This is a genomic window from Chitinophaga sp. RCC_12 (assembly GCF_041360695.1).
Taxonomy (GTDB): Bacteria; Bacteroidota; Bacteroidia; order Chitinophagales; family Chitinophagaceae; genus Chitinophaga.
Genome location: NZ_JBFUPS010000003.1, coordinates 776,073 through 833,743 on the forward strand (window position 1 = coordinate 776,073; position 57,671 = coordinate 833,743).

Sequence of the window (57,671 nt, forward strand, 5' to 3'; positions counted from 1 at the left end):
GAATGACTGTAATGTTATAATATAAAATTTTCAAGTCCACTAAGACCAATGTGCCCCGAGGGGACATCAATTCTTTATTGTCTGAACTTTTATAGTATAACATGATGCACAACACCCTGAATCCTCAACAAATACAGTCATTTATTACTGACGGCTTTGCCCGTATCGATAACGCTTTTTCTGCTGATCTTGCGAGCGAAGCAAGAAATATTCTTTGGAAAGATATTCCGGCCGATCCCAACGACAGCAACACCTGGACAAAACCGGTCGTTTGGCTGGGTATGTATACACAGGAGCCATTTATTAAGGCTGCGAATACCACCGTTCTTCATAGTGCATTCGATCAGCTGGCCGGTAAAGAAAAATGGATTCCCTGTATGAGCATGGGGTCCTTTCCCATTCGTTTCCCGTCGGAAGTTGATTCCGGGGATACCGGCTGGCATGTAGACGCAAGTTTTGCCGGGGCGGATCCTAATGACTTTTTCGCGGCCAGAATCAATGTAAACTCTAAAGGCCGTGCCTTGCTGATGCTGTTTCTATTTTCGGATGTGAGCGAGTGGGATGCACCAACCAGGATTTTAAAGGGCTCACATATGGATGTTGCCCGATTGCTGGCGCCGGAAGGTGAAGAAGGGCTTTCTTTCATGGAACTGGCAACGAAGTTGCCGGGATTACCTGAGAGAGAGGAAGTACAGGCTACGGGAAAGGCCGGAACGGTGTATCTCTGTCATCCGTTCCTGGTGCATGCTGCCCAGCGGCATCGTGGCCTGGTACCTAAGTTTATGGCACAGCCGCCGCTGTTACTGAGAACCGGGTTTGATATCAAGGGAACAGGCCCGTGCAGTCCGGTAGAGGAAGCAATAAAAATCGCATTAGGTATGTAGCGTGTGTAATAAAGCAGATGTCCGGATATGCCTGCGGGATATCCGGACAATCTTTTCCTCTGCAAAAGAAGTATTGTGACCTATTTCGCAAGCAGGGCTTGCCTTTCAAAGATTACTCCGGGCCAGCCGTGAATCATAAATTGCCTGATATTCTGGTGATCTGTACCATCCGGTGTATTTAATACAGCCTGGTAGTGTTCTGCAAATAACAGCAGCGTATCTTCTTCACTCAGGTTATTTAACTGCGCGAAAGCAAACACCTTTGCGCTTCCCTGGTTTTGGGTGGCTTCATTATGCACCTCTCCGTTTTTAAAGGCCGCAGGCTGGTGTTGATAGTAAGTTTCTATAAATTCAATCACCTCTTTGAAACTAAGTGAATTGTCTTTTAAATTTTTAATTAACGTAATTAGTTGTTCTTTCATCCAGCGTATGATGTATTTAAAATCAATGTGAGGCGGTGCGAAGGCTTCTGGCCCGGCATACCTCATTTAACAGGTCAAAAATAGAAAAAGATGACATCGTCTTTTTATTATTTTCATGATGGGCGCAACCATTTTTTCAACAGCCGGGTAATTACGGGCATCACTACCCATGTTAACAAGGCTACCATGCAGCTTGCAACAATAAATACCCGCAGCGGTACAGGCAGTTTTTGAAGGTAAGGACCGAGGGTGTATGTTAGTAACAGGCTGGTAGGGAAAACACCGCATAAGGTGGTAATGGCCATTTTCCACCTTGGTGGCGGCAAAGGGTAGCGGAACCAGGCTTCCAGTCCGGTAAGCGGCCTGTAAACCGGTTCCTCGGTAAGCTTTGAGGCAAAGTCTTCCCAGTCTCTAAAAAGCTTTGAATTATAAAATGCGTCTCTTTCTGCTTCATCAGCAAAAGTTCGTAGGATGCCAATTTCATTGGAATCTGAACCCGGCAGCGACGTGATCATGGCAGCGCCGTGAACGCCGCCATGAATAAATGATTCACCGAGGAATTGCCTGAGCGCTTCTTTAAATTCCTCTTCTTTTCCTGGAAGCACTTTTCTTGTAATGGCTACATGTATCGACATCTGTTAAATAATATTTAAAGGGAGCAACAAATAAATATACAAAAAATGTGTTCCCGGATGCCGATAGGTTTATAGGCGCTCTACGCTGCTGATTCCACTAAATCCGCGATATAAGCTTTTAATGTGGTTGTACCTCTTATAGGATTGGGATCCTCGTATTTTTCCTTGAGCGTAACATGGGTCATTGCTGCCATTGATTTTGCTGCCGGCTCTGAAAAGCCGGCGTCTTTAAGCGCCGGCATCCAGTTCGTTTCGGGAATTTCCACTGCTTTAACGTCTTTACCCAATGCAGCAGAAAAAGCTTCTGCCACATCGGTTGCCGAGTATTGTTGCGGACCTTCTACATAGTGCAGTCCGGTTTGGGTAACCGGTTCCAGCATGAGCCGGGCAGCTACGCTGCCAATATCCCCTGGACAAACCATTGGCAGTTTAAAATCAACAGGATAAAAGGTATAAACAATACCCGATTCGCGTGCTGTTGCCAGCGAGGTGGCCCAGTTGCTCATGTAATAGGCGCCGCGGATAATACTGGCAGGCACATTCATTTCAGCTAATTGCTGTTCCATGTTATACAGTACACCCAGGTCGCCCAGGCCGTCGCCGGGTTGTGCACCGTAAGTAGACTCCGCTACTACTTTTTTTATCTGTGATTCGCCGAGTGCGGTAAGTATAGCATTCACGGTTTCTTTTTCCTGTGCTACGGTATCTGTTGACGGATCCGCCGGGGGATTGAGCAGAAATAATTTTTCACCGGTATTAAATATTTTCTGCAAACGCTTTACATCCAGCACATCAGCGATGGCCACTTCCGCTCCCTTTTGTTCCCATTGCTGTTTCTTTTTAGGATCGCGGGAGATAATGGTAACCGGCTCCCCCTTTTCAATCAGGGTTTCTGCCAATGCAGACCCTATATGTCCTGTGCCGCCTAAAATAATATGCATACATCAGTAGTTTGGTGTGCGGATGGAACCCACAAATCATACCATGATGTTGCCAATAACAACAGCTTCCCATAAGAGAAGCTGCTGAGTGGAATGATAGCAATAAAGGGACTGTCAGTAGAACACAGCGATGCTGTCTGCTTTCCAGTTGGTATCGTTGAGATCTACTTCTACACCGTTGCTGGTTGGCGCAAAGAGATTACCTTTTAAAACGGTGCGTTTGTTGGTTTCAAACTTAACATTGTTAATAACTTTGTTGGCCAGCAAATTTCCCAGTCTGCTCCGGCAGACAATGGTTATTGAAGGCACAATGTAACTACCCTGCAAGGGAAAATATGCCTGTGTTTTAAAGCCTGGCTTTCCCTGGTTATAAGTGGGTATCTGGAACGTATAGCCCATGTAATTCGAATAAGCGGTACCATTAGCAGGGTTGCTCACTTCCCCGGTCGGGAAATTAAACACCCGTGGGATGCCCCCAAACTGGATGTCCATCCAGGCAGCATCAGCGGGTAGCGGGTCCTGGATAATAAATTGCAGTCTCGCCACAATACGATCCAGGGATACTTTGGCGTTAGCCGGTCCGTTTACCACCATTTCAAAGTGAGTGCTGAAGGCATCGCTGCCGGGATATTTAAACCCTGCATTGGTGATATAGGAAAGATACTTGTCGCCCGCAGCCAGTAAAGTAAACTTGTAATTACCCGGCGGCAATGTATCCCTGATTACACCAAAAGAAGGGGTACCAACTTCCTGCATAATTTCATGTTTTATAGCTGCCTGTTCACCCGTACCATACACTTTGTAGTAAAGGTATTTTACATGACCATCCAGGGAATCTTTTGCAGTTGTAGCATTGCCGGCGATGCGGCCAAAGCTGTCCAACTGCTGCGTAAAATCATCGATATTAAAAGTAATGGGGAAGGCAGGTCCGGCACTGGCTTCAATGTTGGCAGGTTGTTCAACGCTTTTGTTACAGGAAATGAATAGTATGGCGCCGGCAAGCCATACCAGGGGAGTAGTTTTAGACATGGTTGAAGAATTTAGGTAGATTAAGTTAACTTTATTCCATGCCTTTTTTGTTACTTGTAGTAGTAGAGTTTGGAGGGGATTTAAGGGGAGGATTTACTATTTGATAGGTTCCCCATTCGATAAGAAGAATTACATGATCAATAAAATTATGGAAGAAATAGGCAAAATAGCGGAGCCATTATTCTGGTGCAACCGTAATCAAGATTTTCTCCATAAAAAAAGCCGCTTCCCAAAAAAGGAAACGGCTTTTACATCATCACTCAAAAACAAGATTTATTTCTTTTCAGGCAATGCCACAAAGCGGATCACATTCTTGCCACTCAGGTAGTTCTTTGACGCAGCCTTAATGGATGCACCGTTAACCCGGCTCAATTGTTTTTCTATATTGGGCAGCTCTTTCAATTCTTCCTTACCTTCTATTTTCCCGGAGATAAATTGTAGCCAGAACTCGTTGCTTTCCGACTGCAATTCATATTGCTTCTGAAAGCCGGCCTTGAATTTCTGTACTTCATCGGCAGTGGCGCCCTGTTGCTGTAAATTGGTAATATCCTGTTGTACCAGTCCTACCAGGTGTTCCACATGTTCAGGTGCACATCCGAATGATACATTTACGCCGAAGCGCTGATCGGGTTCTTTCGACATATTTGCATTTACCGAAGGAGTGTATACTTCACCGGCATTTTCCCGCAGGCTTGTCAGCAGCCGGTATTGCAGGATTTCAGACAATGCCTGCAGCTGCATTTTGTTCTCCGTACTGTAAACACAATCGCCGTTGTAAACCAGTAATACACTGGCTTTGTTGTCTGTTCCTTTGGTGACTGTTTTTACCAGTTGTCCTTTGGGTACAAGTACCGGCAGTTTAACAGCTTTCTCTTTTCTATTCAGGGAAGGCAGTGCGCCGAGGTACTGTTCGAGCAAAGGTTTGATGCTGTCGGTATTGAAATTACCTACAAATACAAAGTTGGCCTGGGAGGCATCTGCAAAACGGTCGCGATAAACTTCATAAGCTTTTTCGAGGCTGATGCTATCGAGCCTGGCCAAAGTGGCAGGGCTTGTGCGGTAATTGTAGCCGCTCAATACTGCGGTCACGGTATCTTTAAATACATTGCCCGGATCATTGTAACGGGTTTGGATCTGCTCCCTGGATTGGGCTAATGCATTTTCAAATAACACGGTGTCTTTACGGGGTGCGGTGAACCGCAGGTATATCAGTTGCAGTGCGGTTTCAAAATCCTTTACGATGCTGGCGCCGCCGATGCCCTGGCTACGCCCGCTGATGAAGGCGCCTACGGAGGCTGATTTACCGTTTAATATCTTCGATAACTGAACGGGTGAGAAGTCAGCCAGACCGGAACCACTTATAATGCCGTTTGCACTGGATGCGCTGGGGAATTCTTCATTTGAATATTTATTGATACCACCCGGTGCAAAGGAGAGGAACTGGATAACATCATTTTTATAAGTAGTTGGTTTGAGCCATACTTTTACGCCATTGCTCAGGGTTAATTGCTGTATGCCTAATGCCGGATAGTTCTTTTGCGCTACTACTTTTCCAGGCGCCGGTAATTTTTTCAACAGCGGCTGGTCGGTAACGTTGTCCTTATACTCGGCCAGCGAAGCTGCGGCAACGGTTTTAAACCATCCTGTAACGATGGCGGAATCAGGAAGATTATTCTTCTCTTTATCGGGAGCTACGATGAAAATATCACGGTTGGTATCTGTGATGTATTCGTTGGCGACTGCTTTCAGGTCATCCAGCGTGATACCCGGTAATTCTTTTTTCAGGAAGTTGTATTCCCAGTCGAACCCCGGTGAAGCGGCTCCTTCGAGGAACAGCGCCTGGTATTCTTTCACGTAGCTTTCAGAAACGGTTTTATTTTTTTCTTTTGCTGCTTTTTCCAGGCTTGCCATATAAGCTGCTTTGGCCCGGTCCAGTTCAGACTGTGTAAAGCCGAAGCGTTTCACCTGTTCCACTTCCGACCAGCCGGCGGCAAAGGCTTCCGCCAGTTTACCGGGTTTCGCCGTTACGGAGAAGGAGAACTGATCCAGTCCGCCCATTAAGTTGCCGATGCCTGCATTTACACCCAGGAATGGAGGATTGGGTTTTTGAGATAACTCGCCGATCCGGGCGCCGAGTACCTGGTTAAACAACGACCGTTTTACGGTATTGAGATAGTCGGTGGTGGTAGTCAATTTACCGGCGGTATGTTTGATGGCCATTTCCAGGTTGGTGGCAGATACTTCCGGGTCGGTAATGGTCAGGAATTGATTTTTACCGGTGAGGGCAATTTTATAATCAGGTCTGGGTTTTTCGTTGGCGGGGTTTTTCAGGTCTGCAAATTGTTTGCGGATCTGTTGTTCTACCTGGTCAACATCCACATCGCCTACTACGATGAGGGCTTGCAGGTTGGGACGGTACCAGTCGTGGTAAAAGCGGCGGAGCGTGGCTGCCGGGAAGTGCAGGAGTATACTGTCTGTGCCAATGGGGGAGCGGTTGGCATACCTGGCATTATTTAACACCACGGGGAGTGTCTTATCCTGTATGCGTGCAGCTGCTCCTTCACGCAGGCGTTTTTCTTCAATGATCACACCTCTTTCTTTGTCAATATCATCTGTTTCCAGCAGGGCTTCCTGTGCCCAGTCGCGCATAATATCCAGTCCGCGGCTTACCATCTTTGGATCGGCAGTAGGGATCGGCAACTGGTAAACGGTTTCATCGAACGATGTAAAGGCGTTCAGGTCGGCGCCAAAGCGTACGCCTGCCTTTTGCAGGTAGTCGATCAGTTCATTTTTGGGGAAATGGGTGGTGCCGTTAAAGTTCATGTGCTCCAGGAAATGAGCAAGACCGCGTTGATCCTCATCTTCCAGGATAGAGCCTACTTTGTTGGCCAGGTAGAATAATGCACGCTTGGAAGGTTCATTGTTTTTGCGGATGTAGTAGGTAAAGCCATTGGGTAATTGTCCTGTGCGAACAGCCGTGTCCAGCGGAATGAGCTGGCCCTGACCGGAGCCCTGTGCAAAGCTGCCTGCAGTGGAAAGACATAGCATTCCTGCTATGGCCAGATAACGATAATGCATAGATGTTTATCTTTTGTTGGTTTTTGTGTGTAACATGTTCCCGTTATAAAGAAGCGGCTTAGAACATTATAACATGTCTAAGATACCTTCATTCTCGATAATAATCATTCCTTGTCTGTCTGTTGTAATACCTTTTTGCAGGGTATAGGTGTATTTGGGTACGGTACCTTCCATAATGGTTGGCAGGAATTCAAACTGTATATGATCGCCTGCTGTTTTTAGCGCGTCTCCCACTTCAAAGATATGTGTGGAAATAATAAAGAAACAATCCCTGAAGGCGGTGAAAGCTTCTGTTACTGCCAGTGTGGCGTCATAGGCATCTTTCACGTTGGTACCTTTAAACAGCTCGTCGAAAATAACGAAGAGGTGTTTGTCAGCATCTACTTCTTCCGCTACTTTTTTTACCCGGAGCACTTCCGCATAAAAATGGCTGTATCCGCGGTTCAGGTCATCAGGTACATTTACCGAAGAATAAATACCATCCAGCACAGAAAACTCCAGTTCCCGGGCCGCTACAGGAAATCCCATATGTGCCAGGTACATCATGATACCGGTTGCTTTCATCAGGGTGGATTTACCTGCCATATTGGCCCCGGTGAGGAACAGTACATTACTGTTGCCATTAAACGAAAGGGTGTTGGGAACCGCTTTATCCAGGCCGGGATGTTTAACCCCTTTGGCTATCAGCGTATTCTTCTCTTTCGGCAATGCCTTTGCATAGGAAAATCCTTTTGCTTTGGCAATGCCGGAAACGGTGAGATACACTTCTATTTCGTAGGTGAGTGCCAGCAGGTTTTTTAGCTTATCCTGGAATACGTGTGCGAGCAGATAGTGTAACCTGGCGGTTTGCAGCAGGGATCTTTGGGAATTGATATTTTGCAGCCGCTTATCCCGGAGGATGTTCCGGGCACTTGTGACCCATTTTTCCCAGGGGGTATTTTTATCACGACCTTCTTTTTCGAGATGATTGAGTAGGGTAGAAAAGCCTTTTAGCAGCTGTACGCAGGTATCTATTCCCTGCAGTTGCAGTTCAAAAGCATCATCTTTTACCAACAGGGCTGCTAATTTTTTCCGGCCCATTTGCCAGAGAGCGAGGGGGAAGCTGCTGTTACTTCCTTCATCCAGGAAGGCTTCCGTGTTGCCCAGCAGTTGTTCGTTGAAAGGAAACGGAATGGGCTGTTCTCCAAAATAACGGAAGGCAGCGCTCCTGGTATTGATCTGATCCGCATCGGTTAGTGGGTGGAGGAACATGGCATCCAGCAATTTTTCTGCCCCCCGGGTTTTTACCTGGTTAAAAAGGGAGAAGATGGAATTGGCATTAAACTTTCCAAGCAGCGACAGATCGTCCAGTGTTTGTTTATCGGCAATAAAGCTCATGTGCTCTTCTTTATTGATTTTTTCCTGGCCAATAGGTCCAGGATACCTTCATTTTTTATAATTACCATACCATGCCTGTCGGAAGTAATACCGGTGGCCAGTTTATGCGTATAAACCGGCTTATTGCCTTCCATTAACGTTGGCAGGTATACGAAGTTGATATTGTCACATTTCTCTTTGAGCACGTCGCCGGCTTCAATGATATGTGTAGATACCACGAACATGCAATTCTTCCTGCGTGCAATGGCGGATGTAATGGCGATGGTAGCTTCGTATGCATCTTTTACATTGGTGCCGCGGAACAGTTCATCGAAAATGACAAACAGGTATTTGTCGCGGCTTAACTCCTGCGCAATGGTTTTAACCCGCAGCACTTCCGCATAAAAGTGACTGGCCCCCTGGCTCAGGTTATCCGGCAGGTTGATGGTGGTGAAAATACCATCCCTTACGGAAAATTCCATTTTCGCGGCTGGTACAGGGAACCCCATCTGGCCCAGGAACATGGCAATGCCCAGCGCTTTCATAAAGGTGGATTTCCCGGCCATATTGGCTCCTGTCAGGAAAATAATGTTACTGGAAGGAGTGATGGTTAATGTATTCGCCACCGGCCTGGTTAAAGACGGATGGTAAAAATCTTCCAGTACCACTGTTTGCTTTTCCGCATCCAGGGCAACCGGGAAGCAGAACTTCTGTTCCCTGGCAGTACGGGCCACCGACAGGTATACATCGGCCAGGTAGATATGTCCCAGCAATTGCAGGATGATGTTCCGTTGCCGGAAGCGGAGTATTTTATCATACTCCGCTACCTTGGCAAAAGAAAATTTCTGTTTGGTATGTTCCTGCAGGAGGGGCTGCAATTCTGTTGTTTGTAATAACCGGTCGATGGAGGCGAGTTCCCTGTTGTAAGGGATACCTGCTACCTGTTGCCGGATGCTGTCTGCAAACACACGGGTAGCCTGTAAGATACCGATCAGGCTTACTACGCCTTTTTCAATGGCTTTGTATTCCGTATCGGCGGCAATCAGGTGATTAAACTTTCTGCCCAGCGTATGTTCCTGGTCATTCAGCTTGGTGCGTTCATCGGTATTCTGCAGGTGTTGCTCAGCGGCGTCGAACCATTCACCCTCATACGGAAAGCTTATCTGCTGTTCAGAAAAAGCGCGGATGATGGTGCTGCGCGCATTGATGGCGGCAGCGTCGGAGAGCGGGCTGCGGAACATTTCTTCCAGCAGTTCCGAGCCGCCGCGGGTAAAGGTGCGGTTAAATATCGTGTACACTGAATCGCCTCCACCTTTCCCGAAAATGTTCAGGTCATTCAGTGTTTGTTTATCGGTCATTAGGCTCATACCAGCTGTTGTTTTACTTTCTTCTTCTCCTGATGAGTAAAATGCTGCTTCCTATCAGCAATAATCCAGGGATCACGCCCATTAATCCGTATTTCACCACCTTCAGGCTTCCTTTGGTAAGAAAGAGAGTGTTGTCTTTTGAATGCGGACGGCTTACGTCTACCGGTACAGTGCCGTAAGATAACCAATGGAACATACCTGGAATCAAAGAAAAGTTGGAAGCGCCGTAATATCTGATAGGCGGTTTCATACCCCCGTTACTGATACAGTCGGCATCTCCTATGATCATGATGCGTTGCTCTTTATTACCTATCTTTCTCGATAACGCCATTGCCGTAACAAAGCTATCTGCCCTTTCTCCGGCCATTACATCTACGGAAGCAGAATCATTTACAAAATCGATGGTCTGCGTTTCATTCCATGTTTTCATGGTATCGGTCTGAAGAACCGGGGTGGCTTTAAAGCCTTTGTTTTCCGCCATTACCAAACCAGCCGCTTTCACCATGCCCACATACGCATGTTGTTTGATCATGAGATCGAACGTAGGCGCGATGCTGATAGCTGCATTTGTAGGGCGGCATATAACGGCATTGGCAGCTACATCCATTTTTGGCTGCACCAGTTGGCCGGGTATTGTTTTTACGCCAAATTGGGAAATGAAAGATTCCATGACTGCTGATCCTGGTTTGAGGGTCACCACCAGGTTTCCGCCATTGGCAATATAGGCATCCAGTTTTCGTTTGGAAACGGAATCCATCTCCTGCTGCATATCGGAAATCACGATGATGTCTACTCCCGCGGGGATCTGGTTGTTGCCGGAAAGATCCAGCGTTTCCACATCGCAGCCCTGGTTAGTGAGCGCATAACGGAATGTTTTAACAGAAGAGAACAGGGTATAATCTTTTATACGATCCCCTTCTATTTTCCGTTCTCCCTGTCCCTGCAGGAAGGCGATTTTTGGCAGCTTCATTACCATGCGTTTGAAAACGGCCGATACTTCCGCTTCGTCAGGGAATTTCATCATATCTTCATAGATCCTGAGAAATGCCTTTTGCCCGTTTTCTCTCTCTACGAGGCGGACAAAAATATTGCCTTCATCCCGGAGATTGATTTTCTTTCTTATCTCTTCCGGTGTCAGGAAGAGATCAATATCGAGGTCTTTGATCTCTGCTTCCTTTTGCGCCATTTCCGCGAGTGATTTGTTTTTGTAAACAAAATTCAGGCGCGGGTTATTGCTGGCAGAATCGTAGTAATAAACGTATTTTAGCTTTGTTTCCGGTTTGAAGCGGATATATTGTTTCAGCTGTTGTTTATCTTCATTTACCATTTCGGGCATACCATTGTAGCCTTCCCGGTCGAGAAGGTTTACATAGGTGGTGATGGTGAGGCCGCCATCCAGTTTAGCCATGATCTGCTGGCTATTGGGGGTGAGGGTATTCCGCTTGGTTTCGGTGGCGTCATAATAAGCCATGAATATTGGCCGCGACGTGGTGTAGCCCAGCGCCATGGCGACTATCACTACAACTGCATATTTACTCCATACCGAGGAAAAAGAGGCGTGGGTGCGGTTGGACTGCAATTTCAGGATGCTCAGTGCCAGGAACATGGCAACTACGATCACAAAATACAGCACATCTTCTGTACAGATCAACCCACTGATCATTTCGTTGCAACGGCCGGAAATAGACAGCCAGTACGTAATGTCACGTACAAAATCGATGCTCTGCCAAACCTTGTTCATATAGCTGAGTGTTCCCAGCAGTACCAGTGTGCCGAGCGCCGCCACTACCTGGTAAGAGGTAAGGGAAGACATGAACAACCCGATAGCCGCATAGGCGCACATCAGGAGGTAAATGGCAAGGAGACCTGATAGTACAGGCGCCAGTTCAAAGTTGTCTACCACAAACATACCTACTATTACATACACCAGTAATACCCCGATCAGTAGTAAGCTATAGGTCATCATGGCAAGGAACTTACCACGGATAATCTGTGAGGAAGTAACCGGAGATGAATACAGTAATTTGATAGAACCGCTGCTTAACTCCCGGCTCATCAGTCCCATTGTAAGCAGGGGCATATAGAGGTACAGGTAATTTTGTACAGATGCCAGCATTCCCCTTTGTCCGGAGAAAATATTAGCGGTGATAAAAGAGAGGCTCATGCCGCTGCTCTGGCCCCGCAACAGTTCCTGCAGTGTGTCTGCAAAGCCCATTCCAGTCTGAAAAGTAAATACCACGAGGATCATCCAGGCGATCGGTGAATAAAACAAAGTGAATAACTCTGCTTTGGCGATCTTAAAAATTTGTCTCATTGAATATCTTTTAATGATTTTTTATTTGGTATTTTTTTTAGACAACCTGGCAAATACTGCGTCCAGTGAACTCTTTTCGATAATCAGTTCTGTTAGTCCCCAGCCCTTGCCTACACTTATTTCTGCTACCCGCTGTGCTGTTTTCTTTTCCCCGTCGTAACCGAGCCTGAAACGGGAGGGGGCCAGTTGTTCGATAGATCTGATACCTTCCAGCTTCAGCAGTTCATCAGGTGCGGGAGCTGCGTCCAGCACGACTACCAGTGAGTTGGGTTCAATATAATTATCGAACATTTCCAGTGTGCCGGAAAATACCATCTGGCCCTCTTCAATCATTTTGATTTCCTTGCAGGTAGCCTGTACTTCCGTGAGGATGTGCGTGGATAGCAGCACCGAGCGGTCTACCGCAATTTCTTTGATCAGGTTCCGTACTTCCACGATCTGGTTGGGATCCAGGCCGTTGGTGGGTTCATCGAGCACTACAAATTTAGGGTTGTGCACAATGGCCTGGGCGATGCCCACGCGTTGCTGGTATCCACCGGAGAGGTTGCGGAGCAGGCGGTCCCTGAAATGTGCGACACCGCATCTTTCCAATGCCTGGCCGACTGCTTTTTTTAACTGGCTTTTTTCCACCATCCGCAGGTCAGCGCAGTAGGTGAGGTATTCTTCCACGGTGAAATCAAGGTACAGCGGCAGCTTTTGCGGCATAAACCCGATGTTGCGCTTGGCGGTTACCGGGTCATCTTTCAGGTTGATCCCGTTGATGAATACCTCTCCCTTCGATTGTTTTAATACTCCACAAATGATATTCATGGTGGTGGATTTGCCGGCTCCGTTGGAACCCAGCAGTCCCACCACTCCCTGGCTATGGATCTCAAAATTTATGTCCCGTACCGCCCACTGGGAAGCGTAACGGTGAGACAGATTTTCAACTTTTACGATGGCGTTTTCCATTCATTACGGATTGTTTATTAAATAATATAGCAGGCGTAAGCTTTTGCTTACACAGTTATTGCATTTGAATATTTTTTATGAAGATGTGCTGCTGAAAGATACCTTTCGCCGGGGACGAAGCCCCGGACGAAAGGAAAGGTTATACATCAGTAGGTGGCGTTGGCGATAGCACGCACATCTATATGATATTTTGTTTTGTAATAATCCACCAGGATATCAAACTTCTGTTTTATGAGCGGATACTGCAGGTAAGGCTGCATTTGCGCATCCGTCCGGGTTGTAATATGCATGATAAATGACGTCATATCATTTGATTTGGCCGTTCCCCAGGAATAGGTGCCATAATACCATTCGCCTATTCTGCCGCTGAGGGCATCATAGCTGGTTGGTAAAAAGCCCCTGCTGCGAAAGGCTTCCAGGTAGGCAGGAATGGACAACGGCGCTGTGGGTGCTGCTTCTGCCGCATAATTGCTGACCGTGTAGAATGCTGCCGGAATATCAAGAATATTATTACTGATATAATAGTTCCAGATAGCGCTTGTCAGAACATTCTTTTTGTCCACCTTTTGAGCCGGGGTCATGGTACGCAGTGATGCGTTCATGCCGGCGAAAGTGATGGATTTACCCACTATTTTGTAATCGAAGTAGAGGTATTCCCTGCCGGGGGGATACCCGGTCCTGTATTGTTTGATGGTATCTGCCATGAGAACGCGGTAAGGAATCCCCTGGTTTTTCTTGAAATCATCCGGCAGGAACTTCAACCACACGTCGTTCAGGAAGTTCAGCATATCACCGGTATAGGCCGGGTTGCCCAATACCGCTGTATCGATCTTTGATGCGCTGCCGCCGGCTGCCTGCATCCATTCAAAATCCTTTTGTGTAAACACATACAGGAAGTAAGATCCGTAGTTGTTATAGAGCTGTTGAATTTTATCATTTGCCTCTTTAGGGGCGTTACCCTGCGGTAAAACATAATCAGGTCCGATCGGCGTTGGTGCGCCGATTTCAGTATCCTTCGCACAGGAAAATAGTAATATGCTGGAGATGCAGCCGATTAGAAATATATGCTTCATGTTATGATGTTATTGCTTGTTAAACATTACTGGCCAATCCTGTCGGGCATAGTGCCGGATGGATTTTGTTTCAGTGCCTGGTTTCTCTGCAGTATGCTATTGGGAAGAGGCAGCGTGTACATCGGATCTTTTTCCTTCAGGGTGTAATGCAATACCGCTTCCCCCGGCTCATGCTGATACCGGTGTGTAATGGCAGGCATGCCATAGCGCCGGAGATCAAACCAGCGGAATCCTTCCAGGAAAAACTCCTTACGGCGCTCTACCCGGACTGCCTGCAACAGTGCTGCCTTGTCGCCAATATTTTCATCTGTGTAACCAATGATGCGTGTACGGCGCAGGTCATTCAGGTCTTTCATGGCAGCAGGCAGTTTTCCGAGCTGCACGTTTGCCTCCGCCCTGTTTAACACTGCTTCTGCTGTACGAATGCATTGGCTCAGTTCTCCGTTTATGATGGTATACTTCGTGATGAGCGGTGTGCCACCTGAATTTGTTATACCATATTTTAGACGCACATCATTGTTCTGATCAAAAACTGACAGGAGATCCGGAGAAGGAATAAAGGCGGTTTGGTCGCCCCCTTGCGGTTTTGCACCAAACATCCATTCTACTTCAGGGTTGGTATAGGTGAGCCAGTAACCAGTGGTGATGCCGGTCATGTTCATCAGTACTGACGACTGTTCAAAAACTTTACTGGCTTCTGCTACGCACTCTTCCCATTTTTCCATATAGAGATATACCCTGGACAAAAGAATGTGAATAGCTGGTTGATTGATGTGAAAATCCCTGCGCGCAACAGGCAGCGGATCCATCAGCGTGGCGGCCTCTTTCAGGTCGTTGACAATTTGCTCATATACCTTAGCCACTGTCGACTGCTCCGTGTATTCGGCTGTAACATTGGAGTTCAGCTTTAAAGGAATGGAAAGCGCCTGTGGATTGTTGTTGTAAGGTGCTCCATAGAGATTTACCAGCCGGAAATAATAGAACGACCGCATCGCCAGGGCTTCGGCTTTTACCCTGTCTTTATCCTGCTGGCTGCCGATAGCGGTATTGATATTATCCAGTACGGCGTTACATCCCATTATCTTCTCATAAAAATAGTAATAGGCGGTAGACGCGGGATCTTCACTGATAAGATCTCCTAACCCGTTCCTGTCGGCCAACTGGGGCTGCCAGGTATAAAACAGGTAATCTGTTTTAACCGTAGCGGTACCTACGATGGTGTAAGGGGTACCGGCGCCCCATTCAATATTAAGGTCCACATCGTCGTCCATGCGGGAAAGAAAATCTGTTGGCTCCTGATTTCCCATATAACCTGATCCCATCAACAGCTCCCGGAAGTCGGTAGCCGTTTTAGGAATGATCTCGCTCTGTGATTGTTCTTCCAGGAATTTGGTGCAGCTGGATGTCAGCACCGTGAAGACAAAGAAAACAGCAAATAACTTATATTTCATGCGCTTCAATATTAGAAAGTCATATTAAAAGATAAGGACGTTGTTCTGCGGGCAGGCCATCCGTTTGTTTCCGGATCGTAACCTCTCCATGCGTCGTCAAAAGTTACCAGGAATGGGTTGGTCATGCTGAGGGATGTACTCAGGCGTTTGATGTGTAGCTTTTTCAGCAGGTCCTGTGTAAACTCATAGTTCAATGCAATCTGCCGGCAACGGATAAAATCAGCATCTGCCACCATATAATCGGACTGGTTATACAGGTCGTATGGCGTTACCCTGTTTGACGCTATCGTTGGCAGGTAGAACTCTATCCTGCGGGGATTACCGGGTGGAACAGCAGGGATATTTGTATGCTGCTCATCGCCTGGCTGTTTCCAGCGGTCCTTCAGGATTCTCGGTGCATTCTGTTCAGGAGTAGGCGCCCCGGAAGAATTGTAGAACACCGGCAGTCTTTTTTGATTTCCAAATGCCATGGCAAACTGTGCGCTTAACGAAAGGTTTTTATATCGCACCATCGTATTGAATCCGCCGGAAAAATCGGGATCCAGCTTACCGGATTTAACGAGATATTCCAGGTCATTGGCAGTAGGTTTAATATCCATGTTTTTGAAGAGAGGCACACCATTGGCTGGATTTAAACCTGCATAGGCATAGGAATAAAAGGTGGAGTAGGCCTGTCCGTTCACAATAGCAGTTCCATTCAGATAATCCTCTCTTGTATTGATCCTTTCGTTTTGTTTCAGCACGTTCCGGGCAAGACCGGTATTCACAGAAAACTGCCACATGAAGTCTTTCGTACGCACCGGCACTACGCTGATGATCAGGTCGTACCCGGTGTTTTCCATCAGGGAACCAAATACGGTAGCGGAGTTCATCCCATTTTCAATGGGTACGTCACGTGAAGCCAGGATATTGCTGCTTTTTTTGTACCAGTTGGCGGTGGCGCTCAGGCGGCCGTTAAACATTGCCAGGTCCAGTCCGAAGTTCCATGTTTTTGTTTTCTCCCAACCCAGTTCAGGATAAGGCAGCGATTTGATGTTGAGGACATATTGTTTGAATACATTGCTAAGTCCTCCGTCGGTGGCAATCAGGTAAGGAGATACCGCTTCCACTGCATTTCCCTGGTAGCCGTAAGTGGCAGACAGGTCAAGTGCGTTCAGCCATTTCACTGAGCTCAGGATTTTTTCGTTCGCAACGCGCCACTTTCCACCAAACGACCAGGTTGGCTGGAATTTCTTGTTTTTATCCTGCCCGAAACGGTTGGAGGCATCCAGTCTTGCGTTAAAATTGAAGATGAATCGCTGATCAAAAGCATATACCGCAGAGAAGTACTCACTCAGGAAATTGCTTTTTTGATTGACGATTCCTGAATTTGTACGCATGAGATCAAGCAGGTTGTCGCCATTGGCGGAGATCATCGCGGGCATTACCGGAACAGGTGCATAGCTTTCCCCCCGATACCGTAGATAACCATAACGGCTATCGGTATTACCCTGCATTAATGCGGATCTGGCTTCCATTCCAGCCTGAAGGGTCACGGCATGGCGGGTAGCAAATAAGTGGTTATATACCAGGCTGTTTCTCCAGGTATAGCCACTGTTGTCGGCGTTCTGCAGTTGTGCAAGTCCTCCGAAAGGCAGGCGGCTGGCCAGTTCCTGGGGAGAGTTGGACAGTACGCTGCCGAACTCATATCCTCTTGTTTGGGTGATAAAGTAAGATAATTCCGTTGCGTAGGATTTTACGCTGGAATTGGTAAGGGTGTAAGATAACAGTCCCTGGTATTGCAGGTCCTTTGTTAACTGCAGGTTTACATCTACAGTAGATGCGAGGTTATTGGTAACATTTTTATTTCCTGTATTATTAATTTCATTCTGAATGTTATACCGGTAGCTGTTGTTGCCGGGGAAAACGGTGCTGGATTCTCCTCTTTTCTCATGGTAGAAAAGGGATCCGTCATCATTATACATGGGAATGGTTCTGGCAGTATTATAAGCATAGTTGAACGGATCTACTTCATATGAAAAACCATTTGTTTCCCGCCGGCTGCCGTTCAGCATCAGGTTTACGGTTAACCGTTTTCCAAACCGCAGGGTGGTATTGGAAGAAGCCGCGAAAGAAGTAAGATCATTTCCTTTGGCTTCTCCATTCTGCTGCTGAAGACTGAAGGAAGTTCTGTTGGAGATCTTCTCGGTACCGCCGGAGATGCTCAGGCTATGATTCTGACTGAACGGGTTACGGAACAGGAGCGAGAACCAGTCGGTATTTTGGTTTTCCAGCTTGCGGTAGCGTTCCATATAAGTGGCATAATCGATCTCTTTTCTCTGTAACTGCTGGATCAATGCGGCATAACCAATCGGCAATACTTCAGCAGTATAGCTGTCGCGGGCTTCGTATACTTCTTTCGAAAACTGCATCAGTTCCTGGGAGTTCATCAGGTCAAAGTCACCGTAGGTAGGTTTCTGACCCACCGTGAGATTGGAGCTATAAGACACTGATAACTGGCCGGGACGTGCTTTTTTCGTGGTGAGTACAATCACGCCGTTGGCTGCCTGTGAACCATAAATAGCGGTGGCCGAAGCATCTTTTAAAACGGTGATGGTTTCAATATCGTTTGGATTGAGCCACGAAATGGCATTGGAGGCAATCAGTCGCAGTTCGCTCATATCTCCTGCCAGTGAGCCGCTACCATTAACCATTGGCAGGGGATCGCGCTGGATTACGCCATCTACTACCCAAACCGGTTCCTGGTTGCCCAGGATGGTGGAGGTACCGCGGATACGGATCTTTGGCGTGGATCCTACCTGTCCTGATTGCGTGATAACAGACATGCCCGGTACAACGCCCTGTAACATCTGATCAATGCTGGTTTCACCGGCGATCTTGATATCATCTGCTTTTACAGAATAAACGGAACCTACGTAGTTCTTTTTATTCACGTTCATATACCCGGTGATCACCACGTCGTTCATTTCCAGGTCTTTCCTGTTCAGCGTAATGTTCAGCAGGAGGTTGGCTCCTTCTTTCACCAGCAGCGACTTCGATTGTGCTTTATCCAGTGTATTGGCGGTATAGCCGTTGTCGCCCTTGATAACAGCGATTTCCAGGGTTTCATACCCCAGCATGCTGATCACGAATACGGCGTTTTCAGGCGGACGGTTAAAGAAGAAGGACCCGTCGGAACCGGTGATGGTGCCGTTGACCGTATTTTTTATCCGGACAGATACGCCTGGCAATAGTTCACCGGTGGAAGACCGGATGGTGCCGGTAATCGTATTGGGAGGAGCCAGGATATCACCGGCTGGTATTGTTTTGCGGGACAGTACAATCGTTTTGTCCTTGATCACGTAGGTAACGGGTAAGTCTTTCAATACTTCATTCAGCAAGTCTTTCAGGGGCATATCCCGTACAGAAAGCGATACATTCCTTGCGTCATTGATCGTGTTATTATTACTGAAAACTACGTACCCGGTTTGTTGCTTAATAGCACTAAATACTTGTTTGATAGGGATGGCTTTACCCGACAGGGTAACGGTTTGTGCGTGACCTGAGGCACTTGCCTGAAAGATGGCGGCTGTTAATAGAATGACAGTAAGTCTCATTACCAGAAAGATTTTGGTTAGGCCCGTGTTTTTTCCCCGGCGATCCGGCGGCCAATAGCATTTTTTTTGCATAAATTGCATGAGATTTGGTTGTTAATAAATGTGAATTGCAATAAACCGTTTAGAAACCAACTGAGTCAAATACACCGTCACGGCCGCAATCCGTGACGGTTTTTTAATGGTTGGCTTGTTAAATAACATAGTCAGGCCGGGCCATGCAGGCCCCTTCTGTGATTCCCGGTGCAGTGTAACTGATACTTATTTATTCAGCACAATCAATTTGCGTCCTTCTACTCTAAAGTCCACTTCTGTTCTCCTTAATATTTCCAGCAGGTCCGTTAATGAAATTTGTCTGCTCATTTCTCCCATGAATTGTATATCCGGTATACCATTTTCATAAACTACATCTATATTGTACCAGCGTTCCAGCTGTCGCATTACTTCTTCAAGATTAGCGCCTTCAAAGTTGAACAGGCCGCTTTTCCAGGCCATTATTTTTTCAATGTCCGGTTTGTTTACTATAGCTATTTTTCCTCCCGGAATGTTGCTGATCTGTGCCTGCTGGCCAGGTTTGAGGATTACGCTGGCAGGTTCATTGATCACTTTTACGCTTCCATCGAGCAATGTAGTATTGATCGTTTTTTCATTTTCGTAGGCGTTTACGTTAAACAACGTGCCCAGTACTTCTATGGAAGCTTTATTATTTACATTCACCAGGAAAGGTTTATTGGCATCTTTTGCTACTTCGAAACAGGCCTCCCCGTATATCTCCACTTTTCGTTCCTTACCGGCAAACACCGTAGGGTAGCGGATAGAGCTGGCTGCATTTAACCACACCTTTGTTCCATCAGGTAAGGTCAGCTGAAATTGCCGCCCCTTAGGCGTGGTCATTTTGTTATATTGAATGTCGGAGACGGCTTCCCCGGAAGGATCATATTTAAGTTTACCATCTGACAGTACGATGGAGCTGCCGCTCTGTTGGGCAACAACCCCGCTGGTCAGGCTATCCAGCACTACCTGCCGTCCGTCGGCCAGGGTAAGTATGGCGCCCTGGCTGCCGGGAGTGATATCCGCTACACGGGATGCGATGGTGGGTGACTGATCTTTTTTATTCATTACCAGCAGGTAGGTACTTCCTGCAAGCAACAGTGCCGCAGCAGCGGCCCAGCCCCATCTGCGGATAAAATGAACCCGGTGAACCGGCGTCATAACAGGTTGGTCAAATCCGGGAATCTGTTCACTGATCTTCCTGGAAATCCTGTCAGTATCATAGGCATAAAACCGCTGAAGATTTGCCACCAGCTGTTGCTGATCGCTTAATTCCGCAAAAAGACGACGGTTATCGTCGGAGGCGTTGATCCATTCCGTTAACGCCATCTTCTCGTCAGCATTCAGACTATTGTCCAGGTATTTGCCAATCAGGCCGGCTATGTAATGATTGTTCTCAGTCATGTCGATACTACTAAAACAACTAACTCCTCTTTTTATACCGCCCTTTTCAAAAAAAAATTACCGCTGCAGCATTAACAGCGCGGAAACGAGGACTGGCAGGGATATCAACTCATTTTTTAAAAGGGCGGTACGCAATAATCCCACACCTTTTGCTTTTTGGTTCAGAACGGTCTGATAGGCCATATTGAGTTCGTCGGCTATTTCCTGTGGCTTTTTCCCGTCGATAACGGAAAGGCGGACTACCTGCCGGCATTGTGGCGGCAGTTTTTCAATTTCAAGAAAAATAGCCTGGGTGACCTCCGTTTTTATATAGGCTTTTTCAACATCTATGGAAAAGCGGTCGGCGTTCCTTTCTATCGACTGGTGGATATCACCGTGTCGTTTTTGCGCTTTGAGATAATTGAGGGCCGCATTCCTTGCTGCGGTGAACAGGAAAGCTTTGAGTTGCCCGAGTGTAGGAAAGTCCTCTTTTTTTTGAAATGCCTGGATGAAGCATTCAGAAACAATATCTTCTGCGGCCATTGTATCGGAAGTCAGCTGTTCCGTAAAAAAGCAGAGTGGCCGCTGGTATAGCGCATAAATTTGATGCAGTGCTTTGTGTTCGCCCTGCTGAAAAGAAGATATCAGCTCAATTTCCCCGTATGCTTGCTTACTTGACAATGCTTATTTTATGTTCATGTTTGGAAGCACAAACTAGAGCAAAAATTCCCAAGGAAAAAGGGGTGTGTTTAAATAATTGAAAACTAATAGGTTATGAATTATGAATCCATAAACCGTATTGAGGCTGGTTGTTTTCACGTGGGTATTTTTCAGAAAAAATATCAGGGAAGAAACGCTGCGTTTATGAAAATTAGCCATAGATCTTCTATACCAGAGGCAGGCAACTACAGTTTTACATACCAAACGGATAAGTTTCCGGTATCTTTTCATCATGTGGTTGCATATGCAGTGGATGCAACGCCGTAGTTTCATCCAGGTAGATAAAAGCATCATAGCGTTTTGATAAGATAGAGGGCACATAGTTGCCGGCCCACTCCCTGCCGGGGTCATACACTACGCCAATAGCGCGATGCCCGGTACGGGTGCGGTATATTACATCCGGCTCTTCATGAAACAGCATATAACTGTTGTTACCGGTCCTATCATGAAGATAAGCTTCAATACTATCTTCCCTGGCCGCCGGTACTTCCATTTCCTGCATGGGTGCTCCCCATTCGTCTCCTGCTATCACCGATCCTTTATAGCAGCCGAAGCCAGCCAGGTATACATTGTCATCACCGTATGTTTCCCTTGCCAGCTGACCGGTGTTCACCATGCCAGCTGCAGCCATGTCAGTGGCACGCGCATCCCCGATATGGGTATTGTGTTCCCACACAACACATTTTGCGCCGGAGCCATGGAACAGTAATAACCGCTCCAGTGTTTCCATCATATGACGGTCCCGAATGTTCCAGCTGTTGTTATCAAACTCCATCATACTGCGGTAATACCTTTCTGCGTTCACTGCTACCAGCGCATTTTGTTCTGTATTAAAACCAGCTTCCCTGTCGCCATCAAGGTACTGAGCCCTTAATCTTATTTCCTTTAACAGTGCCAGCACCTCATCCCTGCAATGATGCCTGTTAAGCGAGTAGCGTGCATACTGCTGTTCATCCTGATTAAACGGCTCAAAACAAGAGATCGCCTTTTTTACAAACTGCGCCGCCTGCTGATCTTCCTTTTGCAGATAGTTGATCATTGCCTGCATGGAATCCCATAAACTGTAAACATCCAGTCCATAAAAACCAACTTTTTCCGTTAGTGACAGGCTACTGTTATATTCTCTCAGCCATTCGGCCAGGGCCGCAATTTCCCAATTGGCCCACATCCAGGTAGGCCAGCGATCAAAGGTTTTCAGGATATCTGTGATGTTTTTGCCGGCATCGTTATAACCTTTTACATAACGGTTAATCAGGTAGCAATCCGGCCAGTCGCCTTCTACAGCAATAAACCGGAAACGCTTTTCCTGTATCAGCTTTTGGGTGATGGCAGTTCGCCAGGTGTAGTACTCATGCGTGCCATGCGATGCTTCTCCCAGCATAACGATACGCCTGTCAGCGATATCATTCATCAGGGCCTGTAAACCGGCGCTGTCATTTAACGTGTGCATAAACGTCTTTTACCTGCTCCGCCACAATTATTATACCCCTGCTCATCTGTGGAGGTATTAATTGCTCATCACTGCTGTAGCAGATTTTTCCCATAGCAGCTGGAGCCGTTCGTGTAGCTGATTCAAACGTGATCATTAATTTTTTTATAGCAGATAAATTGGCATGGGTGGCCGGGTTTTTGTGCCGCGGAAGGGAACAAAAAACAATTTCCTTCACATCTTAAAGATAATTTTATGGCTATTGTAAAAGTAATTGAAATCATTTCTTCTTCTGAAAAAAGCATTGAAGATGCTATCAGTAATGCGGTAACAGAAGTATCAAAAACAATCCATAATATTGATTCGGTTTTTGTAAAAGATATTAAAGTGCATGTAAAAGACGGGAAGATAACTACTTATGGATTGATCTGTAAGGTATCTTTCCGGATAGATGAAGAAGAACGGAATCAAAAAACGGCGTAGGTCTTTCATCCGGTCTCATAAAATTATAATTCCAAATGGCACATCTCTTGTTTTTACAATGATGAATCAAATGGAATTAATTTATGAGAATAGCACAAGTAGCTCCATTATTCGAAGCAGTGCCACCCTCTTTGTACGGCGGTACAGAGAGGGTGATTTATTACCTGACGGAGGAGCTGGTGAAGGAAGGACACGAGGTTACTTTGTTTGCTTCAGGAGATTCTGTTACAAATGCTGAACTGGTTGCTACAGTTGGCCAGTCGCTGCGGTTAAATGGTAACTGTACTGATCCGCTGGCGTATCATATTGTGCAAATGGAAGAAGTGATCCGGCGGGCAGATCAATTTGATATCATACATTTTCATACCGACTACCTGCATTTTCCATTTAGTGCACATTGCAGTACGCCTTGTGTTACCACATTACACGGGCGGCTTGATATTCCCGATCTGCAATCTGTTTACCGTATGTTCCCGCAGCAGCCGGTGATCTCTGTTTCCGATAACCAGCGCCTGCCTTTGCCGGCAGCTAACTGGATAGGTACGGTGCATCACGGGTTGCCTGCTCATCTGCATTCATTACAGGAAGAGGCAGGTAAATACCTGGCTTTTATCGGGAGGATTTCTCCTGAAAAGGGGGTGGACAAAGCTATTGAAATTGCCATCCAGGCAAATTGCCCGTTGCAAATAGCGGCCAAGGTTGACCGGGAAGACCAACAGTATTATAAAGAAAATATTGAACACCTGTTATCGCATCCACTAATCGAGTATGTGGGGGAAATTAACGAGGAACAGAAAACTTCCTTTTTAGGAAATGCGATGGCGTTGCTGTTTCCCATTGATTGGATAGAACCTTTCGGACTGGTGATGATAGAGGCGATGAGCTGCGGTACTCCTGTGATTGCATTTAAAAAAGGATCTGTACCTGAAGTCATCAAAAACGGGGTCAGTGGTTTTATGGTGGAAACGCAGGAGGAAGCACTGCACGCCGTTTCAGCAATTAATCGTTTATCGCGCAGGGAAGTTCGCCGTGTTTTTGAAGAAAGGTTTACTGCAAACAGGATGGCAACAGATTATGTGCAATTATACGAGTTGATTATCGCAGGTAAACGTAACAATATGCCGTTGGATCTTTTAATGGAGCAACAACAGGTATTGTAAACTATAAAAACAGTACTATGGGAAATATTATTCATCCAACTGAAGAAGAAATCAAATTTCATATATCAGCTGATGTAATTAATATAGATGAGCGGAATAAGGTACTCAATCACTGTAATACGTTTGGCCTTTTCGACCAGTTGGGTAATATTTCTCCCGGTGGTAAAATGGTGCAGGGGGTTTATCATGATGGCACCCGGTTTTTAAATAAATTAAATCTGGCTATAGATGGTAAAAAGCCTTTGCTATTGAGCAATGCTATTAAAGAAGATAACGAAATTTTGTCCGTTGACCTCACCAACCCGGTGCTTTCAGAAGGAAAAGTAGCCGAAAATACTGTGCACATTTCCCGCACGCAACTGATCCGGAACAAGGTTTTTTTGGAGGAACTACAGTGCAGGTATTTTGGTGATCAGCCCTGCCAGTTTGATCTTTCCCTGTCTTTTGGTGCAGATTTCAGGGACATCTTTGAAGTGCGAGGCATTCAGCGGGAGGTAAAAGTTCCCCCTGTAAAATTAAAGAAAGAAGGCGACCGCCTCAGCTTTCAGTACATGGGATTGGATAACGTAGCGCGCGAAACAACGATCGTGATCAGCAGTACTGCCGACTTTTATGTTATCCGGGATACGGTACATTTCACGGTGATGCTTCAACCCGCAGAGCAGGCTGTTATCAGCTACACTATTTATCTGAAAACGGATCAGGAAAAAAATATGGATATCGATTTTCAGCTGGCACAGGAAACAACCAATGAGGAATTGAGCAGCACCCGCCGCCTGTTTGCCAGCATTTACACCTCCAATACCCAGTTCAATCACTGGATCAACCGGTCGATGGCAGATATTCTTTCATTATTGACGCGTACGGAGTCCGGTTATTATCCTTACGCTGGCGTTCCCTGGTATAATACGGCTTTTGGCCGCGATGGCATCATCACTGCAATGGAATTGTTATGGCTGGCTCCCGCTATCGGCAGGGATGTATTGTTGTTCCTTGCCAGCAAACAGGCTACTGAATTCATACCGGAGAAAGATGCGGAGCCGGGCAAGATCATGCATGAAACACGTAACGGGGAAATGGCCAACACAGGCGAAGTGCCGTTTAAAGAGTACTACGGCACCATAGATGCCACGCCGCTTTTTATTATGCTGGCGGGGATGTATTATGAACGCACCGCTGATGCAGATACCATTAAACAGTTATGGCCACATATCACGGCTGCATTATTTTGGATAGATCATTATGGTGATATCGACGGCGATGGATGGGTAGAGTATAAGCACAAAGCCAGGAACGGCTTGACCAACCAGGGCTGGAAAGATTCCTTTGATTCTATTATGTATGAAGATGGGGAACTGGCCGAACCCACCATTGCGCTTTGTGAGGTGCAGGGTTACGTATACGCGGCAAAAAAACACGCGGCAAAGCTCGCGGTCGTCCGTGATGAACTGTCGCTTGCCGGCCAGCTGGAGAAGGAAGCGGCACTACTGAAGCAGAAGTTCAACGAACAATTCTGGGACGACCAGCTGAATTGCTTTGTGCTGGCATTGGATAATAATAAACGTCCGTGCCGGGTGGTCAGCTCCAATGCGGGCCATTGTCTTTTTACACAAATAGCTACGGAAGAGCATGCACGAACGCTGGCCGATACCCTGCTGAGCAATAATATGTTTACGGGCTGGGGCATCCGCACGCTGAGTGCCGTTGAGAAGCGATATAACCCCATGTCGTACCACAACGGCTCTATATGGCCGCATGATAATGCCATGATTGCTTATGGTTTATCGTTGTACGGCTTTGAGCAACAGGTGTTAAAAATAATGCAGGGCATGTTTGATGCGGGTTTATTTATTGAGTTGCAACGTTTGCCGGAGCTGTTTTGCGGACTGGACCGCCGCAGGGGAGAGGGGCCTACTGCTTATCCTGTTGCCTGCTCGCCGCAGGCCTGGTCGGTGGCCGCAGTCTTTATGTTGTTGCAGGCATGTTTCCGGGTACACATAAACGCGGTTACAAAAACTGTTACGTTTGAAAAACCGTTGCTGCCCACTTACCTGGAGCAGGTGTATATTTCCAACCTCATCCTGGGTGACAGCCTCTGTCATCTTAACCTGACCCGCCTACATACAGACGTCGGTTTCAACCTGCTGCAAAAACCAGACGACTGGTCGGTGATCATAAAGAAATAAACACCTGTTTTGAAGCGCGTGGCATATGTTTTGGGCGTTTCTTCGAAAAAGGAGGGTATTATGAAAAACTCACTTTTCGTTTATTATACGTTGCCATTGGTATTCCTTTTATGGAGCTGTAACAACAGGTCTGCAGATAGTGAGAAGAAGGCCAAAGAAGCCAATAGTGAACGGATCGACAGCCAGATTATGAACAACAAGTCCTCGGACTCGGTATCAGTGGTTTTGTCGCAGGCAGATGCTGATTTCGTGGTGGAAGCAGCCAGTGGGGGAATGATGGAAGTGCAACTGGGACAGTTGGCACAAACAAATTCCCGGAACCAACAGGTGAAGGATTTCGGTGCTCTGATGGTGAAAGATCACAGCGGCGGTGGAGCGCAAATAAAGGCATTAGCGGCCTCCAAAAAAATAACCTTGCCGGATTCTATCTCAAATTCCCAGCAAAAGGAAAAAGACCGGCTAGGGAAAAAGAAGGGAGACGAATTCGACAGGGCTTATGTAAATGCGATGCTCAGCGACCATAAAAAAGACATCCGGCAATTTCAACGGGCAGCAAAGAATGCAACAGACAGCGATATAAAATCATTTGCGGCGGCCAATCTGCCGATGTTATATGCGCATCTCGACTCTGTGCAGCAGTTACAGAAGCGGTTAGGTATTAAGGAGATACCGGTTGGCCCGCCACCTTACGAATAGAAGTAGCCTTGTTATATACTTTTTGGTATGTAAAGGCAAAAAAACGGGAATCCGTGAGTAAATTTCCGGCATGAAAGATTTCCGGCATCAGAACAGGCTGTATTATAGTCCTGTTGAATTTGCGATGAATTATATCGGTGGCACCTGGAAAATTCCTATCCTGGTGGCGTTGCAGGAAGGACCTGTAAGATATGGTGATCTGAAAAAATCCATTCCGCATATCACCGATAAAATGCTGATCACGCAATTGCGCGACCTCGAAGAAAAAAAGATGGTCACCCGGAAGGCATACCAGGAGAAGCCTCCACGAGTGGATTATGCACTCACTGAAAGAGCCCGGCACGCATTGTCTGTTATTGATGCATTGAATGCTTATGGCGTGTTCCTGATGAAGGAGGAGCAGATTAAAATATAAGAAAGCAACTGCCCTAAGCAGTTGCTTTCTTATATTTTACCTTTCCAGCTGAAAGCTGGGTTCCATGGCCGTGAAGTGGTCGTCGGCCAGGTAGTACAGATCTTTTTTGATATCGTCCGCTTTAATGGCGTCTATGGGCTTATTACGCTGTGCCATTAATGTGCTGGTGGTTAACAACAATGCAGCCAGTGCTGCGGAGAAACGGTTTGTCATAAGCATATCTTTCTGCAATAAAAATACGGTAATAGGGGCTAATATATTCATCCCGGTGATGGCATGGGATTTTTTTGGAAGTTTCGATACCGGAAATTATATTTGTAGAATAGTATAGTATAGAACAGATATAAATGATACAGATCGATTAAAGAAAGCACGTTATGAATGATGAGATTACCACACTGTTCCACGCTATTCGTATGCTATTTACGGCTTAAATTAAAAAATGATTACCATAGCGGGCAACCCGTTATCCATATTGCGCATAATGACCTGTAGCTATAAATTTAAAAAGATTTTTTTTCATGACACGATTCTTCCATTTGAAACAGGGCATCTGGTTATTGGCGATGTGCTGCTGCGGACAAGCATTCGCACAGGATGCCAGGCCATTGACGATACCTGTGGAATCAAAGAACAACGCCGTGGTATTGCAGGTAGATGCAAAAGGACAACTGTCAACCATCTACTTTGGCACTAAGCTATCCAATGCGGCAGAATACCAACAGGCGCCGCTGGCATACAAGCAAAGCGAAGATTATTCAACAGTATCCAATGCCGCTTATACGGCCGCCGGCACAAAAAACCTGATGGAACCCGCCATTGCAGTAACACATGCCGATGGCAACAATGCACTGGACCTGCGTTATGTAAGTCATAAGGTGATTGCCCGCGGAGCCGGTGTGGAAGAAATCAGCATCCTGCTGAAAGACCCCGTATACCCGTTTGAGGTAACACTGTATTATAAAGTATATAAAGCAGAAGATGTAATAGAACAATGGTCGGTGATCAGGCACCAGGAAAAGGGAAATGTTACCCTGCAGAAATTTGCATCTGCCAATCTTTACCTCAAAGCCCCCCGTTACTGGCTCCGCCAGTATCATGGCGACTGGGCAAAAGAAATGCAGCCGGAGGAAACTCCGCTTACACATGGCATTAAAACGCTGGACTCCAAACTGGGTACCCGCGCCAATTTATTCCAGCCGCCGGTATTTATGGTGTCGCTGGATCAACCGGCTACAGAAGACCAGGGCAGCGTGTTATACGGATCGCTGGAGTGGAGCGGAAATTTCAGGATCGATCTGGAACTTGACAACCTGGATAACTTACGGATCATAGCAGGGATCAACAATTATGCATCTCCCTATGTATTAAAAACAAATACTGCTTTTGAAACACCGCCGTTCCTCTATACCTTTTCCACAAAAGGTAAAGGAGATGCCAGCCGTAAGCTGCAAAGCTGGGCGAGGAATTATAAAATACCGGATGGAAAAGGAGAACGGCTCACGTTATTAAATAACTGGGAAGCCACTTATTTCAACTTCGATGAATTTGCACTGAAAGGTTTATTAAAAGATACCAAAGACCTGGGCGTGGACCTGTTCCTGCTGGATGATGGCTGGTTTGGGAATAAGTTCCCGCGCAACAGCGATCATGCAGGGCTGGGCGATTGGCAGGAGAACCGCAAAAAACTGCCTAACGGCATCGCTGCACTGGATAGCATGGCACAGCTCAACGGGGTGAAATTTGGTATCTGGATAGAGCCGGAAATGGTGAATCCAAAGAGTGAGCTGAATGCCATACACCCTGATTGGGTGTTAAGACAACCCGGCCGCGAAGAACATTATTTCCGGAACCAGCTGGTGCTGGATTTAAGTAATCCGCAGGTGCAGGATTTTGTGTTTAAGGTGGTGGATTCGTTGTTCATAAAAGCGCCCAAATTATCTTATATCAAGTGGGATTGCAATGCCGTTATTTACAACGCATGGTCGGCTTACCAGCGGCAACAGCAATCGCAGTTGTACGTGGAATATGTGCGGGGCCTGTATAAAGTACTGGGCAGGGTACGCGCCAAATATCCAAAGGTGTCGATGATGCTTTGTTCCGGTGGCGGCGGCCGTGTAGACTATGCCGCGTTGCAGTATTTTACGGAGTACTGGCCCAGCGATAATACAGATCCTTTGGAGCGGATCTACATCCAGTGGGAAAATTCCTATTTCTACCCGGCTATTGCCAGCGCCAACCACGTAACCGATTGGGGAAAACAACCAATTAAGTTCAGGGTGGATGTAGCCATGATGGGCAAGCTGGGTTTTGATATTGTGGTGAAAGATTTAAAAGAGAAAGATCTTGCTTTCTGCAAGGAGGCGATTAACAACTATAGTGCTTTGAAAGAAGTGATCTGGCACGGCGACCAGTACCGGTTAGCAGATCCGCACGAGGGCAGCGTAGCAGCCGTCATGTATCTCGATGAAAAGAAAACCAGCGGCGTGTTGTTTAACTACCTGGTCAATTACCGCTATGGCGAAGGCAGTAAATTTCCCATCCGGTTGAAGGGCCTGGACCCTGCAAGGAAATACCGCCTGAAAGAAATTAATCTTTATCCCGGCGAAGCAACAGCTATCCCGGATAATGCTATATTTACCGGCGAATTTTTAATGAACGTCGGGTTTAATCCGCAGCTGAATGTTAAAAGAACCAGCGTGGTTATCCAGATCAACGAAGTATCCTGATTATCTATGAACAATTTCCTGTTAGAAGAACATCCACACCAGCGATTAAACATTTTAACGGGCGAGTGGGTATTAGTATCGCCCCACCGTACCAAGAGGCCATGGCAGGGCAAAGTAGAAAAGGTAAACAAAGACCCGCTGCCGGCGTACGACGATTCCTGTTATTTATGTCCGGGCAACAGCCGGATGGGCGGGGACCTGAATCCGGCCTACACGGAGCCTTTTGCATTCACCAATGATTTTGGTGCATTGATGGCAGATACGCCCGCAGGCGTAGCAATAACAGATGATTTACTGCATGCACGGGGCGTGAAAGGCATCTGCCGCGTGATCTGTTTTTCTCCGCGGCACGATCTCACATTGCCATTGCTGGAAGTAGCAGACATCCGGAAAGTGATCAGGTTGTGGCAGGAGGAATACCGGCAGCTCTCCGCAGATCCCGCCATCAGGTATATCCAGATTTTTGAGAACAAAGGCGATATCATGGGGTGCAGCAACCCTCATCCACACGGACAGATCTGGGCAACCAGCGATTTGCCGGCGGAACTGATCAAAGAAACATCTCACCAGGAAAAATATTATGAAGCTACCGGCAAAAGCCTGCTGCAAAGTTATGTTGCCCTGGAGTTAAAGAAACAGGAAAGGATTGTTTGTGAGAATGATCACTTCGTGGCATTAGTGCCCTTCTGGGCGGTTTGGCCTTTTGAAACCATGATCATCAGCAAACGGCATGTACCGGATCTGATGCATTTTACGGAAGAAGAGCAGCTTGCGCTGGCGGATATTTTAAAAAAATTAACCACAAAATATGATAACCTTTTTGAAACATCTTTCCCTTACTCCGCTGGTATGCACCAGGCGCCCGTAAATTCGGGGGATCATCCGGAATGGCACTGGCACATGCATTTTTACCCGCCGCTGTTGCGTTCTGCATCCGTAAAAAAGTTTATGGTAGGATATGAGCTGCTGGCCAGTCCGCAACGGGATATTACGCCTGAATGGGCCGCCAGGAAGTTACAATCCCTGCCTGAAACACACTATTCACTGCAAAAAGTTGTAAGTGTTGAAAAAACGTAATAGCTTAGTAGGATAGTGTAGTACAGTTTAATTCCAGATTAATTTTCCTTACATGCAGGACGTATACGAACAGATACATGAACTGGAAGGAATTCCCGGTCTTTCTAAACATGAACAATTTGTTCAGGGAATTATCAATGCTATCAATTCAAAATTATTGTCGAGAGGCGACTCATTGCCTTCGGTGAACAACCTGATCGGGGAGCTGGGATTTGCAAGGGAAACTATTGCCAAAGGTTATAAGGAGCTGGTGGAAAGAGGTATTGTGGCATCGCAAAACCGGAAGGGATTTTTTGTAAGCAGCGATGATACCGGGCAGCAGCTGAAAGTAGCGTTGTTATTATTTGCGTTTGATACTTTCCAGGAAACATTCTATAAAACTTTCCGGGCACATCTCGGGGAGAACATACAGCTGGATGTTTTCTTTCATCACAATAACATCGAGGTATTTGAGAGCATTGTGGCATCTATAAAGGGCCGCTATGGCATGTACGTGGTAGCGCCTATCCCGCATCCCAAAACGGCGGAGATCCTGCGGGGGCTGCCGGTGGATAAGTTCCTGATGATTGACCGCTACGAACCGTTGCACACAGATTGTTCTTACATTGTGCAGGAGTTCGGGGAATCTTCCTACCGGGCATTCACTGCGTTAACAGCTACCATAAAGCAGTTTGATGAAATGATCTTTTATTACCGGCCCTCTACAGATACGCCGATAGAAATACTCAAGGCTTTTAAGCGTTTTATAAAAGATCATAAAATCAACGGTGTTATTAAAACGGAATACGTACCGGGTACAGTGGCAAAGGGAAAAGTATATTACACCATCAATAATACGGAGTTGTGGGCTATCCTGAAAGACTGTGTGGAAAAGAAAATGACGCTTGGAAAGGATGTAGGCATTTTATCTCACAATGATGATGTGGTAAAGGAAATTATCTGCAATGGAATTACCACTTATTCCACGGACTTTAAATTAATGGCGGAGAAGGCAGCACTTTTTGTACTGAACCGGGAGAAGATCCAGGAAGTATTGTCTACCGTGCTGATAAGAAGAAAATCTTTGTAACTGTAATTATTAATGCCACTTTCTACTATTATAAGCTTTGCTTTTTTCGTGGTGCTCATGACGGTATTGTCGTGGTACATTACAAGGAGGCACCAGTTGAAAACAGCCGCCGACGTATTCCTTGGCAGCCGCAGTTTAAACTGGCTGGTAATAGGCGGTGCGCTCATCATGACCAACATCAGCGCCAACCAGTTTATTGGTGAAAACGAGTCTGTTTTCATCAATAACATGTCTATTATGTCGTGGGGTGTTACTTCTGTATTTGCGATGTTGCTGGTAGGCGAGTTCCTGATGCCCATCTACTTGCGTATAGGCGCCGTTACCACACCGGATTTCCTGGAAGTACGGTATGACCGGGGCACCAAGAAAATTGTTTCCGTTATTTTCCTGCTCAGCTACCTGGTAAACCTGATTCCCGCTGTATTGTACGGCGGTGCGGTGGCTTTTAACGGTATCTTTCACCTGAATGAGCTGCTGCATATCAGCTATTGGTCTACCATCTGGCTGCTGGCCTGCCTGATAGGTATTATGGGCTTTTTCTACAATGTACTGGGCGGATTAAAAGTGATCAGTATCTCCGATACTTTGCTGGGCGGCGGCATGATCATCGGCGGATTGCTGTTGCCGTATTTCGGATTTAAATACCTCGGGCATGGTGATGCGGAAACCGGTTTGCTGACAGTACTCGGCACCCATACCAGCCATTTAAATGCCATCGGAGGTGCACACGATGCAGTTCCTTTCAGCACTATTTTTACCGGTATGCTGCTGGTGAATATTTATTACTGGGGCATGGAACAGTTTATTGTGCAGCAGGCGCTGGGTTCCGTGAACCTGGAGCAAAGCCAGAAGGGGATTGCGCTGGCATGTTTGTGTAAATTGTTGTCGCCGCTCATGCTCAACATTCCCGGCCTTATTGCCGTGCACCTGTACATCCATCCGCAGGCAACGGCGGAAGTGTTTCCCAGGATGGCGGCGGATGTGCTGCCGCCGGTATACACCGGCTTCATTGCGGCCATTGTTTTTGGTGCAGCGCTCAGCACTTTTAACGCGGGGTTGAACAGCGTGGGTACACTGTTCACTATGAATTTGTATAAACCTTTTATGATAGCCCGCAAAGGCAGCATCACGGATAAAGAACTGATCAGCAAAACCCGCCTGTTCCAGGTATTGGTATTGCTCACGGGTATTGTGATTGCACCCTTTATCATGTTGTTCAAGGGAGGCTTTTATAATTATATCCAGATGCTGGCGGGGTTTTTCAGTCTCCCGATTTTTACCATCATGGTGGTGGGCATGGCCACCCGGCATGTTCCGCCGGTGGCGGCCAAAGCGGGACTGGTATTTTTCCTGGCTGTAAATGTATTACTGCAATGGGTATTCGACACCGGTATCCACTACCTGCATCTGCTGGCGATGACCTTTGTGATAACGGCGGTGCTGATGCTGATCATCGGTAAAATAAAACCGATGGCCGTACCATATCAGCCGGCGGTGATCCCGGTAGTATCGGTAGAACCCTGGAAGAACCGGCACTGGTACAGCGCTGCTTTATTGATATTAATGGTGTTGCTATTTATCATCTTTTCACCACTAGGACTTGCAAAATGAATAACGCTCTGATCTGGTGCAGATACCTTTTATCTGTTACGGGAATGCTTTGCCTGTTAACGCCGTTGCATGCGCAGCAGGCCGCTCATGTGAAACATATTCCCTTTGGGAAAAACAATCACATCGCCTACGATTTACGGAACGGTACCTATTCCGTATGGACCGGCGGAAAAGAAATCATCCGGCATGCATTTGCTTTTTATGAAGATGCCGGCCTGCCGGATACCCTTCCTGTTAACCGCACTTTTACCAGTGTACCCGTGAAAGATGGTATGGGAGAAGGAACCCGGTATGTGATTACATCTGCCGGTAACGGCATAAAAAAACAGCAAATATTTTATGTATATAAAGGGGAAGATGGTTTTTATACTTCGTTAACTCTGCAGGGAAAGGGCGCCCGTTCCCGGGCGATGAGCCCTTTAACAGGGGAAGCGGCCATTTATACCAGCGGGGTAGTCGTTCCTTTTGATAATGATGCCTGGATCAGGTACCGTGTAGCGGATCAGCGTGGCCCCGCATTTACCAGTTCAGAGGTAACTGCGTTGTACGACAGTCTTACCAACGCTGGACTGATACTCGGCTCGGTAGAGCATAACAATTGGAAAACAGGGATAAAGGTGGAAAATTCACACGTTTCTGTAGTGGCGGGGTGGACTGATAGTCTTGTTACACGCGACAAAATATCCCATGGCATAGTTACGCAGGGCGATACCCTGTGCAGTTCCCCGAAAATCCTGGTGCTGCCGGCCCCCAACTGGCGCAAAGGTATGGAGCAATATGGCAGCGCTAACCGCCTCGCAGAGCCCCGCTATATTTTTGAATGGACAGGGGCAAAGCCACTGGGCTGGAACAGCTGGGGAAGTATGCAAACGAAGTTGAACCTGGTGAAAGCCAAACAGGTGGTCGATTTTTTTGCAGACTCCTGTAAAACGTTCCGTGGCAAGGATGGCAGCCTTTACATAGACCTCGACTCTTATTGGGATAACATGACCAAAGGCGGCATGACCGGCGATTTCAGCCAGTTGAAAGAGTTTGTGGCTTATTGCAGACAACGGGGATGTAAACCCGGTATTTACTGGGCGCCGTTCGTAGACTGGTCCAAATCGTCCCGCATGGTAGAAGGAAGCCGTTATAATTACGAGGAAACCTGGACCAAAGTAAACGGGCAATACCACGATTTTGATGGCGCCCGTGCCATGGACCCTACCCATCCCGCCACCCGCGACCGCATTGCCTATCTCATCAAACGGTTCAGGGAAACCGGCTTTGAAATGATTAAGATCGACTTCATTGGCCATGCGGCCATAGAGGCAGATGGCTGGTATGATCCTTCCGTGCATACGGGCATGCAGGCGTTCAGGAAAGGCATGGAATTCCTGGTAGATCAGCTGGATAGCAAGATGCTGGTATACGCCGCTATTTCGCCCGGTATGGCCACCGGCAGGTATGTGCATATGCGCCGTATCGCCTGCGATGCGTTTAAGAACATTGATGAAACAGCCTATACCCTTAATGCCACCAGTTTGGGTTGGTGGCAGAATAAAGTATACGATTTTACCGATGCGGATCACGTGGTGTTCGCGGGGGCCGGCCCTGGTGAAAACAGGGCGCGCCTTACCTCTGCCATCGTTACCGGCACCGTTATTACCGGTGATGACTATGCTGAGTACAGCAGCGCTTCCGGCGTGGCACAGCAACTGCTGCAAAACCGCGATGTGCTGGAAGCGGCACAGTTACCCAATGGTTTTGTTCCGGTAGATCATCATACCGGCGACATCCCTTCCAGCCTGTTTGTACACAACAGCGGCCGGTTTACCTACCTGGCCGTGGTGAACTACAATCGGAAACCCACCGTTTTCGCAGCTGATTTTGGTAAGCTGGGACTCAGCAGCGGGGAATATCGCTGTAAGGAATTATTCTCCGGTAAAACATCCACGGAGAAAGGGAGGATCCATGTAACGGTAGACGCTGCGGACGCCGTGATCTTCCGGTTGGAGAAGAAATAAGGACCGGCATACCCGGAAGCGCAGCTATATGCCGTTTTTATTATTTTTATCTCTAACTTTAATAAAAAAAATGGAAAATAGAGGGCTGCTTTTTATTCCGGATATAAGTGGCTTTACCCGTTTTGTGAATGAAATAGAGATTGAGCACAGCCGTCATATTATCCAGCAACTGTTGGAGCTGCTGATAAATGCTAATCAGTCGGGCCTGGAAGTGTCTGAAGTGGAAGGTGACGCCATCCTGTTCTATAAGTTTGGATCCCCGCCGGAGCTGGAAGTACTGTATAAGCAGGTGGAAAAGATGTTCTGCGAATTTCACCGCTACCTGGTCAATTACAATCACCGCAAAATTTGCCAGTGTAAGGCATGTGTATCCGCTATTGACCTTACCCTGAAGGTAATTACCCACTATGGCGAGTTTACCACCTACCAGGTAAAGAATTTCAGTAAGCTGATAGGGAAAGATGTGATCGTGGCGCATCAGCTATTGAAAAATGATATTGAGCAGCATGAATACTGGCTGGTAACAGACAACCTGTTGCGTGATGAGCCGCCGGAAGGACTGGCGCAATGGATGACATGGGATGCCAGCATCAAACAAACAGAAACCGGTAATATTTCTTTTCACTACACCCATTTAAGTGAACTGCGCAATACGTTACCACCCGATCCCGATCCACAGATAGAGCTTAAAAATAAAACGAAGATGATTTCCGTGTCGAAGGAATTTGACACGGATATTAAAACACTTATTTATACCGTAGTGCATTTTGAGTTCAGGCACCTGTGGCAAACCGGTGTGGTGGGGATAGACGAGGTAGAACATTTTCTCCCTGGTATAGGTAGCCGTCACCGGCATGTGATGGATAATGGCGAACATGTGATAATGTTCACCAGCAGTTTCTCGTACAACCCGGAACAAAAGGCGTTGTTCAGTGAAACAGATGAGAAGCGGCATAACGCTTTCTACTATACGGTGGAAAAGGTAACAGACCGGAGAAGCCGGTTGACTATTGACTATTATCTCCCTAAAAATTTTATACGGCAATGGCTTTTCCGGTTCACGGAAAAAGATAAGGTGGAAGCGGGTTTATGGAAATCGCTTGAAAGGCTGGAGCCTGTGGTAGTGAATATGAAGTTGCCGCTGGATTTTTAATGAAGGGTGTAATTCCGGAAATAAAGCATTATCATCTCTAACAGAGTATTAGCAACCTAATCGGCGATTGCATTAAATCAGTAACTCATTGAAGCATGCATATTCTTAATCTAGCATAACGTTTATCATTCTTATTTACCAAAATGTTATCAGGTAGTTAATACTTCTTTATTCACTTACTTGATTTATTTCTGCCATCATCGTTTTTTTAATTTATTGGCCTAATGATAAATGCAGATCATTTAACGGTAAATAAAAATAAATGGGTAGAGATGGCTATAAAGAATGGCTACTAGAAATAAAGAATAAAGTAAGACAAGCTCAATTAAAAGCGGCAGCCAATTTCAATACTACTTTGATTGAACTGTATTGGGAGCTAGGGAAGGAAATCGTCCAACGACAAATGGAAGCGAAATGGGGGGATAACTTTCTTGAGCAACTCGCTATTGATTTGAAGAGGAGTTTCCCAGAAATAAACGGCTTCTCGCGACGAAATTTATATACAATCCGGCAATGGTATCTCTTCTTTTCGAAGGAATTTGAATTTGTGCCACAACCTGTGGCACAATTACCCTGGTCTTATCAACGGCTCCTGATTTCAAAAATAAAAGACCTTAAAATAGCCATACAGTACGCGAAAGCCACACAAAGAAATGGCTGGTCAAGAGATCAGCTTGAAATTAATATTAAGGGTAATTACCATTTAAGGCAAGGGAAAGCAGACCATAACTTTGCATTCACTCTTCCGAAGCCACAATCTGACCTTGCAGCTGAAAGTATCAAAGATCCCTATCATTTTGATTTTCTTGGGTTGGAAGAGAATGCCCAGGAGCGGGAAATCGAACTGGCGCTTACACAGAAAATAATTCACTTCATGCTGGAACTTGGAAAGGGCTTTGCTTTTGTTGGTCGTCAGTATAAAATAGAAATCAGTGAATCGGATTATTTCCTGGATTTATTATTTTATCACTTGCACCTTCGTTGTTTTGTGGTTATTGAATTGAAGGCTGGAAAATTTCAACCCGAGTATGCCGGTAAATTAAACTTCTATTTATCAGCAGTGGACAGCCAATTAAAACATCCTACTGATAGTCCCTCAATTGGAATGATATTGTGCAGAATGAAGGATAAAATAGAAGTCGAATACGCTTTACGTGATTTGAATAAACCTATTGGTATAAGTTCCCTTTGAGCTCTCTGAAATTATACCGGATAATTTGAAGACTCAACTACCTACTATTGAGGAGATGGAAAGGGAATTAATGGATGAATAATTGGCAAATAATCAAAGAGGGTGCCTCAAAAGTAAATTTGAGGCACCCTCTTTTTATTTCATCTTCTACTCATGAAATACAGGCATGGCCGGGAAATACCATCCGTTGTAAGTGAGCGTTTTTTTCAGTGTCGCCGTAGTGGCATCATACATCAGTACCCTGTTCACATCCCCGGTGAAAGAGCCGTTCAGCGTAGTCATCACCAGTTCATTTTTATCCTTGTTATACGCTGCACCGGCGCCATAGAAATACTGGCCGGAAGGCAGTGTAATAAAAGGAGATGCAAGAGATGCCGTGTTACCAATGATATAGCGATAGAGTTGGGTGCCACCGGCAAAGCCGTTGTTACGCACAATGTAAACGGCATTTTCCGTTGTAGAGGCAGTGATGGCAGCATGACGCCATGCACCCCATGGTGAAGGTACTGTGAAAGGCAATTTTACTGCGGTACGCGCCAGTGTAGCGGGATCTATGCGGATCAGGGAATCTGCGTTGGTAGCATATACGCCGCCGTCTTTACCGGCAGCAAAGGCCAGGTTGGCCGCACCGAACTTTTTTATTACGGCATAGGTGCTGCTGTTTAAAGCAACGATACCATCTGTTTGGGACAACACAAAAATATAGCTGCCGGCTTTTAACATATCACCGGTATAACCCGCTACACCGGTTACTTTAGCGCCTACAGCAAGGGAAGGTAACGTGATAGGATATACGCCATCTTTCGCACTCAGCAATCCGCGGGTGGCATCCACACCGATAAAAGCGTGACCATCATTACCCGGTAAGGTAGTAATACGGCCGGTTTCCACGAGGCTGCCGGCATCTGTCACCACCAGTGGGCCACCGGCTTTTACAACAATATACATTTTACCGTTGAAGATAGTAGCATACTGCAGCGTGTTGGAAGGGCCGCCCAACGCGCCGGCGGGGTTCTCTGCATGATAAATGTTAGGGACAAGACTATCGCCGCTGTAGGAGTAGAAATGCAGGTCGCCGGTGCCGTGACCAAACCACCCTTCGTTGGCGATAAAAAATCCATTGCCGTATTTACCGGCGATTAATGAAGCCGTAACACCGCCGGTACCGGTTTCGTTTGTACGTTGGCGTTCGAGCGGCTGTAACGCATCGTCTTTTTGGCAGGAAGCAACAAACAGCATCAGTGCTGCAGACAGAAAGGATAATAACTGTTTTTTCATATTTATTGTTTTATTAAGAAAATACAACGCACTTTTCTCCCGGGGTTAAACCCTGGAAAAATGATCATAATACCGGCTATCCTCCGGCATTACGCCTTAGGCTAAACGAAAATAATAACAGCGCATAAAATGGCTGGCAGGCCCACATTCACAGCATTTCACCCGAAAGCGTTGAATGATTAATTACAAGAGGCAGGTCTTCTGGCTTACCTGCTTTTCCGGGACCTTCCCATCTGCCGGACAGGCAGACAGTGGTATGGAGTTCATCCGGAAAAACAATTTATCTGACGATAAATGCAGGATTACAGCTACGGGGATAGCTCCGGTTTTACACCGGATTCCCTTTTAATCCGCCGCGGGGCGGAACCAAATGCGGAGGCAAACCTACGGTAATTAGGTATAATTCCCAAAATGAAGTGGTGGGAGGGATTTAATGAATGGATTGCCCGTTTATGGCCCCTTTTGCCCCTTTGTGGCCCCTTTATGGCCCCTTTGGCCCGTATATGACCCCTTAGAGGCCCGTATTACTCAATAGATTCGTTATATGTAGTGCCCTTTCCGGTAGTTCCTGATTTTACTATAAGTTTTCTTTCTATTAGTTCCTGTAAATCTCTTGTAGCCGTTCGTTTGGATACATTGGTTAATTGCTGATATTGGACATTGTTAATACTCCCATGTTCCTTTATGTATGATAAGGCTTTAAGTTGTCTTTCTTCGAGATGTTCGCTGTTGATTAACTGATTTGTTTGTTTCTTTTTCAAGAAGGTAATACTAAATCCTCCTTGCTCAACTTCAATTAAAGGCTCGGGTAACCCTGCTTCAACGCAGGAATCAATGATTTTATTAATACCTCTTCCCCAGGATTCAATATATCCTGCTTTAAAAAATATATTCGCTATATGTCTATTTCTGGGGTAAGAGGAATGATCCGTTTTTAGCTTTTCAATACTTAATTCTTCCGGTAAAGACCCCGGATTCCACAAGTATAGACGGTCATCATATACGCGTAAAAATATGTACGTGCTGGAATAGTCCTTATGAATAATAGCATTCAATACCGCTTCCCTCAGCGCTGGTTCGGGGTATTCCAATGGCTCTATTCTCTGCAGACCTTTGTAGGAAATTGGGCGGATAAGATATTTCATCTTTAAAACTTCCATTACCCGATCTGCCATATCAAAAATATTCGTTTCAACAATATCCTGGAATAACAGATCATGGCTTGATTTACCGAATCTGCCAATTTTAAAACTTGCTGTTACTGATATCTTCATAGGATTTTTACCAAAAAGCAATAGCGAGGCGTTGGTTAATTGTCCTTGTTCTGTTAGCAGGTCAAGATTTTTCAGTAGTAGCTCTATACCCATTTTTCTGGCAGTTGACGGAATTCTGTTCATCTCAACAGCCTTAGAGATAAAGCGACGAATGGTAGAATTATTCAGATCTTTTAAGGATGCTTCCTCTACAGGTATGTCTTCCCATTTCTTTCCAATCTTTTTTAGAAGCAGATTTTGTAACGCAATGCCCTTTAGTTCCTGTTTAGTGCTCCCGCTACGGTAATGGTAAACCCCGTGATAGGCTACAGGAACACTACTTTCCGGTACGATCACTTCTATATAGTGCCTGTTCTCATTTTTATGCAGGTTTACATCTACCACTAATCCCAGGTGATTAACTGCTTTATTAGGTATATCATCCATTAATTTCTTGTATTCATCCACTCCGACAATAACACCATTATCGTCAATACCAATGAATAATCGACCTCCTTGCGCATTGGCGAAGCAGCATATCCATTTAAGATGCTCATCCCTCCAGGATTGTTTATATTCTGTATTTTGTTGTTCCGGCATAAATATTAGCTGTTTAAAATGGTAGGATAAGGGGAGAAATTGGTTTACAAAACTACTGGTATTAGCAGGGCTGCTATTTAACCTGGTGTAATAAAATGTGTATTAACAAATATGCAGAAGAAAATAGGTGATGTTGCTTCTACAATAAAAAAGCGTGATGCAATTCAACATTGCACCACGCTTTATAAACAATATTTCTATAAAACTTATCCCTTCATCTGCCACGCCTTCGTTTTCGTAAATGCTCTCAATCCCTGGTGCGATAACGTTGCACCAAAACCCGAGTGCTTCCTGCCTGCCCACGGCAATCCTGCTGTAACCCGGTCGCAACAGTTCCAGTAGCCGGTACCTGCATTTACCTGCGAAAGGATTTCCTGTGCCCTTTCACCGTTGGAGGAGTATACCGATGCAGTAAGACCATACTCCGTATCGTTCATGAGTTGAATGGCTTCTTTATCACTGGTTACTTTCATGATGCCTATCACGGGGCCAAAGCTTTCTTCCTGCATAATTTTCATGTTATGATCCACATCCGTGAGAACGGTGGGCTCAAAGAAGTTGCCATCATGTACAATGATATGACCGCCAAGTTTCAGCGTGGCGCCTTTTGCACGGGCTTCCAGTACCTGGTTTTCGAGTACTTTTAACTGTTCCTTTCTGGTGATGGCGCCAAAATACACGCCGTCGTCCGTAGGTAATCCCAGTTTCCAGGATTTCACTGCTTTTACAAATTCGGCTACATATTCATCGTATACTTTTTCATGTACGTAAATGCGTTCCACTGCGCAGCAGCTCTGGCCGTTGTTATAAAAGGCGCCGTCGGCTGTAGCTGATGCCACTGCGGCAATATCTTCGATGTCGTCTGTTACATACAGCGGATCTTTTCCACCCAGTTCGAGTTGACAGGGCAGCATCCTGGAAGCTACTTTTTCATAAATGTATTTACCGGTTTTATAAGAGCCGGTAAAGAAGTAGCCGTCTACCCGCAGATCCATGAGGCTTTCGCCGGTGGCTTTCCCGCCAATGGCTACCTTGAAAGCATTTTGCTCAAGACCTGCATAATAAAAAAGTTTCTCGATTTCCATACCCGTGAGGGTAGCATATTCGGAAGGTTTATACAACACGGTGTTACCTGCCAGCAGGGCTGGAATAAAAACATTTACACCTACCAGGTAAGGATAATTCCAGGCGGAGATATTGCAGATAACGCCCAGTGGTTCGTAAGAGATTTTTTCTTTTAAGCTATCTGTATTGGTTACCCATTCGTCCGACAGGTACTTCTCTGCGTTCTCCAGCATCCAGTTAATCCTGGCTACGGCGCCGTTGATTTCATTGCGTGATTGCTGCAATGGTTTTCCTGTTTCAGCTGTAAGCACGCCCGCCAGTTTTTCCACTCTCTTTTCCAGCTGCTGGTTGAACCGGGTAATTACTTTGATGCGTTCTGCCAGTGGCTTGGCCGACCAGCGGTCGAATGCCAGCCGCAGCAACGCGGTTTTTTCAACTACCCTTGCCAGTGAATCTTCTCTGAGAACGGCGAGGGTTTGTGCGGTGGCAGGATTAAAGATTCTCATTTCGTATGGTTTCTAACTGCTTGAAGAAATTGTGTTTTGATTTGTTGGGAAAGCGGGTTGCTTTCTTTCTCGGGCATTCTTTCCGGATGCCATTGCACGCAAAGCATAAAGCCTTTACCGGTTTTATCTTTGAACTCAATACCCTCAATCATTTCATCGCTGGTGTCGGAGGTGGCGCTTACCATAATATTATTTCCCAGCTTTGCCGGGTGGATGCCCTGGTGATGCGCGCTGTTCACCTGTCCTTTTTCCTGGCCGGTAATGCTGTACAGCAATGAGTCTTTCCGGATATTTACGCCGTGTATTTTATCGCTGGTATCTTTTTTATGAATTTTGTTGGCGGCTTCGCCGATGTCTTCATATACTTTCCCGCCCTCCAGGATGTTGATGTATTGTAACCCGCGGCAGATGCCTAATACAGGCAGCTGATGCTGTTGGGAATACTCATAGATGCGTTTTTCAAAAGCATCCCTTTCCGGCAGAAATTCCTGCGGCTGATGCGGATAGTTTTCGGCGCCGCCATACAGCGAGGGGATCACATCCACGCCACCGGTAAGCACCAGGCCATCGCAGGTATAAATATCTTCCAGGTTATTTCGCAGGAAGGAAAGGATCACCACTTCGAGGTCATCGCCGAGGTCTTCGGGTGTAAACCAGTTTTCATAATTGACAAAACTGGCTTCCGTATAGCTGATCCCTATCTTTTTCTTCATGATCTAAAGCGCGTTTAGGTACAACTGTTTGAAATCTTCCCGGGTAACCGGTTTTGGGTTATTGGGATGGGCGAAATCGGCGAGTGCCAGGTCTGCCAGTGTTTCCACATGTGCGTTGGTAACACCGATATCGCGGAGGTGATGCGGGATATTTATTTTTGCATTAAGATCGAAAAGATATTGTACCACTGCTTCGCCGGTTTCTTCTTTTAACTCCAGTGTTCTGGCGATGCGGCGGAACTTCTCTTCAAAGCCCGCAATATTGAATTGCATACCATAAGGAATATTTACGGCATTAGCGAGACCGTGATGCGTGTCCAGCAGGGAGGAGAGGGGATGTGCAAGGGAATGCACCACGCCCAGTCCTTTCTGAAAAGCGATAGCGCCCATCATGGAAGCCATGAGCATGTTGCTCCTGCTTTCTATGTCAGGCTTATTGGTAGCTTTTTCCAGTGAGTTTTTAATGAGATAGATACCTTCCAGGGCAATGCCATCACACAAGGGATGTGGATTCTTTGCCAGGAATGCTTCCATGTTGTGGGTCAATGCATCCATTCCGGTGGCGGCGGTGATAAACGGTGGGAGGTCCATGGTAAGGGCCGGGTCCGCAAATACAATCTTCGCCATCAGTTTGGGTGAGAACAGTATTTTCTTCTGATGGGTGTCGTCGTCGGCAATGATGGCGCTTCTGCCCACTTCGCTGCCGGTGCCGGCGGTGGTAGGTACGGTAATAAAATGAGGTACGTCATTGGTCACATAAATATCGCCGCCTATCAGGTCGTCGTATTTAAACAGGTCTTCCCGGTGGTTAACCCGCAGCACAATGGCGCGTGCCACATCCAGCGCGGCGCCCCCGCCAATACCGATGATGCTGTCGCGTTGTGTATGATCCCAGAGATCCGTGCCCTTATACACATCGCTCTTCACCGGGTTTTTGTGGATATCACTGAATACTTCCACGGAGATGTGATGTGCCTGCAGGTCGCTCACGATCGATTTAAAAAATGATAATCCAGCTATTGTTGGATCGGTAACGATCATGGGCCGTGATAATCCGTTTTTCTGTAAATAGGCCGGCAACTCGCTGATAACGCCTGCGCCGAAACGGATAGTAGTAGGAAAATTATACTGAAATGCCATATGCTGATGCTTAGATGATTTCGAAATATCTTTTAAGTTCCCAATCGGTCACTGCTTTGGCATATTGCCGCCACTCCCATTCCCTGGTTAACGTAAAATGTTCCACAAAAGGTTCACCAAACAGTTCCTTTGCAAGGGCCGATTCCTTCATTTGTTGGGTAGCCACATGAAGGTTCTGTGGTAATACACCATTCGAGGTGTCTTTGTACCCATTGCCGGTGGTCAATTTTTTTTCAAGCACCATTTTATTTTTCACGCCATACAACCCGGCGGCCAGGCACGCGGCCAGTGCGAGGTAGGGGTTGGTATCCGAGCCAACTACCCTCGTTTCCAGGCGGGTGGCCTTTTTATCGCCCGGCAAAGCCCGCAACGCCACCGTTCTGTTATCTATGCCCCAGGTGAGCGTGGTAGGAGCCCAGGCGCCTTCTACCAGCCGTTTATAGCTGTTGATGGTAGGCGCTATCATGGGTAATATGAAAGGTAAACAGTGCAGTTGCCCGGCAATGTAACTTTTCATGATGGCACTCATTTTATGTTCGTCGTCTTCGTCGTAAAATAAATTCTGTTGACTGCCCGCATCCCAGAGGCTCTGGTGCACATGGCCGCTGCAGCCCGGCAGGCTTTCATGGATCTTAGCCATGAAAGTGGCCATTACGCCATGTTTGTACGCGATCTCTTTTACCGCGGTTTTAAACAGTATGGCCTGGTCGGCCGCCTGTAAAACCCTGCCATACTTAATAGCTGCTTCATAAACGCCGGGCCCTGTTTCCGTATGTAATCCTTCTACCGGGATATCAAATTTTACCAGTTGTTCAAACAGGCTGCTCATGTACTCATTCTTTAACGCGCTGCGCAGGATAGAATATCCAAACATACCGGGCGATAAAGGCGTAAGGTCGCGGAACTGTTTCTGGTGAACGGTATCAGGCGTTTCTGTAAAGTTAAACCATTCAAATTCCTGTGAAAAATACGGCAGGAAGCCACTGTTTTCGGCATCTGCCAGTACTCTTTTCAGGAGCTGCCGCGGACAGGTGTACACCGGTGTATTGTCTGCCTGTACAAAATCCCCAAGGAAAAAAGGTACATCGTTTTCCCAGGGAATTTTCCGGAAAGTGCCCAGGTCAATTTTTACCTGTGCATCAGGATAACCGGTATGCCAGCCGGTATATTTCACGTTGTCGTACACCACATCGCTCATGTCCCAGCCAAAGGTAACATCGCAGAATCCCAGCCTGCTCTCTGTTACAGATGCAAACTTTTCTGCTGCAATATATTTCCCTCTCAGTACACCGTCGATGTCCGCTACCGCTACTTTTACCTTACCCGACGGATGGTTTTTTACGTACGTTAATATTTCGGAAGTTGTCATGTGTGAGCAGGTTTAAAAATTTTGTACAACAAAAAGGAAACGGCCAGCAGGGAGAAATAGATCAGTCCAAGTTGCAGGTTGAAGAAAAACATCGCAACAATGGAAATGCTGGCGATCACCAGTGCAATTACCGGGAAGGCAGGATAGAAGGCTACCCGGAAAGGCCGTGGCAGATCAGGCTCCTGTCTTCTCAAAATAATAATAGACACCATGGAAATGATATATAAGGTGAGCGCGCCGAAAACGGATACGATAATGATTTCGGAAGTTTTGCCCGAAAGCAGTGCCAGTATCCCGATCACCATGTTGCCAAGAAGCGCGTTGGCGGGCGTATGGAACCGTGGTGAAATTTTACCGAGGGCAGCAGGAAGGTTGTGTACCCTGCCCATCTCGTAAGTAGAGCGCCCCGCGGCGAGGATAAGTCCGTGAAAGGAGGCCACCAGCCCGAATAATCCTACGGTGATCAGCAGGTGATACATCAGGTGACTGCTCCCGGTAATTTTTGCCAGCGCCAGCGGGAGGGGAGAATCGGAGGTTTCCCCGCTGATCCCGTTCTTATATACAATGGCCTCCCATCCGGCAATGCCGGTGGCGGAAATAAATATAAGGACACAGAGAATGGCCAGCGTGAGGATGGCCCATCCAAAACCTTTGCTGATATCGCGCTGCGGGTTTTTGGTTTCTTCGGCTACATTGGCAATGCCTTCGATACCGAGGAAAAACCAGATGGCAAAAGGGATGGCGGCAAAAGCGCCGCCCCATCCATTGGGAAGTGCGTTGTTGGTAAGATGGACCGCCTGGAATTTCGGCAACGACAAACCGGCGAAGAGTAACAGTTCTCCCACAGCAAAAACGGTAACGATTACCTCAAAGGAAGCAGCGGCCTTTACACCATAAACATTCAGCCCGGTGAACACAAAATAAATGGCAATGGCGCTGGTGAGGATGGGTACCTGCGGAAAAAAAGCGTTGAAATAAGCGCCGATGGCGAATGCAATAGCAGGCGGCGCCAGGATAAATTCAATGACCTGGGCTATACCGGCAATAAAGCCGATATTCTTTCCCATTGCCCTGTTTGCGTAGTCAAAAACTCCTCCTGCTTTGGGGATGGCGCAGGCCAGTTCAGCATAGCTGAAAGTAAACGTTACATACATCACCATGATCACAAGTGTGGCAATGGCCATACCTCCTGTACCGCCTTTTTCAAGGCCAAGATTCCAACCAAAATACATCCCTGAAATAACGTATCCTACTCCAAGTCCCCACAACATAAAGGGAGTCAGTGTTTTCTTTAAGCCCTTGTTTTGTGTCATTTGAAAGATCTCTATTGCGTGTATGTGTAATATAATATAAATTAAAATATTATTTTACTAGAGAGTCCATGTAAAAAGTTAAATGGGCCGGATATCTTTACCACATGAAACTGATGGCAAACGGACGTATATGGATTGAAACAGCCGAGGGGCCTTTTCTCGGTTACGGGAGAATTGAGCTGTTGCAGAAGATCAGCGAGCTTGGATCATTGAGAAAGGCAGCTACGGAAATGAAAATCTCCTACCGGCAAGCCTGGGATTTTGTAGACCAGATGAATAAGCGAACCGACAAACCACTGGTGATATTTGAAAGGGGCGGGAAAAATGGCGGCGGCGCCCTGCTTACACCTGAAGGCGAACAGGCAATAAAGTTATTTCATGAATTAGATGCCGCCTTCCGGCAATTCCTCGCCACCAGAACTGCCGGCTTAAGCAAGCGTAAATAAAATGTTTAGTCTTTGGCAAATCGTACGGCCATGGTAGTTACCTCCCATATCCAGCGTGCCGGCTTCTTTTCGCCCGGAACTATTATCCTGAAAGGTCCTTTGCCATCGGGCAGCGGTTGCCCATCTACCTGGTCGGCCAGTATGATTACACGGTCGGTGAAAGCACTATCCAGCTCCGCGAGTGAAAACAATACCTCGTATCCGTCGCCCGATTTCACGAGCAGGTATTTCGACATATTTTCCCCCTTCAGCTGGGCGCCCAGCGTTACGCCTGCCTGCTGTAAGATAGCCGTTACCGGTACACCGGAGTAGCGGTGGGGTTTCCCATCCCGGTCTGCGGCAGTGATTTCCTTTTTAGGCATTTTGCCTATATCGGCCGCACTGAGTTTCAACGGGTGGGTTACTTCGCCTTCAACGGAAATAGTTTGGCTAAAAGCGGTAGCGGCACTGAAAAGGGTGATGAGTAAACAGGTGGTGAGTTTGTATTGCATAGTGATCTTTAATTAAAAGGATTGGAGAATGCCGGATTAGTGATAAAGGAAGAATCGGTGAGTAACTGTAAAAAGGCAATAATGTCTTTCTGTTCCTGTTTGCTGAGCCGCAGCGAGACGCCTCCCGCTTCATTGGAGTTATTTCTCAGCACAGGACTCAGCGATGGGCTGTTACGGATATGATCGCTGTAATGATCCAGTACCTCTTCAAGGGTACCGAATCGTCCGTCGTGCATATAAGGCGCCGTAAGCGCAATATTGCGGAGCGTGGGTACCCTGAACCGGCCTTTGTCGGCAGCAATGCCGGTTTGTTTTTCACGGCCGGCATCACGCGGAATGCTATCCAGCCCGTTGTTATGAAACAGTTCTATATATAGTTTGGGACCGCCGTGGCAATGTCCGCAATTGGCGCCACGTACTTTCCGTTCCGGTGCAGGAGCAGTCATAAATAATTGCATCCCCCGGAGGGCGGCACTATCGGGCTGGTATTGTCCGTCCAGGTAGCGGTCGTATGGCGAGCCGGCTGATATCAGCGTTCTTTCAAACTGCGCCAGCGCCTTCACAATTTCCTCGCCGCTGATGGTGTTGGTACCAAAGGCCGCACGGAAAAGTCCGGGATATAACTTCGACCGGCGTAATTTTTCGGCGCTGATTGCCGGTAGCTGTCCCATTTCGTGTGGAGCGGTAAGTGGTGTGAGGGCTTGCTGCTCCAGGCTGGACGCCCGTCCATCCCAAAAGAAATTTTTCACCCAGAGGAGGTTGGCGAGCGACATGGCATTACGGTCGGTAGGCACACCACCGATACCGGTGCTGAAAGCCTTACCATCCGTGAAAGCCAGCCGTTGCATATGACAGGTGCCACAGGAAATTTTATTGTTGGCCGACAACATCTTTTCGTAAAACAGCCGCCGGCCCAGGTAAACACCTTCTTTTGTAAGCGGATTGCCAGGGGGAATATTGGTCCTGTTACCAAAGCTGGCAGGGTATTTCAGCGGATACGGCTTGCCCGTAAACGGTATCCTGCCACTTACGAAAGTAAGCGCCATCAGCCCTAACAATATCATCCACCCTCTTTTTTTCATCTTACTAAAAATAGGAATAATTGAATAACACCTTTACAAAGTAATTCCGGCCCTGCTCAGGATAACCTTCTGTAAGCATATAGTTTTTATCAAATCCGTTATTCACACCCCCCTGTACTTTTAACCAGTTGACTACATTTATCGCGGCACTGGCATTCAACAGGAAAAATGCGGGGGCCTTAGTACCATAACTGGTACTGTAGCGACTTGTATTATACTCGCCGTTCAACAAAAAGTTGAAGCGTGAAATATTGTATTGGAGCCACCCCGCGGCTTTGTGTTCAGGCACATCAGTGAAATGCAGTTGCGGGTTATCCAGGTTTTTGCGTTTAATAAAAGTGTAATTCGCACCGGCGGTAAAAGTGGTGGTGATATGCCAGGTAATAGCGGCTTCGGCGCCGTAATACGCTGCACGGCCTTTATTCTGGGATTGCGAGAGCCACTGCTTCCTGGTGGTGTCATAATTTACATTGTTAACGTTCTGGATAACATCCCGGATACGGTTATAGAAAATACTTCCATCCAGGCTGATGTTCCGGAGCCGGGTATCGTTGTATTGCAAACCGAAATTGAGGGTATTCTCCGGCTTCAGATCCGGGTTGGGGATGGCCGTTCCTAATCTATAGGAGTAGCGGTCTTTGATGGTGGCAAAGCGCGTCATACGGTCTATGGAAAAAGAAAGCGCGCGGCCGGCAGTAAAGGTATACGCCAGTTTGGCCTGTGCATTCAGCGCATGGCTGTTGTTGGCCGGGAAATCTGTAATGGTTTTTGTCTGACTGTTATAATTCTGTGCTTCCACGCTTTGGCGGTAGTTCAATGCGGCGCCGCCTTCCAGCACCCAATGCTCATCGAACGTGTGACGATCGGTGATACCGGCAGAGAAAGTATTGTCGGCTACCTTTCTTTCCGGTTCACCCTCATTATGTTCCCGGTGTACATCCTGTTTAAAATGTACCGCGCTTCTTAAACTGTTGGCGGCCGATAGGGTATAGCCATATTCCAGGTTCCCGCCAAAGGAATAGTCATTATAATAGCTGGTGAAGGCATAAGGTTTTTTCTGCGTCGTGTAGGTAGCATCGTCAAAGCTTTTCAGCACGTTGGTGAACCGGTCGAAATACAAACGGGTTTTCAGATTGCTTTTTGCGCCCAGGGTGCTGTTGGAGAGAAAATAGATACTTTCCTTGTTCCATTTGGGCCACTGCCAGAAGCGGGGACTTTTATATAATGAGTTCAGTGTATCCGTTCCCGTATATACCGGTGTTCCTTTGGTCCCCTCCTGGTGGGAGAAGCCGATGGCCAGTTCATTTTTTTCATTAGGGGTAAAGCCCAGCTTTACACCGTATCGCCAGTCGTTGTTATACGAGTTGTCCCTTTTGCCGCCGTTTTCTGTTTTGGTAGCGGTAAAACCATCCGCGAGGTTATAATAATCCCGCTGGTACCGCGACAGGTCCGCCTGCAGATAGAACTTCTTCATCCGGCTGCCAACGTTAATCGCTTCCTCGTGCCCGCCGTTAAGCCATCCGGCGGAGGCATTGATTTCAAGGGCGTGTACCGGTCTGGAGGAGAGGAGGTTAATTACGCCGCCCATGGTGTTTGGACCATACAATACAGAGGCGCCTCCTTTTTCCACTACTATTTTAGAGAGATGGAAAGTAGTGAACCTGGCCAGATCTACATACCCGTCATAAGGTACGTATACGGGCACGCCGTCCATAAAAACGGGTGTTTGCCGCAGGTCAAAGCCCCTGAGATAAATCATGGATTCATTCCGCGGGCCTACGTTCGACTGGCTAATGCCTGGCAGGAGATTAAGGGCTGCCGATACATTGAGCCGGTGGAACTGCCGGATCTGTTCCATAGAAATGGTGCTGGCAGAATCTTCCTGGTGGGCATATGCCACCACTTCCCCGAGTGTAAATACTTTACTGCTGTCTCTCTTTATCTGCGCTGCGACCGGTGTGGTAATACCCATCAGCAGGGCGGCGGTAAGTAACTTTTTCTGCATAGACAATGCGTTGTTCATTTTTTTGAATAACGGTGTTAAAAGCTTACCCGGATAGCACAAAAGACGATGACACGGAGCCGGAAAGGAAAGCGGAAAAGTAATGGAGTTGTTTGGGTGTATGGTTGAACCAGTTACAATATTAATACTAAAAGGATAGAAAGTCAATGCTGTAACGGTTTAAATTCTTTCCCGCCCGTTTAACGCCGCTATTCTTACCTTTGACACAAGTTAATCGCTTTATGAGTATCCGTATGCCAAAAATAGCGGGGATAGTGATGATCACTATTTTCTCCCTGCTTATTCTTTTTCACCTGCTGATCATAGCGAAAGTTTTACCTTATTCCCTTGTATGGGGAGGAAGACTGAGGTCACCAATGGAAATGTACCGGTTAGAGGCCATCTCTGTTCTGGTGAATGTATTTTTCCTGCTGGTGGTGCTGGGGAAAAGGAAGCTATTGAAGCTGCCCGCCAATGGCAAGGTTTTGAGCCTGGTACTGTGGCTGATGTGTCTTTTATTTTTTGTAAACACCCTGGGTAACCTCATCTCCACCAATAAATGGGAGCAGCTGATCTTCACGCCAATGACGTGTATCCTGGCCGTTTGCGCCGCCATACTGGCCCGCAGCCGGTAATCTTTGAATCCACCGGCATCCAAAAATGGATGAAAAGATTACAGGAATGATGCTTAAATTACAGGGGAATAAACCGATGCTTAGATGAAAACTGGAAAAACACTCCCCGCCGCCATTACCATCTTCGGCGCCAAAGGGGATCTGACTAAAAGAAAACTGATTCCTGCGCTTTATAATCTGTACACCGATAAACACCTTCCACCTGTATTCACCATCTACTGCGTGGATTTTCTGCCCGAAGATGAAACTGCGTTTAAACTCGACCTGCTGGCAGGGATTAATGAGTTTAGCCGCAACGGCAAAGCAGATCCGAAAGAATGGGAAGGATTTGCTAAAAACATCTCTTACCTCCAGGGCGATTTCCTGAAAACAGAAACCTATACCGGTCTGAAAGATAAGCTGGATGCGTTTGGAAAGAAACAGAAACAAAACGGTTCCCGCATCTTTTACTTTGCAGTGGCGCCGCGCTTTATCGAAATCATTGCAGAAGGCTTATACAAACACACCATTTGCAATCGCGATGGCCTGGACCGGATCGTAGTAGAAAAACCTTTCGGCACTGACCTCGATACGGCTAAAAAACTCAACCGCTTCCTGACAAAACGTTTTGCGGAAAAACAGATCTACCGTATTGATCACTACCTCGGTAAGGAAGCCGTGCAGAACATTATGGCGTTCCGCTTTGCCAACTATGTATTTGAACCGCTATGGAATAAAAAATATATTGATCACGTGCAGATCAGCGTGGCAGAAGAAGTAGGCGTGGGAAAACGCGGCGGCTACTATGAGGGTAGCGGCGCCCTGCGTGATATGGTGCAGAATCACCTGCTGCAGCTGTTGTGTATTGTTGCGATGGATTCACCGGAGTTTTACCAGTCCGAACTGATCCGCGATGCGAAAGTAAAAGTACTGAAAGACATCAGGCCGTATACACCGGCGCAGGTGCTGAAAAACGTTATCCGTGGCCAGTATACAGCCGGTAATGTACATGGCGTGCCACGTTTGCCCTACCGTAAGGAAGAACATGTGCTGTCCTCTTCCAATACGGAAACTTTCGTGGCTGCAAGATTATTTATTGACAACGACCGGTGGAAAGGTGTGCCTTTCTTTTTACGCACGGGAAAGTCTATGCCGGTGCAGTCGTCTGTAATTGTGGTGCAGTTTAAAGATTCTCCCCATAAAATTTTTAAAGACGATATCACGCCCAACAGGCTGATCATCAGTATCCAGCCGGAGCTGGAAATAAGTTTGTTGTTTGAAAGTAAAGTGCCTGGTTTGAAGATGAAATTAAAACCGGTGGAGATGGATTTCACTTACCAGGAATCTTATACAGAAACAATTCCCGAAGCATACGAAGCATTGTTGCTGGATGTGCTGGATGGTAACCCTACCTTGTTCATGCGTGCAGACCAGGTGGAAGCCGCCTGGAAAGTAGTGATGCCCATCCTGGATACCTGGAAAAAATACCCGGCGAAAGAACTGCATTTGTATAAGGCCGGCACCTGGGGGCCCACAGCGGCTACCGCCCTGCTAAAGCCTTACGCAAAGGACTGGTTCCGTTTATCGGCAAGGGAAGACAGTATTAAATAGAAAAGTATGGAATAAAAAGAAAGGAGTCGTTTATAAAAACGACTCCTTTCTTTTTATTAAGGCGTGTAGGTAACATTACTGCCGTACAGGATACTGGATACACCGGAGAAGTACACATGTTTATCGGTGCTGGTAAGGTTATACCAGAGATAAATACCATAACCGTTGTTCTTCGTTTGCGTGGCCAGTGAATTGGCAGTGCTCTGGCTGGTACTCTGAATGTCTACCGCCGCAGGGCCTAACTGTGCCTTTGTAAGGCCGGCAACATTAGGCACCGAGTAAGAGCCATAGATAGCATTCCAGCTGTAGTTAACAAAGTCGCCCACTTTTTTTCCACCCCATGATAACCTGGATGCTGCCGGGCCATAATAGTAGAAGGAGATGATTTTTGTGGGCATCAGCTTACGCAGTTCATCTACCAGCATCACAAAGGAGCTGTCGTTTGGTTGCGTGGTACCGTTGTTGCCGTAGTCGGCATACTCATCGTCAAAATCAATTCCATCCAGTCCGTAGTAAGTAACGGTATCGCTGAGCTGTTGGGCAAAGGCACGTGCAGCGGTCCTGCTGGTGAAGTTACAGAAGCCTGCCCCCTGGTGATTGCCGAGAATAGACAGCAATACTTTCATCCCTTTATTTTGCAGGGGTACAATTTGCGTAGCCTTATTTGCCAGCACGTTGGATACGTTGGGATTGTTGTACAGCACGGCTTTCTGGGTGCTGGTGTTGTAGTTGATATTGGCGGCAAAAATGATGGCAATATCAAACAGCTGTTGCCCGCCGGTGGTTAAGGTGTATTTACCGGTATTGAGTAAACTGTTGCTGTTTACTTCTACATAACAAACGGACATGCCTCCCGCTTTGGTAACGGTTTCTACATGAGCGCCGGTAGCGCTTTTGCCGGGATCGGTTGACGTGCTGTTGTTGCTTTCTTTTTTACAGGCAGTGAAAGAGAGGGTGGCGCACGCCATTCCTACGGCCAATAGCCGTAACGGGTGAAATTGTTTTTTCATAATGGAATGAATGTTTAAATAATCAGGAAATCTGGGTTCAAATTTTGGTTACGGGTTTTCCGGTCTGGTGGCTCTTATAACAAACGTATGCTCAGGTTAACTTTAAAGTATTGATAGAAGAGATGGCTGGCCATTTGCCAGCCATCTCTTTAAAAGCTTTTATTATTGTACATCCCACCAGAGACGGGTACCGCCGTTATCTGCCGGTGTGCTCAACAGCTGCACAGCAGCTGCTACTGCAGCGGGATTGGTGTTATATTCATTTTGCGGGAATGGCAGTCTGCGGATCTGCACATTCGTTGGGATGGTGTTACCGCTATTGTTGTTCACTACCGGGAACAATTTAGGATAGCCGGTACGGCGGAATTCTGTCCAGGCTTCCTGTCCTTCGGGGAACATGGCCAACCATTTTTGTGTAATGATGCGTTCCATTTTCTTAGCCACATCATCGCCCTCATTCCATTTAATAGTAATGGTAGATGGACTGCCGATATTATTCGCTGCATTTTTTGGGTCTGTGTAAGCATCGGCATGACTTGAATCATTGGCAAGATAGCCGGGAGCGCTTACCTGCCACTGTGCCATAGACGTAGTAACCCCTTGTTCATACAATTGTTGCGCACTACCGCCTGCATTGCTCCAGCCTCTTACAGCTGCTTCTGCGCGCAGGAAATACACTTCAGCGGCGGTCATTACCTGCATTGGCGTTTTCAGGGTAAATGCAGGAGAAGCGCCATCTTCTGTATTTAAGGAAGAATAGGTCTGGTACTTCGGTTTATCTACCAGGCTACCGATACGGATGCCTTTGTATACGCCTTTAAGCCCGGTGGCAGGATCAGTGGCTTTGTCCATGTACCTTGAAACCCGTGGGTCTTTAAAACCGGTAAGGTAGCACTGCAAAGAAGCGCCGATGCGGATGTCTGCCCAGTTTTTCGCAATGAAAACAAGTGGGTTGGTAAAGTCACCGGTTACTTTCACGGTCATGTTATCGGCATTATCGGTGATGATGCCGCCGCTGGCAGGGTTCAGCGCTTTCTCTGCTTCCGTTTTTGCGCTGGCGGGATCAGCTTTTACGATGTGCATGGCCAGGCGTAACCGCAGGGAGTTGGCGAAACGCAGCCACTGCGCGAAATTACCGTTGTAAACAACATCAAAATTGGAAAAGTCGAAAGGCAGCTGCGTGCCGCTGTTAACCTGGGCGCGTAAACTTTCTGTTGCGGTGTCCAGCTGTGCAAAAAAACGCTTGTATACATCCTGCTGGCTGTCGTATGGAACAGATGACAGGCCCTCACCTACACGGCTATACGGAATAGGACCGTAAATATCCGTTACACGGCTCATGGCGGTTACCTGTATTATCTGCGCCACTGCCCATACTGCCGGGAAGTTTTTATCTATGCCGCTTGCCCTCAGTTTCACTACCGGCGACATCACATTGAGATAACCCACTTTATACGCTTCCCCGTTCCAGCCCGGCACCAGGCCGTAATTGGTATTATTGGAGCTGCTGAATGGATTGGGTGTCATAAAGTAACCGGAAAAACAGTCGGCATTGAGGTTCTGTTGTACCTGGTAAGAGTTGGGGTCCCCGCCGCCGGAAAAGTTCAGGATCGACATCTGCGCGGATTTCAGGTACAGCCCCAGTGAATTAAAATCGGGTCCGAGCTGACCATCCGTTACGCCGGTATTGTCGGTATTATAACGTTCAAAGTTTTTGGTACATGCACTCATCCCGGTTACCAGGGCTGCAGTGGCCACCAGTAAACCAGATCTGTAACGCTTCATTTTATTATACAGTTTCATCGTTTTCAGTTTTGCGGTAAATGATTAGAAAGTGGCATTTACAGTAACGCCATAGCTGCGGGAAGCAGGTAACATAAATACATCCACACCACTCAGGCCATTGGAGGTAGACATGGTTTGCTCAGGATCGAATGGAGCTTTCTTGGAGAAGTAAAACAGGTTACGGCCGTTGGCAGATACCTTCAGTGCCTTCACTGCATTGCTTTTCAACGGGATGGTATATCCCAGCGATGCTTCTCTCAGTCTTACAGTAGTAGCGCTGTACATATATTCTCCGGAAGCGCCTGTTCTGCCGCCTACCACATTGTACCATTTCTCTGCATCCACAGAGGTAACCGGGTTGCCATTGGCATCTACCCCGTTTACTTTTACGCCACCGGCATCCCTTGCCTGGCCGGAAGTGGCTGAAACGCCGTATCCGTCCATCATTGCCTGGGTTACAGACATTACCTGTCCGCCGAATTTACCATCTATCAGGAAGGATAAAGTAAAGTTGTTGTAGGCAAAATTATTGTTCCAGCCTAATTGCCATTTGGTATTGGCATTACCAAGATATTGCATCTGGCCGCCTGCGAGGGAAGGAGCGCCATTGGTAATGATCACACGTCCCTGTGCATCACGGTTTAACACCGTGCCGTAAATATCGCCAAACGAACCGCCTACTTTAAATTGTGAAGCGTAGTTGGCGCCGGTGCCGTCGCCGGTCAGGCTGAAACGGTCTACAAACGGCGACAGGGAAATGATCCTGTTGTCATTTACTGCATAGTTTAAAGCGGTATTCCACTTCAGTTTTGTGTCGCGCAACACATCATACCGTATCATGGCTTCTACACCCTGGTTCTGGATATCACCTGCATTAATAAAGTAGGTGTTATACAAGGTTGCATTAGGTGCGGCAATTTCCATGGTCTGGTTAGTGGT

The 57,671-nt window shown here is 46.8% G+C and carries 45 protein-coding genes and 1 riboswitch (1 of these 46 only partly in view); of the genes, 16 read left to right on the forward strand and 29 right to left on the reverse strand.

Translation table 11 applies throughout. The features are described 5' to 3' along the window. The first annotated feature begins 101 nt into the window (after positions 1-101). Positions 102-884 carry a phytanoyl-CoA dioxygenase family protein gene (locus AB6805_RS12850; protein WP_370909817.1) on the forward strand — a complete coding sequence of 261 codons (783 nt, stop codon included), beginning with the start codon at positions 102-104 and terminating at the stop codon, positions 882-884. A gap of 80 nt (positions 885-964) precedes the next feature. Here AB6805_RS12850 and AB6805_RS12855 read toward each other — a convergent pair whose 3' ends face one another. The 15 genes from AB6805_RS12855 to AB6805_RS12925 form a co-directional block, all read right to left on the reverse strand. Continuing rightward, complete coding sequence (locus tag AB6805_RS12855; RefSeq protein ID WP_370909818.1) at positions 965-1,306, reverse strand: HopJ type III effector protein; 342 nt, start codon at positions 1,304-1,306, stop codon at positions 965-967. A 113-nt stretch (positions 1,307-1,419) separates the two neighbouring features. Beyond that, positions 1,420-1,941 carry a hypothetical protein gene (locus AB6805_RS12860; protein WP_370909819.1) on the reverse strand — a complete coding sequence of 174 codons (522 nt, stop codon included), beginning with the start codon at positions 1,939-1,941 and terminating at the stop codon, positions 1,420-1,422. Positions 1,942-2,021: 80 nt separating this feature from the next. Then, positions 2,022-2,882 (reverse strand): NmrA family NAD(P)-binding protein, encoded by an 861-nt coding sequence (locus AB6805_RS12865; RefSeq protein WP_370909820.1) that lies wholly within the window; start codon positions 2,880-2,882, stop codon positions 2,022-2,024. 114 nt (positions 2,883-2,996) lie between these two features. Next, entirely contained in the window at positions 2,997-3,911 is a 915-nt protein-coding gene (locus AB6805_RS12870; protein WP_370909821.1) for a hypothetical protein, read from the reverse strand. Positions 3,912-4,184: 273 nt separating this feature from the next. Next, positions 4,185-6,989 carry a M16 family metallopeptidase gene (locus AB6805_RS12875; protein ID WP_370909822.1) on the reverse strand — a complete coding sequence of 935 codons (2,805 nt, stop codon included), beginning with the start codon at positions 6,987-6,989 and terminating at the stop codon, positions 4,185-4,187. 66 nt (positions 6,990-7,055) lie between these two features. Continuing rightward, positions 7,056-8,366 (reverse strand): DNA mismatch repair protein, encoded by a 1,311-nt coding sequence (locus AB6805_RS12880; protein ID WP_370909823.1) that lies wholly within the window; start codon positions 8,364-8,366, stop codon positions 7,056-7,058. Continuing rightward, entirely contained in the window at positions 8,363-9,712 is a 1,350-nt protein-coding gene (locus tag AB6805_RS12885) for a DNA mismatch repair protein (RefSeq protein WP_370909824.1), read from the reverse strand. The genes AB6805_RS12880 and AB6805_RS12885 overlap by 4 nt, the downstream gene beginning before the upstream one ends. Positions 9,713-9,725: 13 nt before the next feature. Beyond that, positions 9,726-12,026, reverse strand: coding sequence for a Gldg family protein (locus AB6805_RS12890; protein ID WP_370909825.1), 2,301 nt, complete (start codon positions 12,024-12,026; stop codon positions 9,726-9,728). Positions 12,027-12,047: 21 nt separating this feature from the next. Continuing rightward, positions 12,048-12,977 (reverse strand): ABC transporter ATP-binding protein, encoded by a 930-nt coding sequence (locus AB6805_RS12895; RefSeq protein WP_370909826.1) that lies wholly within the window; start codon positions 12,975-12,977, stop codon positions 12,048-12,050. Between the two features lie 146 nt (positions 12,978-13,123). Then, positions 13,124-14,050 (reverse strand): hypothetical protein, encoded by a 927-nt coding sequence (locus AB6805_RS12900; protein WP_370909827.1) that lies wholly within the window; start codon positions 14,048-14,050, stop codon positions 13,124-13,126. Positions 14,051-14,076: 26 nt separating this feature from the next. After that, positions 14,077-15,501: a RagB/SusD family nutrient uptake outer membrane protein gene (locus AB6805_RS12905; protein ID WP_370909828.1), complete on the reverse strand. Its 1,425-nt coding sequence runs from the start codon at positions 15,499-15,501 to the stop codon at positions 14,077-14,079. An 11-nt stretch (positions 15,502-15,512) separates the two neighbouring features. Then, on the reverse strand, positions 15,513-19,097 hold the full coding sequence (locus AB6805_RS12910; RefSeq protein ID WP_370909829.1) for a SusC/RagA family TonB-linked outer membrane protein: 3,585 nt from the start codon (positions 19,095-19,097) through the stop codon (positions 15,513-15,515). Between the two features lie 258 nt (positions 19,098-19,355). Beyond that, entirely contained in the window at positions 19,356-20,549 is a 1,194-nt protein-coding gene (locus AB6805_RS12915; RefSeq protein ID WP_370909830.1) for a FecR domain-containing protein, read from the reverse strand. Between the two features lie 57 nt (positions 20,550-20,606). Further along, a complete protein-coding gene (locus AB6805_RS12920; protein ID WP_370909831.1) occupies positions 20,607-21,209 on the reverse strand; it encodes an RNA polymerase sigma factor in 603 nt (200 codons plus the stop codon). A 232-nt stretch (positions 21,210-21,441) separates the two neighbouring features. Next, on the reverse strand, positions 21,442-22,698 hold the full coding sequence (locus AB6805_RS12925) for an erythromycin esterase family protein (protein WP_370909832.1): 1,257 nt from the start codon (positions 22,696-22,698) through the stop codon (positions 21,442-21,444). Between the two features lie 234 nt (positions 22,699-22,932). Between AB6805_RS12925 and AB6805_RS12930 the strand changes: the two genes are divergently transcribed. The 5 genes from AB6805_RS12930 (at position 22,933) to AB6805_RS12950 (ending at position 27,617) form a co-directional block, all read left to right on the forward strand. Beyond that, entirely contained in the window at positions 22,933-23,160 is a 228-nt protein-coding gene (locus AB6805_RS12930; protein ID WP_370909833.1) for a dodecin family protein, read from the forward strand. Positions 23,161-23,243: 83 nt separating this feature from the next. After that, complete coding sequence (locus AB6805_RS12935) at positions 23,244-24,320, forward strand: glycosyltransferase family 4 protein (protein ID WP_370909834.1); 1,077 nt, start codon at positions 23,244-23,246, stop codon at positions 24,318-24,320. Between the two features lie 17 nt (positions 24,321-24,337). Then, positions 24,338-26,506 carry a glycogen debranching N-terminal domain-containing protein gene (locus tag AB6805_RS12940; RefSeq protein ID WP_370909835.1) on the forward strand — a complete coding sequence of 723 codons (2,169 nt, stop codon included), beginning with the start codon at positions 24,338-24,340 and terminating at the stop codon, positions 26,504-26,506. 60 nt (positions 26,507-26,566) lie between these two features. Continuing rightward, positions 26,567-27,202 (forward strand): DUF4142 domain-containing protein, encoded by a 636-nt coding sequence (locus AB6805_RS12945; RefSeq protein WP_370909836.1) that lies wholly within the window; start codon positions 26,567-26,569, stop codon positions 27,200-27,202. A 70-nt stretch (positions 27,203-27,272) separates the two neighbouring features. Then, entirely contained in the window at positions 27,273-27,617 is a 345-nt protein-coding gene (locus AB6805_RS12950) for a winged helix-turn-helix transcriptional regulator (RefSeq protein ID WP_370909837.1), read from the forward strand. Positions 27,618-27,653: 36 nt separating this feature from the next. On the opposite strand, the gene AB6805_RS12955 is transcribed toward AB6805_RS12950, so the two are convergent. After that, positions 27,654-27,830, reverse strand: a complete 177-nt coding sequence (locus tag AB6805_RS12955; protein ID WP_370909838.1) for a hypothetical protein — start codon at positions 27,828-27,830, stop codon at positions 27,654-27,656. Positions 27,831-28,138: 308 nt separating this feature from the next. On the opposite strand from AB6805_RS12955, the gene AB6805_RS12960 reads away from it, so the two are divergent. The 7 genes from AB6805_RS12960 to AB6805_RS12990 all read left to right on the forward strand — a co-directional run bounded on the left by AB6805_RS12960 (position 28,139) and on the right by AB6805_RS12990 (position 38,454). Then, positions 28,139-30,346, forward strand: coding sequence for an alpha-galactosidase (locus tag AB6805_RS12960; RefSeq protein WP_370909839.1), 2,208 nt, complete (start codon positions 28,139-28,141; stop codon positions 30,344-30,346). Between the two features lie 6 nt (positions 30,347-30,352). Then, the gene (locus AB6805_RS12965) at positions 30,353-31,423 is read left to right on the forward strand and encodes a UDP-glucose--hexose-1-phosphate uridylyltransferase (protein WP_370909840.1); all 1,071 of its coding nucleotides are present in this window, start codon (positions 30,353-30,355) and stop codon (positions 31,421-31,423) included. 52 nt (positions 31,424-31,475) lie between these two features. Further along, on the forward strand, positions 31,476-32,492 hold the full coding sequence (locus tag AB6805_RS12970) for a GntR family transcriptional regulator (protein WP_370909841.1): 1,017 nt from the start codon (positions 31,476-31,478) through the stop codon (positions 32,490-32,492). 12 nt (positions 32,493-32,504) lie between these two features. Then, complete coding sequence (locus tag AB6805_RS12975; RefSeq protein WP_370909842.1) at positions 32,505-34,103, forward strand: solute:sodium symporter family transporter; 1,599 nt, start codon at positions 32,505-32,507, stop codon at positions 34,101-34,103. Between the two features lie 44 nt (positions 34,104-34,147). Then, complete coding sequence (locus AB6805_RS12980) at positions 34,148-36,109, forward strand: hypothetical protein (RefSeq protein WP_370909843.1); 1,962 nt, start codon at positions 34,148-34,150, stop codon at positions 36,107-36,109. A 70-nt stretch (positions 36,110-36,179) separates the two neighbouring features. Beyond that, positions 36,180-37,262 carry a DUF2652 domain-containing protein gene (locus tag AB6805_RS12985; protein WP_370909844.1) on the forward strand — a complete coding sequence of 361 codons (1,083 nt, stop codon included), beginning with the start codon at positions 36,180-36,182 and terminating at the stop codon, positions 37,260-37,262. A 262-nt stretch (positions 37,263-37,524) separates the two neighbouring features. Beyond that, positions 37,525-38,454 (forward strand): YhcG family protein, encoded by a 930-nt coding sequence (locus AB6805_RS12990; protein WP_370909845.1) that lies wholly within the window; start codon positions 37,525-37,527, stop codon positions 38,452-38,454. A 147-nt stretch (positions 38,455-38,601) separates the two neighbouring features. On the opposite strand, the gene AB6805_RS12995 is transcribed toward AB6805_RS12990, so the two are convergent. The 7 genes from AB6805_RS12995 to eat all read right to left on the reverse strand — a co-directional run bounded on the left by AB6805_RS12995 (position 38,602) and on the right by eat (position 47,691). Next, positions 38,602-39,732, reverse strand: a complete 1,131-nt coding sequence (locus AB6805_RS12995) for a DUF5074 domain-containing protein (protein WP_370909846.1) — start codon at positions 39,730-39,732, stop codon at positions 38,602-38,604. 173 nt (positions 39,733-39,905) lie between these two features. Beyond that, positions 39,906-40,118, reverse strand: a riboswitch (cobalamin riboswitch). Positions 40,119-40,256: 138 nt separating this feature from the next. Then, a complete protein-coding gene (locus AB6805_RS13000) occupies positions 40,257-41,585 on the reverse strand; it encodes an ATP-binding protein (protein ID WP_370909847.1) in 1,329 nt (442 codons plus the stop codon). A gap of 206 nt (positions 41,586-41,791) precedes the next feature. Beyond that, on the reverse strand, positions 41,792-43,156 hold the full coding sequence (locus tag AB6805_RS13005; protein WP_370909848.1) for an aldehyde dehydrogenase family protein: 1,365 nt from the start codon (positions 43,154-43,156) through the stop codon (positions 41,792-41,794). Next, a complete protein-coding gene (locus tag AB6805_RS13010) occupies positions 43,153-43,869 on the reverse strand; it encodes a gamma-glutamyl-gamma-aminobutyrate hydrolase family protein (protein ID WP_370909849.1) in 717 nt (238 codons plus the stop codon). The genes AB6805_RS13005 and AB6805_RS13010 overlap by 4 nt, the downstream gene beginning before the upstream one ends. Positions 43,870-43,872: 3 nt before the next feature. Next, entirely contained in the window at positions 43,873-45,009 is a 1,137-nt protein-coding gene (locus AB6805_RS13015) for an iron-containing alcohol dehydrogenase (protein WP_370909850.1), read from the reverse strand. Positions 45,010-45,019: 10 nt separating this feature from the next. Beyond that, the gene (locus tag AB6805_RS13020) at positions 45,020-46,378 is read right to left on the reverse strand and encodes a glutamine synthetase family protein (protein ID WP_370909851.1); all 1,359 of its coding nucleotides are present in this window, start codon (positions 46,376-46,378) and stop codon (positions 45,020-45,022) included. Continuing rightward, on the reverse strand, positions 46,375-47,691 hold the full coding sequence (gene eat, locus AB6805_RS13025; protein ID WP_370909852.1) for an ethanolamine permease: 1,317 nt from the start codon (positions 47,689-47,691) through the stop codon (positions 46,375-46,377). The genes AB6805_RS13020 and eat overlap by 4 nt, the downstream gene beginning before the upstream one ends. A 104-nt stretch (positions 47,692-47,795) precedes the next feature. Here eat and AB6805_RS13030 point away from each other — a divergent pair, with 104 nt between their 5' ends. Continuing rightward, entirely contained in the window at positions 47,796-48,137 is a 342-nt protein-coding gene (locus AB6805_RS13030; protein ID WP_370909853.1) for a winged helix-turn-helix domain-containing protein, read from the forward strand. Positions 48,138-48,142: 5 nt separating this feature from the next. On the opposite strand, the gene AB6805_RS13035 is transcribed toward AB6805_RS13030, so the two are convergent. From AB6805_RS13035 to AB6805_RS13045, 3 genes are read right to left on the reverse strand one after another with little or no spacing between them, the layout of a single operon-like run. Then, positions 48,143-48,628: a molybdopterin-dependent oxidoreductase gene (locus AB6805_RS13035; RefSeq protein WP_370909854.1), complete on the reverse strand. Its 486-nt coding sequence runs from the start codon at positions 48,626-48,628 to the stop codon at positions 48,143-48,145. A gap of 8 nt (positions 48,629-48,636) precedes the next feature. Next, positions 48,637-49,710, reverse strand: a complete 1,074-nt coding sequence (locus tag AB6805_RS13040; RefSeq protein ID WP_370909855.1) for a cytochrome-c peroxidase — start codon at positions 49,708-49,710, stop codon at positions 48,637-48,639. Between the two features lie 4 nt (positions 49,711-49,714). After that, the gene (locus tag AB6805_RS13045) at positions 49,715-51,715 is read right to left on the reverse strand and encodes a TonB-dependent receptor plug domain-containing protein (protein WP_370909856.1); all 2,001 of its coding nucleotides are present in this window, start codon (positions 51,713-51,715) and stop codon (positions 49,715-49,717) included. 239 nt (positions 51,716-51,954) lie between these two features. On the opposite strand from AB6805_RS13045, the gene AB6805_RS13050 reads away from it, so the two are divergent. Both AB6805_RS13050 and zwf read left to right on the forward strand, forming a co-directional pair. Beyond that, positions 51,955-52,347 carry a hypothetical protein gene (locus tag AB6805_RS13050; protein ID WP_370909857.1) on the forward strand — a complete coding sequence of 131 codons (393 nt, stop codon included), beginning with the start codon at positions 51,955-51,957 and terminating at the stop codon, positions 52,345-52,347. Between the two features lie 84 nt (positions 52,348-52,431). Next, positions 52,432-53,937 carry a glucose-6-phosphate dehydrogenase gene (gene zwf / locus AB6805_RS13055; RefSeq protein WP_370909858.1) on the forward strand — a complete coding sequence of 502 codons (1,506 nt, stop codon included), beginning with the start codon at positions 52,432-52,434 and terminating at the stop codon, positions 53,935-53,937. Positions 53,938-53,993: 56 nt separating this feature from the next. On the opposite strand, the gene AB6805_RS13060 is transcribed toward zwf, so the two are convergent. From AB6805_RS13060 to AB6805_RS13070, 3 genes are all read right to left on the reverse strand, one after another. Continuing rightward, positions 53,994-54,947, reverse strand: a complete 954-nt coding sequence (locus AB6805_RS13060; RefSeq protein WP_370909859.1) for an endo-beta-N-acetylglucosaminidase H — start codon at positions 54,945-54,947, stop codon at positions 53,994-53,996. Between the two features lie 162 nt (positions 54,948-55,109). Continuing rightward, the gene (locus AB6805_RS13065; protein ID WP_370909860.1) at positions 55,110-56,750 is read right to left on the reverse strand and encodes a RagB/SusD family nutrient uptake outer membrane protein; all 1,641 of its coding nucleotides are present in this window, start codon (positions 56,748-56,750) and stop codon (positions 55,110-55,112) included. Positions 56,751-56,774: 24 nt separating this feature from the next. Further along, positions 56,775-57,671, reverse strand: partial view of a SusC/RagA family TonB-linked outer membrane protein gene (locus AB6805_RS13070; RefSeq protein ID WP_370909861.1) — the 3' portion only. 2,391 nt of this gene lie beyond the right edge of the window; the window shows 897 of its 3,288 coding nt (coding positions 2,392-3,288); its start codon lies off the right edge, out of view — the gene reads right to left on this strand; it ends in the stop codon at positions 56,775-56,777.

Excerpts from the sequence above, each read along its gene's own strand:
- AB6805_RS12905 (WP_370909828.1), bottom strand. The coding sequence starts at position 15,501 with ATGAAATATAAGTTATTTGCTGTTTTCTTTGTCTTCACGGTGCTGACA.
- AB6805_RS12995 (WP_370909846.1), bottom strand. The coding sequence starts at position 39,732 with ATGAAAAAACAGTTATTATCCTTTCTGTCTGCAGCACTGATGCTGTTT.
- AB6805_RS12880 (WP_370909823.1), bottom strand. The coding sequence starts at position 8,366 with ATGAGCTTTATTGCCGATAAACAAACACTGGACGATCTGTCGCTGCTT.
- AB6805_RS13000 (WP_370909847.1), bottom strand. The coding sequence starts at position 41,585 with ATGCCGGAACAACAAAATACAGAATATAAACAATCCTGGAGGGATGAG.
- AB6805_RS12865 (WP_370909820.1), bottom strand. The coding sequence starts at position 2,882 with ATGCATATTATTTTAGGCGGCACAGGACATATAGGGTCTGCATTGGCA.
- AB6805_RS12980 (WP_370909843.1), top strand. The coding sequence starts at position 34,148 with ATGCTTTGCCTGTTAACGCCGTTGCATGCGCAGCAGGCCGCTCATGTG.
- AB6805_RS12850 (WP_370909817.1), top strand. The coding sequence starts at position 102 with ATGATGCACAACACCCTGAATCCTCAACAAATACAGTCATTTATTACT.
- AB6805_RS12890 (WP_370909825.1), bottom strand. The coding sequence starts at position 12,026 with ATGAGACAAATTTTTAAGATCGCCAAAGCAGAGTTATTCACTTTGTTT.
- AB6805_RS12900 (WP_370909827.1), bottom strand. The coding sequence starts at position 14,050 with ATGAAGCATATATTTCTAATCGGCTGCATCTCCAGCATATTACTATTT.
- AB6805_RS12990 (WP_370909845.1), top strand. The coding sequence starts at position 37,525 with ATGGGTAGAGATGGCTATAAAGAATGGCTACTAGAAATAAAGAATAAA.
- AB6805_RS13060 (WP_370909859.1), bottom strand. The coding sequence starts at position 54,947 with ATGAAAAAACAATTTCACCCGTTACGGCTATTGGCCGTAGGAATGGCG.
- AB6805_RS12875 (WP_370909822.1), bottom strand. The coding sequence starts at position 6,989 with ATGCATTATCGTTATCTGGCCATAGCAGGAATGCTATGTCTTTCCACT.
- AB6805_RS12860 (WP_370909819.1), bottom strand. The coding sequence starts at position 1,941 with ATGTCGATACATGTAGCCATTACAAGAAAAGTGCTTCCAGGAAAAGAA.
- AB6805_RS12885 (WP_370909824.1), bottom strand. The coding sequence starts at position 9,712 with ATGAGCCTAATGACCGATAAACAAACACTGAATGACCTGAACATTTTC.
- AB6805_RS12985 (WP_370909844.1), top strand. The coding sequence starts at position 36,180 with ATGGAAAATAGAGGGCTGCTTTTTATTCCGGATATAAGTGGCTTTACC.
- AB6805_RS13015 (WP_370909850.1), bottom strand. The coding sequence starts at position 45,009 with ATGGCATTTCAGTATAATTTTCCTACTACTATCCGTTTCGGCGCAGGC.
- AB6805_RS13045 (WP_370909856.1), bottom strand. The coding sequence starts at position 51,715 with ATGCAGAAAAAGTTACTTACCGCCGCCCTGCTGATGGGTATTACCACA.
- AB6805_RS12960 (WP_370909839.1), top strand. The coding sequence starts at position 28,139 with ATGACACGATTCTTCCATTTGAAACAGGGCATCTGGTTATTGGCGATG.
- AB6805_RS13040 (WP_370909855.1), bottom strand. The coding sequence starts at position 49,710 with ATGAAAAAAAGAGGGTGGATGATATTGTTAGGGCTGATGGCGCTTACT.
- AB6805_RS12915 (WP_370909830.1), bottom strand. The coding sequence starts at position 20,549 with ATGACTGAGAACAATCATTACATAGCCGGCCTGATTGGCAAATACCTG.
- AB6805_RS12940 (WP_370909835.1), top strand. The coding sequence starts at position 24,338 with ATGGGAAATATTATTCATCCAACTGAAGAAGAAATCAAATTTCATATA.
- AB6805_RS12935 (WP_370909834.1), top strand. The coding sequence starts at position 23,244 with ATGAGAATAGCACAAGTAGCTCCATTATTCGAAGCAGTGCCACCCTCT.
- AB6805_RS12975 (WP_370909842.1), top strand. The coding sequence starts at position 32,505 with ATGCCACTTTCTACTATTATAAGCTTTGCTTTTTTCGTGGTGCTCATG.
- AB6805_RS12945 (WP_370909836.1), top strand. The coding sequence starts at position 26,567 with ATGAAAAACTCACTTTTCGTTTATTATACGTTGCCATTGGTATTCCTT.
- AB6805_RS12910 (WP_370909829.1), bottom strand. The coding sequence starts at position 19,097 with ATGAGACTTACTGTCATTCTATTAACAGCCGCCATCTTTCAGGCAAGT.
- AB6805_RS12855 (WP_370909818.1), bottom strand. The coding sequence starts at position 1,306 with ATGAAAGAACAACTAATTACGTTAATTAAAAATTTAAAAGACAATTCA.
- AB6805_RS12955 (WP_370909838.1), bottom strand. The coding sequence starts at position 27,830 with ATGACAAACCGTTTCTCCGCAGCACTGGCTGCATTGTTGTTAACCACC.
- AB6805_RS13010 (WP_370909849.1), bottom strand. The coding sequence starts at position 43,869 with ATGAAGAAAAAGATAGGGATCAGCTATACGGAAGCCAGTTTTGTCAAT.
- AB6805_RS13035 (WP_370909854.1), bottom strand. The coding sequence starts at position 48,628 with ATGCAATACAAACTCACCACCTGTTTACTCATCACCCTTTTCAGTGCC.
- AB6805_RS13065 (WP_370909860.1), bottom strand. The coding sequence starts at position 56,750 with ATGAAACTGTATAATAAAATGAAGCGTTACAGATCTGGTTTACTGGTG.
- AB6805_RS13050 (WP_370909857.1), top strand. The coding sequence starts at position 51,955 with ATGAGTATCCGTATGCCAAAAATAGCGGGGATAGTGATGATCACTATT.
- zwf (WP_370909858.1), top strand. The coding sequence starts at position 52,432 with ATGAAAACTGGAAAAACACTCCCCGCCGCCATTACCATCTTCGGCGCC.
- AB6805_RS13030 (WP_370909853.1), top strand. The coding sequence starts at position 47,796 with ATGAAACTGATGGCAAACGGACGTATATGGATTGAAACAGCCGAGGGG.
- AB6805_RS12970 (WP_370909841.1), top strand. The coding sequence starts at position 31,476 with ATGCAGGACGTATACGAACAGATACATGAACTGGAAGGAATTCCCGGT.
- AB6805_RS12965 (WP_370909840.1), top strand. The coding sequence starts at position 30,353 with ATGAACAATTTCCTGTTAGAAGAACATCCACACCAGCGATTAAACATT.
- AB6805_RS12925 (WP_370909832.1), bottom strand. The coding sequence starts at position 22,698 with ATGCACACGTTAAATGACAGCGCCGGTTTACAGGCCCTGATGAATGAT.
- AB6805_RS13005 (WP_370909848.1), bottom strand. The coding sequence starts at position 43,156 with ATGAGAATCTTTAATCCTGCCACCGCACAAACCCTCGCCGTTCTCAGA.
- eat (WP_370909852.1), bottom strand. The coding sequence starts at position 47,691 with ATGACACAAAACAAGGGCTTAAAGAAAACACTGACTCCCTTTATGTTG.
- AB6805_RS12950 (WP_370909837.1), top strand. The coding sequence starts at position 27,273 with ATGAAAGATTTCCGGCATCAGAACAGGCTGTATTATAGTCCTGTTGAA.
- AB6805_RS12895 (WP_370909826.1), bottom strand. The coding sequence starts at position 12,977 with ATGGAAAACGCCATCGTAAAAGTTGAAAATCTGTCTCACCGTTACGCT.
- AB6805_RS12870 (WP_370909821.1), bottom strand. The coding sequence starts at position 3,911 with ATGTCTAAAACTACTCCCCTGGTATGGCTTGCCGGCGCCATACTATTC.
- AB6805_RS13020 (WP_370909851.1), bottom strand. The coding sequence starts at position 46,378 with ATGACAACTTCCGAAATATTAACGTACGTAAAAAACCATCCGTCGGGT.
- AB6805_RS12930 (WP_370909833.1), top strand. The coding sequence starts at position 22,933 with ATGGCTATTGTAAAAGTAATTGAAATCATTTCTTCTTCTGAAAAAAGC.